The sequence below is a fragment of the Streptomyces sp. 4N509B genome (assembly GCF_052245655.1).
Lineage (GTDB): Bacteria > Actinomycetota > Actinomycetes > Streptomycetales > Streptomycetaceae > Streptomyces.
In genome coordinates, this window is sequence record NZ_JBQQBZ010000047.1 from 1 (window position 1) to 49,967 (window position 49,967).

39 protein-coding genes, 2 tRNA genes and 2 pseudogenes are annotated in these 49,967 nt (G+C 73.8%); 23 read left to right on the top strand and 20 right to left on the bottom strand.

Translation table 11 applies throughout. The annotated features are described in order from the left end of the window. The 3 genes and pseudogenes from ACTWP5_RS28665 to ACTWP5_RS28675 form a co-directional block, all read left to right on the top strand. Positions 1 to 1,225, top strand: a pseudogene (locus ACTWP5_RS28665) (hypothetical protein); the annotation flags it as partial. A gap of 15 nt (positions 1,226 to 1,240) precedes the next feature. Next, complete coding sequence (locus ACTWP5_RS28670; protein ID WP_443224063.1) at positions 1,241 to 1,624, top strand: hypothetical protein; 384 nt, start codon at positions 1,241 to 1,243, stop codon at positions 1,622 to 1,624. Between the two features lie 178 nt (positions 1,625 to 1,802). Continuing rightward, complete coding sequence (locus tag ACTWP5_RS28675; protein WP_443224064.1) at positions 1,803 to 2,090, top strand: YrhB domain-containing protein; 288 nt, start codon at positions 1,803 to 1,805, stop codon at positions 2,088 to 2,090. A 63-nt stretch (positions 2,091 to 2,153) separates the two neighbouring features. Here the strand turns inward: ACTWP5_RS28675 and ACTWP5_RS28680 are convergent. Then, positions 2,154 to 2,456 (bottom strand): annotated as a pseudogene (locus ACTWP5_RS28680) (dihydrofolate reductase); the annotation flags it as partial. A gap of 239 nt (positions 2,457 to 2,695) precedes the next feature. Between ACTWP5_RS28680 and ACTWP5_RS28685 the strand changes: the two are divergent. The 5 genes from ACTWP5_RS28685 (at position 2,696) to ACTWP5_RS28705 (ending at position 6,813) form a co-directional block, all read left to right on the top strand. After that, positions 2,696 to 3,736, top strand: a complete 1,041-nt coding sequence (locus tag ACTWP5_RS28685; RefSeq protein ID WP_443224065.1) for a FecCD family ABC transporter permease — start codon at positions 2,696 to 2,698, stop codon at positions 3,734 to 3,736. A gap of 117 nt (positions 3,737 to 3,853) precedes the next feature. Continuing rightward, complete coding sequence (locus tag ACTWP5_RS28690; RefSeq protein WP_443224101.1) at positions 3,854 to 4,906, top strand: FecCD family ABC transporter permease; 1,053 nt, start codon at positions 3,854 to 3,856, stop codon at positions 4,904 to 4,906. A 1-nt stretch (position 4,907) separates the two neighbouring features. Continuing rightward, positions 4,908 to 5,792: an ABC transporter ATP-binding protein gene (locus ACTWP5_RS28695; RefSeq protein WP_443224066.1), complete on the top strand. Its 885-nt coding sequence runs from the start codon at positions 4,908 to 4,910 to the stop codon at positions 5,790 to 5,792. Between the two features lie 123 nt (positions 5,793 to 5,915). Beyond that, positions 5,916 to 6,419: an alpha/beta fold hydrolase gene (locus tag ACTWP5_RS28700; protein WP_443224067.1), complete on the top strand. Its 504-nt coding sequence runs from the start codon at positions 5,916 to 5,918 to the stop codon at positions 6,417 to 6,419. Continuing rightward, positions 6,409 to 6,813, top strand: a complete 405-nt coding sequence (locus ACTWP5_RS28705) for an alpha/beta fold hydrolase (RefSeq protein ID WP_443224068.1) — start codon at positions 6,409 to 6,411, stop codon at positions 6,811 to 6,813. The genes ACTWP5_RS28700 and ACTWP5_RS28705 overlap by 11 nt, the downstream gene beginning before the upstream one ends. A gap of 69 nt (positions 6,814 to 6,882) precedes the next feature. Here ACTWP5_RS28705 and ACTWP5_RS28710 read toward each other — a convergent pair whose 3' ends face one another. Continuing rightward, a complete protein-coding gene (locus ACTWP5_RS28710; protein ID WP_443224069.1) occupies positions 6,883 to 7,842 on the bottom strand; it encodes a methionyl-tRNA formyltransferase in 960 nt (319 codons plus the stop codon). Between the two features lie 116 nt (positions 7,843 to 7,958). Between ACTWP5_RS28710 and ACTWP5_RS28715 the strand changes: the two genes are divergently transcribed. The 4 genes from ACTWP5_RS28715 to ACTWP5_RS28730 all read left to right on the top strand — a co-directional run bounded on the left by ACTWP5_RS28715 (position 7,959) and on the right by ACTWP5_RS28730 (position 14,030). Then, the gene (locus ACTWP5_RS28715) at positions 7,959 to 9,341 is read left to right on the top strand and encodes a lysine N(6)-hydroxylase/L-ornithine N(5)-oxygenase family protein (protein WP_443224070.1); all 1,383 of its coding nucleotides are present in this window, start codon (positions 7,959 to 7,961) and stop codon (positions 9,339 to 9,341) included. Positions 9,342 to 9,525: 184 nt separating this feature from the next. Then, positions 9,526 to 9,771, top strand: coding sequence for a hypothetical protein (locus ACTWP5_RS28720; RefSeq protein ID WP_443224071.1), 246 nt, complete (start codon positions 9,526 to 9,528; stop codon positions 9,769 to 9,771). A 260-nt stretch (positions 9,772 to 10,031) separates the two neighbouring features. Beyond that, positions 10,032 to 10,652, top strand: a complete 621-nt coding sequence (locus ACTWP5_RS28725; RefSeq protein WP_443224072.1) for a Uma2 family endonuclease — start codon at positions 10,032 to 10,034, stop codon at positions 10,650 to 10,652. Between the two features lie 120 nt (positions 10,653 to 10,772). Next, positions 10,773 to 14,030 carry an NACHT domain-containing protein gene (locus ACTWP5_RS28730; protein ID WP_443224073.1) on the top strand — a complete coding sequence of 1,086 codons (3,258 nt, stop codon included), beginning with the start codon at positions 10,773 to 10,775 and terminating at the stop codon, positions 14,028 to 14,030. 23 nt (positions 14,031 to 14,053) lie between these two features. Here ACTWP5_RS28730 and ACTWP5_RS28735 read toward each other — a convergent pair whose 3' ends face one another. Then, entirely contained in the window at positions 14,054 to 14,509 is a 456-nt protein-coding gene (locus ACTWP5_RS28735) for an SRPBCC family protein (protein WP_443224074.1), read from the bottom strand. 313 nt (positions 14,510 to 14,822) lie between these two features. Here ACTWP5_RS28735 and ACTWP5_RS28740 point away from each other — a divergent pair, with 313 nt between their 5' ends. The 4 genes from ACTWP5_RS28740 (at position 14,823) to ACTWP5_RS28755 (ending at position 19,670) form a co-directional block, all read left to right on the top strand. Next, positions 14,823 to 15,653: a S1 family peptidase gene (locus tag ACTWP5_RS28740; RefSeq protein WP_443224075.1), complete on the top strand. Its 831-nt coding sequence runs from the start codon at positions 14,823 to 14,825 to the stop codon at positions 15,651 to 15,653. Positions 15,654 to 15,809: 156 nt separating this feature from the next. Then, a complete protein-coding gene (locus ACTWP5_RS28745; protein WP_443224076.1) occupies positions 15,810 to 16,613 on the top strand; it encodes a S1 family peptidase in 804 nt (267 codons plus the stop codon). 81 nt (positions 16,614 to 16,694) lie between these two features. Further along, positions 16,695 to 18,383 carry an ATP-dependent DNA ligase gene (locus ACTWP5_RS28750; RefSeq protein ID WP_443224077.1) on the top strand — a complete coding sequence of 563 codons (1,689 nt, stop codon included), beginning with the start codon at positions 16,695 to 16,697 and terminating at the stop codon, positions 18,381 to 18,383. A gap of 234 nt (positions 18,384 to 18,617) precedes the next feature. Continuing rightward, positions 18,618 to 19,670, top strand: coding sequence for a L,D-transpeptidase family protein (locus tag ACTWP5_RS28755; RefSeq protein WP_443224078.1), 1,053 nt, complete (start codon positions 18,618 to 18,620; stop codon positions 19,668 to 19,670). Positions 19,671 to 19,810: 140 nt separating this feature from the next. Here ACTWP5_RS28755 and ACTWP5_RS28760 read toward each other — a convergent pair whose 3' ends face one another. Beyond that, the gene (locus tag ACTWP5_RS28760; RefSeq protein ID WP_443224079.1) at positions 19,811 to 21,385 is read right to left on the bottom strand and encodes an ABC transporter substrate-binding protein; all 1,575 of its coding nucleotides are present in this window, start codon (positions 21,383 to 21,385) and stop codon (positions 19,811 to 19,813) included. Further along, positions 21,382 to 23,469 carry a hypothetical protein gene (locus ACTWP5_RS28765; protein WP_443224080.1) on the bottom strand — a complete coding sequence of 696 codons (2,088 nt, stop codon included), beginning with the start codon at positions 23,467 to 23,469 and terminating at the stop codon, positions 21,382 to 21,384. Before ACTWP5_RS28765 ends, ACTWP5_RS28760 begins: the two co-directional genes overlap by 4 nt. A 111-nt stretch (positions 23,470 to 23,580) precedes the next feature. Here ACTWP5_RS28765 and ACTWP5_RS28770 point away from each other — a divergent pair, with 111 nt between their 5' ends. Then, positions 23,581 to 24,594, top strand: a complete 1,014-nt coding sequence (locus ACTWP5_RS28770; RefSeq protein ID WP_443224081.1) for a ketopantoate reductase family protein — start codon at positions 23,581 to 23,583, stop codon at positions 24,592 to 24,594. A 50-nt stretch (positions 24,595 to 24,644) separates the two neighbouring features. On the opposite strand, the gene ACTWP5_RS28775 is transcribed toward ACTWP5_RS28770, so the two are convergent. The 5 genes from ACTWP5_RS28775 to ACTWP5_RS28795 all read right to left on the bottom strand — a co-directional run bounded on the left by ACTWP5_RS28775 (position 24,645) and on the right by ACTWP5_RS28795 (position 31,146). Further along, positions 24,645 to 25,466: a class I SAM-dependent methyltransferase gene (locus ACTWP5_RS28775; protein WP_443224082.1), complete on the bottom strand. Its 822-nt coding sequence runs from the start codon at positions 25,464 to 25,466 to the stop codon at positions 24,645 to 24,647. A 5-nt stretch (positions 25,467 to 25,471) separates the two neighbouring features. Then, a complete protein-coding gene (locus ACTWP5_RS28780) occupies positions 25,472 to 25,930 on the bottom strand; it encodes a DUF6256 family protein (RefSeq protein ID WP_443224083.1) in 459 nt (152 codons plus the stop codon). A 40-nt stretch (positions 25,931 to 25,970) separates the two neighbouring features. Further along, on the bottom strand, positions 25,971 to 26,219 hold the full coding sequence (locus ACTWP5_RS28785) for a DUF6186 family protein (RefSeq protein ID WP_443224084.1): 249 nt from the start codon (positions 26,217 to 26,219) through the stop codon (positions 25,971 to 25,973). Between the two features lie 94 nt (positions 26,220 to 26,313). After that, a complete protein-coding gene (locus tag ACTWP5_RS28790; RefSeq protein ID WP_443224085.1) occupies positions 26,314 to 29,976 on the bottom strand; it encodes a substrate-binding domain-containing protein in 3,663 nt (1,220 codons plus the stop codon). A 201-nt stretch (positions 29,977 to 30,177) separates the two neighbouring features. Next, positions 30,178 to 31,146, bottom strand: coding sequence for a pectate lyase family protein (locus ACTWP5_RS28795; RefSeq protein ID WP_443224086.1), 969 nt, complete (start codon positions 31,144 to 31,146; stop codon positions 30,178 to 30,180). Between the two features lie 259 nt (positions 31,147 to 31,405). On the opposite strand from ACTWP5_RS28795, the gene ACTWP5_RS28800 reads away from it, so the two are divergent. After that, a complete protein-coding gene (locus ACTWP5_RS28800) occupies positions 31,406 to 31,624 on the top strand; it encodes a DUF2277 domain-containing protein (protein ID WP_443224087.1) in 219 nt (72 codons plus the stop codon). Positions 31,625 to 31,728: 104 nt separating this feature from the next. On the opposite strand, the gene ACTWP5_RS28805 is transcribed toward ACTWP5_RS28800, so the two are convergent. Beyond that, positions 31,729 to 32,025 (bottom strand): hypothetical protein, encoded by a 297-nt coding sequence (locus tag ACTWP5_RS28805; RefSeq protein ID WP_443224088.1) that lies wholly within the window; start codon positions 32,023 to 32,025, stop codon positions 31,729 to 31,731. A gap of 186 nt (positions 32,026 to 32,211) precedes the next feature. Between ACTWP5_RS28805 and ACTWP5_RS28810 the strand changes: the two genes are divergently transcribed. Beyond that, positions 32,212 to 33,159 (top strand): hypothetical protein, encoded by a 948-nt coding sequence (locus ACTWP5_RS28810; RefSeq protein WP_443224089.1) that lies wholly within the window; start codon positions 32,212 to 32,214, stop codon positions 33,157 to 33,159. Between the two features lie 93 nt (positions 33,160 to 33,252). Here the strand turns inward: ACTWP5_RS28810 and ACTWP5_RS28815 are convergent, their stop codons facing one another. Continuing rightward, a complete protein-coding gene (locus tag ACTWP5_RS28815; RefSeq protein WP_443224090.1) occupies positions 33,253 to 34,188 on the bottom strand; it encodes an NAD(P)-dependent oxidoreductase in 936 nt (311 codons plus the stop codon). A gap of 160 nt (positions 34,189 to 34,348) precedes the next feature. Between ACTWP5_RS28815 and ACTWP5_RS28820 the strand changes: the two genes are divergently transcribed. Then, a complete protein-coding gene (locus ACTWP5_RS28820; protein WP_443224091.1) occupies positions 34,349 to 37,810 on the top strand; it encodes an AfsR/SARP family transcriptional regulator in 3,462 nt (1,153 codons plus the stop codon). 55 nt (positions 37,811 to 37,865) lie between these two features. Here the strand turns inward: ACTWP5_RS28820 and ACTWP5_RS28825 are convergent, their stop codons facing one another. Continuing rightward, a complete protein-coding gene (locus tag ACTWP5_RS28825; protein WP_443224092.1) occupies positions 37,866 to 38,591 on the bottom strand; it encodes a TetR/AcrR family transcriptional regulator in 726 nt (241 codons plus the stop codon). A gap of 180 nt (positions 38,592 to 38,771) precedes the next feature. Between ACTWP5_RS28825 and ACTWP5_RS28830 the strand changes: the two genes are divergently transcribed. After that, positions 38,772 to 40,364, top strand: coding sequence for an MFS transporter (locus ACTWP5_RS28830; RefSeq protein ID WP_443224093.1), 1,593 nt, complete (start codon positions 38,772 to 38,774; stop codon positions 40,362 to 40,364). A 174-nt stretch (positions 40,365 to 40,538) separates the two neighbouring features. On the opposite strand, the gene ACTWP5_RS28835 is transcribed toward ACTWP5_RS28830, so the two are convergent. Both ACTWP5_RS28835 and ACTWP5_RS28840 read right to left on the bottom strand, forming a co-directional pair. Beyond that, a tRNA-Arg gene (locus ACTWP5_RS28835) sits at positions 40,539 to 40,611 on the bottom strand. Positions 40,612 to 40,795: 184 nt separating this feature from the next. Further along, positions 40,796 to 40,888 (bottom strand) — tRNA-Ser (locus ACTWP5_RS28840). Positions 40,889 to 41,105: 217 nt separating this feature from the next. On the opposite strand from ACTWP5_RS28840, the gene ACTWP5_RS28845 reads away from it, so the two are divergent. Next, positions 41,106 to 41,573: an SSI family serine proteinase inhibitor gene (locus ACTWP5_RS28845; RefSeq protein ID WP_443224094.1), complete on the top strand. Its 468-nt coding sequence runs from the start codon at positions 41,106 to 41,108 to the stop codon at positions 41,571 to 41,573. Positions 41,574 to 41,776: 203 nt separating this feature from the next. After that, positions 41,777 to 45,397: a PAS domain-containing protein gene (locus ACTWP5_RS28850; protein WP_443224095.1), complete on the top strand. Its 3,621-nt coding sequence runs from the start codon at positions 41,777 to 41,779 to the stop codon at positions 45,395 to 45,397. 98 nt (positions 45,398 to 45,495) lie between these two features. Here ACTWP5_RS28850 and ACTWP5_RS28855 read toward each other — a convergent pair whose 3' ends face one another. The 5 genes from ACTWP5_RS28855 to ACTWP5_RS28875 all read right to left on the bottom strand — a co-directional run. Next, positions 45,496 to 46,095 (bottom strand): SigE family RNA polymerase sigma factor, encoded by a 600-nt coding sequence (locus ACTWP5_RS28855; RefSeq protein ID WP_443224096.1) that lies wholly within the window; start codon positions 46,093 to 46,095, stop codon positions 45,496 to 45,498. 326 nt (positions 46,096 to 46,421) lie between these two features. After that, positions 46,422 to 46,742: a hypothetical protein gene (locus tag ACTWP5_RS28860; protein WP_443224097.1), complete on the bottom strand. Its 321-nt coding sequence runs from the start codon at positions 46,740 to 46,742 to the stop codon at positions 46,422 to 46,424. Between the two features lie 171 nt (positions 46,743 to 46,913). Continuing rightward, entirely contained in the window at positions 46,914 to 47,771 is an 858-nt protein-coding gene (locus tag ACTWP5_RS28865) for a hypothetical protein (protein WP_443224098.1), read from the bottom strand. Further along, positions 47,755 to 48,420, bottom strand: coding sequence for an RNA polymerase sigma factor (locus ACTWP5_RS28870; RefSeq protein WP_443224099.1), 666 nt, complete (start codon positions 48,418 to 48,420; stop codon positions 47,755 to 47,757). Before ACTWP5_RS28870 ends, ACTWP5_RS28865 begins: the two co-directional genes overlap by 17 nt. Before the next feature lie 223 nt (positions 48,421 to 48,643). Next, positions 48,644 to 49,967, bottom strand: a 1,324-nt coding sequence (locus ACTWP5_RS28875; protein ID WP_443224100.1) for a tetratricopeptide repeat protein, incomplete at its 5' end; no start/stop codon positions are given.

Consider the following 49,967-nt stretch of genomic DNA (forward strand, 5'->3'; position numbering starts at 1 on the left):
CGTCGCCACCGGAGCAGCAGCCCGCACCGCCTCGACCGCAGCCCGCGCCGCCACCCACGCCGGCCGCGCCCTCGACCCCATGACCCACGTCGCCCGGGGCACCTCCGCCGCGTTCTCGGCCCTGCGCGTTCCCGACCTCACCGCCCACCTCGCCGCCATCAACGCGATCGACGCCACCCGCCTGCCCGACAACGCCGGCTACCGCCTCCCCGACGGCACCACCATCCCGCCCAACCCCACCCTCGACGACCTCCCCCTCGGCACCGCCACACTCCGGCTCGACGACAGCACCATCCTCATCCCCCACAACCCCGCCATCACCACCCCTGGCATCATCATCGACCCCCTCGGCAACACCCGGCTCCTCCCTGACGGCACCCTCACGGACCAGGGCGGCAACGTCCTCCCACGCAGTGGCACCGCTGGACCCCACGTCACTGGTCCCTCCCCGCGAGAACCGGAGTTCGTCGGCTCCGAGCCGAGCAGTATGGCTGAATTCTCCGCCGCTGGTCGCGCGACGAACGTCGAGGTCCGGTTCGGTATCGGTGGCGGAGATGCGGTCGATGTCAGCGATGCGGAGACCGGGGGTGCCGACATAGCTCGTGCGGACGAGCCAGGAGGCATGGGTGCTGACACGAACGGCTCACACGCCGGGTCGGGGGACGTGCCAAGTGATATGGGAACGGGCGGCCCATCGGCCACAGCGGAATGGTTCGATGGGCGAGGCACGCCAACGCCCCGACCACAGACGCACGGGCTGGGAGACAATCACCCAGGGTTCTCGATGATGGCCCAGAATGACCCGTTCTACAGAAATGCTCTCAACATCAGCCCACTCGATGGGCACTACGATGTCGTTGCCCACGGTGATCCGCATCACACGTACATGCACGCTGCGGACGGAAGGAGGATATCTCCTCGGGAGCTGGCTCAGATTATTCGGAATCAGGCGGACTATGCGCCAGGTTCGCCCATCAGACTGCTGTCCTGCAACACTGGTCACATGAACGGGACGTTCGCCCGCAGACTGGCGCAACACCTGGGAGTTCCGGTCATCGCGCCTGATGGATATCTCTACAGCACCGCCCTTGGACGCATGGGCATCCACGGCGAACTCAGGAGAGTCTTTCCTTCGCAGGTACCCGATCTCCCAGGAAGCTTTCATCGATACCATGTTGACGGCACGGTCGAAGAGCTTGAACGATCCGAATGGGCCGTCGAATAGGAGCCATGTTCAGCTATGAAGGTACTCCCCGTCTTCACCGAGATCGAACCGGGGGCCTCGGAGCCTTTTCCTCAGGTGTCGCTGAGAGATCGACTTGGCGCGCTTGATTCTTCGCTCCGTCAGCCACTGTCCGATTATCTTGTTGGATGCACCCCGTTGGTGGCGACCGGCAACGTGCCTGATCCTCTCGACGACACCAAGGGTTATGTTGTTCCTTTTGGGCTTTCCACTGACGGGAGTTGGGTGTGGCCCACGTACTGGGGATATTTCGTCCTGGAGTACGGGGTTGAAGTTCCGGATGATTTTCTCGCACACGTTCGCTTGGCGGACTTCGTGCCTGTTGACCTACCGCCCGGTGATATTGAGCGCGTCACTGAGGAACTTGAGCGCGGAATCTAGCCAGGCGCCCAAGGACCGTGAACTGCTCGGCCTGCGAATGCGGTCGTCTCGTGGCCTTTCAAACTGCGAGAGCGCAAGGCCAAAGGTCTTTACCAGCCCAGGCCCTCGTGAAGTTTGGTCGCCGATGCGGGCGGACGGCGCGTCGCATCGTCGCCAGATAGACAGAAAGTGAGGATTCATGCTCTCCAAAGAAGAAGCCATCAGCATGGCGGAAGACTATTTGCGCGAGGTTTTCACCCTCGACCAGCAACCTTGGACACCCGTGATGGAACCCGACTCTTGCACCGAGTACGACCACCTATGGGCCGTTCCATTTGACACGCAGGAACACATTGACACGGGGGACATCCAGCAAGCCCCGCTCGTCCGAGTCGTCGCTGTTCCGAAAGACGGATCGAGAATTCATTTCCCACCGACAGCCATTCCTGCTGACGATTATTTTCGGCAGTTTCAATCCGACCACTAGAAAGATTTTTCGAAGGGTGGACAGCCTGAAAGTCGGCGCCGCCCAGGTGAGCGGGCGTAGGAATCACCCGCGACGGACGCGGTTCGCCACGTGGAGCACGCGGTCGCCCTGGATCACCGTGTGGGGTCCTCCAGCAGGTGGTGGGCGTCGACCGAGCCGAAGTACCGCTTGCCCGTGCCGATGACGACGGGCACGACGTCCATCGCCACCTTGTCGACCAGAACCGAGGGCGAACGTCTGGCCGCCGACATCGCCCGCCGCCACGGCCACGGTGCGGTCCTCTCCCGCCGGCTCCTTCGCCAGGGCGACCTCCCGGGTCACGTCGTCCACGAAGTGGTAGTGCGGCGCCTCAGGCTGCCAGCCTCGACGGACACAACGTTGTACATGACGACCTTGCTCATCACATCTCCCGAGCGGATTCCGTGGGTTCGGGCGAACCCTCCGTCGAGGTAGACCGGGCGCCGCCCGCGAGCTCGTCGCCCCGCCGCCCGGGGACATCGACCCGCCAGGCCGTGCGAGAACGGTGAGGTAAGGTTTGCCTAACCTCATGAGCGAGGTGTGAGAGGCGTGCCGGGAAGCGGTTCCGGGAGAGTGGGGAGCGTGGCGTGGACAGCAGCGGCCGTGAGCGGGGACGTGGGCTGCGCCCGCTGCTGCTGGTGGCCTCGCTGCTGGTCCTGCTCGCGCTGCTGAGCCTGCTGTCGTTGGCGCTCGGCGCCCGCGACATCCCGCCCGGCCAGGTGCTGAGCACGCTGCTCGGCGACGCGCCCGACCGGACCGTCGAGGACGTCGTGATGGACGCCCGGGTGCCACGCACCGCGCTGGCGCTCGCGACCGGCGCGGCGCTCGGCCTCGCGGGCGGCCTGATGCAGGCGTTGACGCGGAACCCGCTGGCGGATCCCGGCATCCTCGGGGTCAGCGCGGGCGCGGCGTTCGCCATCGTCGTGGCGACGGCGGTGCTCGGGCTCGGATCGGTCGGCGGTTACGTCTGGTTCGCGTTCGCCGGGGCGCTGCTCGCCAGCGTCGGGGTGTACCTGCTGGGCGGCGTCGGCCGCGCCGGACACAACCCGGTGAAGCTCGCGTTGGCCGGCGTCGCGGTCACGGCGATGCTGACGTCGCTGACCAGCGCCGTCGTACTGACCGAGCCGGAGACGCTCAACCGCTTCCGCTTCTGGAACGCCGGCACCCTCGCCGACGCCGAGCCCGACCAGCTGCTGTCCGTGGCGCCGTTCCTCCTCACGGGCGCGCTGCTGGCGCTCGCCTGCACGCCCGCGTTGAACAGCATCGCCCTCGGCGAGGACGTCGCGAAGGCCCTCGGCCGCCGCACCGGCCTGATACGCGTGACGGGCGTGGCGGCGGTGACGCTGCTGACGGGGGCGGCGGTCGCGCTCATCGGGCCGGTCGTCTTCATCGGGCTCGTCGTGCCGCACGTCGCCCGCGTCCTCGCGCAGGCCGCCGGCATCGGACCGGACCACCGCTGGCTGCTGCCGGTCGCGGCCACGCTCGCGCCGTGCCTGCTGCTGGCCGCCGACATCGCGGGGCGGCTGATCGCGCGGCCCGTGGAGGTGCAGGCCGGGGTGCTGGTCGCGTTCGTCGGGGGCCCGTTCTTCGTGGCGCTCGTCCGCCGGCAGCGGCTCGCGGAGGTGTGAGCGGTGGGGGAACCCGTCACGAAGGTGACCGAGGCGGACGAGGCGGCCAAGGCCGTCACGGCGGACGAGGTGGCCGTGGCTGCCAAGGACACCGAGGTCGCCACGGCGGCGGCGCCCGTGCCCGAGGTGCCGGGCAGGCGGACGTTCCGACTCGACCGGCCGCCCGTCTCCGGGTACCTGCGCCCCCGTCAGCTCGTCGTCTGCGCCACGCTGGCCGCCGCCGTCCTCGTCCTCTTCTGCGTCGGGATCTCCGTCGGCGACGTGTCGATCCCGCTCCCCGACGTGGTGCGCGCCCTCGCCGGCACCGGGGACCTCAACACCTGGCTGGTGGTCCACGAGTTCCGGCTGCCGCGCGCCCTGACCGGGCTGCTGGTCGGCGTCGCGTTCGGCATCTCCGGCGCCGTCTTCCAGACCATGACCAGGAACCCCCTCGCCAGCCCCGACATGATCGGCATCACGCAGGGCGCGGGCGCGGCCGTCGTCGGCGGCATCGTGCTGGGCTGGGGCAGCGGCCTGGGCACCCAGACCCTCGGGCTGCTCGGCGCCCTGACCACGGCGCTGCTGATCTACGCCCTCGCGTGGAAGCGCGGCACCACCGGGTACCGGATCGTGCTCGTCGGCATCGGCGTGGCCTGGGTGTGCACCAGCCTCACCGACTACCTCACGGCGCGCGGCGGCGCGATGCAGGCCCAGGCCGCCCTCGGCTGGCTGGTGGGCAACCTCAACGGCCGCACCTGGGACCACGTCACGCCCCTGTTGTGGTCGACGGCGGTGCTGGTGCCCGCCGCGCTGCTGCTGAGCCGCTGGACCCGCACGCTCCAGCTCGGCGACGACGTCGCCGTGGCGCTCGGCACTCCCGTGCAACGGCTGCGGCTGGCGCTGCTGCTGACGGGCGTCGGCCTCGTCGCGTTCGGCACGGCGGCCGGCGGGCCGATCGCGTTCGTCGCCCTCGCGGCGCCTCAGATCGCGCAGCGGCTCACGCGCGCCGCCGCGCCGCCGCTGGTGGCCTCGGGGCTGACGGGCGCGTTCGTCGTGCTCTTCTCCGACCTGGTGGCCAGGGAGCTGCTCACCGACACCGAGCTGCCGGTCGGCGTCGTCACCGGGGTGCTGGGCGCCCCGTTCCTGCTCTGGCTGCTCATCCGCGTCAACCGCGCCGGCTCGGGAGGCTGAGATGTCGTCCACACCGCCCCACGGACAGGACCCCGACGGACCTCACCCGGAGCTGCGGGCCGACGGCCTGCGGCTGGCCTACGGGGACCGCGTCGTCGCCGATGGCCTCGACCTCGCGGTGCCGCCCGGCCGCGTCACGGCCATCGTCGGCGCCAACGCCTGCGGCAAGTCCACGCTGCTGCGCGCCCTGGCCCGCCTCCTCGCGCCGAAGGACGGCGCCGTCCACCTCGACGGCCGCGCCCTGCACGCCATCCCCACCCGCGAGCTGGCGCGGCGGCTCGGCATCCTGCCGCAGGCGCCCGTCGCGCCCGAGGGGCTGACCGTCATCGACCTCGTCAGCCGGGGTCGTTCGCCGCATCAGACGTGGTGGCGGCAGTGGTCGCGCGGCGACGAGGACGCCGTCCACGCGGCGCTCGCGGCCACCGGCATGACGGAGCTGGCCGGCAGGGCCGTCGACGAGCTGTCGGGCGGGCAGCGGCAGCGGGCGTGGATCGCGATGGCGGTGGCGCAGGGCACGCCCGTGCTGCTGCTGGACGAGCCGACGACCTACCTCGACCTGGCCCACCAGATCGACGTGCTCGACCTCGTCACCGACCTCAACCGGCGCGAGGGCCGCACCGTGGTGATGGTGCTGCACGACCTCAACCAGGCGTGCCGCTACGCCGACCACCTCGTGGCGATGAAGGCGGGACGCGTCGTCGCCGAGGGGACGCCCGGGGCGGTGATCAGCGAGGAGCTGGTGGCGGAGGTCTTCGGGCTGCGCTGCCGGGTGGGGCCCGACCCGGTCAGCGGCACCCCGATGGTGATCCCCGTCAGCCGGCACCACGCCGAGAACCTCACGAAGGACGCCCGGCCCGCGCCCGCACCCGCACCCACGCCCGCCTAGGCCCGGTCCGGACCTTCTGGGCCCTCTGGACCCTCTGGGCCCCCGTACGTTCTGGACGTCACCCCGGTCGGAGGCGCACGGCCCCGGCCGCGACGCGGCTGGCTGTCGAAAGGAGGGAAGCCCGTGTCGCTGGGACTCGGACCCGTCGCGCACCGCAGCGTGGAGGTCGACGGCGTCGAGATCTTCTACCGCGAGGCGGGGCACCCCGACGCCCCGGTGCTGCTGCTGCCGCACGGCTATCCCGGGTCGTCCTTCGTCTACCGGCACCTGCTGCCCGCCCTCGCGGACCGGTGGCGCCTGATCGCCCCGGACCTGCCCGGGTTCGGCTACAGCGGCACCCCCTCCCCGGACGACTTCGGCTACACCTTCGACGCCTACGCGGACTTCCTGTTCGACTTCACCCGGGTGATGCGGCTGGAGCGGTACGTCATCTGGCTGCACGACTACGGTTCGCAGTTCGGTCTCCGGCTCGCGATGCGCGAGCCCCGCGCGGGTGGCCGGCCTGGTCATCCAGAACGGCGACATCTACGAGGACGCGTTCGGACCGAAGTACAACGGTCTGCGGAGGTTCTGGAACGATCCCGGCCCGGAGTCGCGGCGAGGCATCGCCGGGCACGTGAGCCCTGACGGGTTCCGCGACGAGTTCGCCGGCGAGCTGCCGTCCGAGGTGGCCGACCGCGTCCCCCCGGACCTGTGGACCCTCCACTGGTCCCTGATGTCCGACCCCGCACGGATGGCCAACCTCGTCCGGCTCCTGGAGGACCAGCCCACCACCCTGGCCTGGTTCTCCCGGCAGCAGGCGTACCTGCGCGAACACCGGCCGCCGGCCCTGATCGTGTGGGGCCCGCGCGACGGCTACATGCCCGAAGCCGCCGCCCGCGCCTACCTCCGCGACCTTCCCGACGCCGAGGTGCACCTGCTCGACGGCGGACACTGGCTCCTGGAGACCCACCTGGCCGAGGTGGTCCCTCTGGTCCGCGACTTCCTGGACCGGGTGCACTCGCCCGCCGCCACGGCGTAGGTCCCACCCGGACGCGCAGCCGCACGGGCCGCGCCGGTCACGGCCCGCGCCCGCTACGGCCCGCGCCCGCTACGGCCGGGCCGTCAGGTAGCCCCCCATCGTCCGGAAGTAGTCCGTCGCGCGGTGCTCCGTGCCGTCGTCCGTGCGCACCCGCCGCACCAGCAGCCCGTGGCCCCGCCCGGTGCGCGCGTCCGCCCCGGCCACGATCACGACGCCCGCCTCGTCGCCCTCCCCCTCGCGGATGAAGATCCGCCCCGGCGTGCCGCCGTACCGGCCCTCCGACACCGCCGCCGCGAGGATCCTGATCCGCCGCCCCCGGTGGAAGGTGAACGCGTTCGGGTACGGGTCGGACTGCGCGCGCACCAGGCGCTCCAGGTCGGCGGCCGGCCACGTCCAGTCGATGCGGCTGTCCTCCTCCGACCGCTTGTGGAAGAACGACGCCCGCGTCCGGTCCTGCGGGATCCACACCGCCCGGCCCGTCGCGATCAGCTCCAACGACTCCCGCACCACGGGGCCGATCAGCTCGACGGTGCGGTGGAAGAGGTCGGTCGCGGTGTCGTTCAGCCCCACGGGGACGGCGCGCTGGAGCAGGATGTCGCCGGCGTCGAGCGTGGCGTCCATGCGGTGGGCGGTGACGCCGACCTGCCGTTCGCCGTTGATGAGGGCCCAGATGAGGGGCGAGAAGCCGGCGTAGGCGGGCAGCAGCGAGTCGTGGACGTTGAGGGTGCCGTGCGGCGGCAGCTCGTAGATCTCGGGGGGCAGCCAGGTGCGCCAGTTGTTGGCGACGATGATCTCCGGCGCGGCGTCGCGGAGCGTGTCGAGCAGTTCCGCGTCGGTGGGGCGCTGGCGCAGCAGCACGGGAACGCCGTGTTTGGCGGCCAGTTCGGCGACGGAGTCGTCCCAGATCCTCTCGTAGGCGTGGTCGCTGCGCGGGTGGGTGACGACGAGCGCCACCTCGTGCCCGGCGTCGAGGAGTGCCTGGAGGGTGCGGTAACCCCAGGTCTGGTAGCCGAACATGGCGACCCTCATGCCGTCAGTTCCCTTCTGCCGTCTGCCGTTCCGCCGTCTGCCGTGCGACCGTCTTGCAAGGTTAGGCTAACCTTACCTACGATCGGCCGGGTTCCCCACCGAGGAGGCATCGCCGCGTGCACCGAGATCCCGACACCGTCGACTCCGACGCCGTCGACTCAGACGCCGTCGACTCAGACGCCGTCCACGACGTCCTGGGCCTGGGCTTCGGTCCCTCCAACCTCGCCCTGGCCGTCGCCGTCGAGGAGCACAACCGGCGCCTGCCCGACGGCGCACGCCCCCTGTCGGCCGGCTTCCTGGAGATGCAGCCGCGCTTCGGCTGGCACCGCGGGATGCTCCTGGAGGACGCCACCATGCAGGTGTCCTTCCTGAAGGATCTCGTGACGCTGCGGAACCCGACGAGCGACTTCTCCTTCGTCAACTACCTGCACGAGAAGGGTCGACTGGTCGACTTCCTCAACCAGAAGACGTTCTTCCCGCTCCGCATCGAGTTCCACGACTACTTCGAGTGGGCGGCGGCGCGCCTCGCGCACCTCGTCGAGTACGGCGCCGAGGTGCTGGCCGTCGAGCCCGTCACCGGCCCGGACGGCCGGATCGCCTTACTGGACGTCACCAGCCGGGACCCCCGCCACCCCGACGACCCGAGCCGCACCGTCACCCGCCGCGCCCGCAACGTCGTCCTCGCCACCGGCCTCGAACCGCACCTGCCGCCCGGCACGGTCCTCTCCCGCCGCGTCCTGCACACCAGCCAGCTCCTCACCCACACCTCCCCCGAGCAGCCGGTGCGCCGCGCCGTCGTCGTCGGCGCCGGGCAGAGCGCCGCCGAGGCCGTGGACCACCTCCACCGCACCTACCCCCAGGCCGAGATCTGCTCCGTCTTCGGCAAGTACGGCTTCACCCCCGCCGACGACTCCCCGCTCGCCAACCGCATCTTCGACCCCGAGGCCGTCGACCTCTTCTACGACGCCCCGTCCGGCGTGAAGCGGTCCCTCCTCGACTACCACCGCTCCACCAACTACTCGGTCGTCGACATGGACCTGATCGAGTCGCTGTCGGCGACGCTCTACCGCGAGCGGGTGCAGGGCAGGCAGCGGCTGCGGATGCTGAACGTCTCCCGCGTCCGCGACGTCACCGAGGACCCCGCCACGGGCCTCACCGTCACCGTCGAGGCCCTCGCCACGGGCGAGCGGGAGGTCCTCGACGCCGAACTGCTCGTCTACGCCACCGGGTACCGGCCCCGCGACCCGGCGGCCCTGCTCGGCGACGTCGCGAAGCTGTGCCTGCGCGACGAGGAGGACGCCGTCCGCGTGGGCCGCGACCACCGCGTCGTCACGGCCGACCACCTCACCGCGGGCGTGTACCTCCAGGGCGCCACCGAGCACACCCACGGCCTGACCGCCACCCTCCTGTCCCACACCGCCGTCCGCGCCGGCGAGGTCCTCGACTCCCTCCTCGCCCACGCACCCGCCAGCCGCCCGGCCCACCCGACGGCGGTCTGAGCCCGTCGACCACCGGGCCGGCGCGCGGGCTGGCGGGCGGTCCGCCGGGCGCGCGCCGGGACGATGATGTTCTTGTCATCCCTTCGAGTGAAAGCCGCCCGACGGCGGAGCGTCGAGGCTCGCGGCATGACTAGGGTCTGCCTGCCGTTTCAGCCTGCTCCCAACCACTGAGGGGAACATCGCCGTGCGCCTTCGATCCGCCCTGGCCCTGGCCACCCTGACGCTCGCCGCCGTCTCCGCCGGCGCGTCCACCGCGACCGCCGCGACCGCCGCCGAGCAGTCCGACGAGAAGCCCATCGACTCCACGATCACCCTCACGATCGAGTCCGTCACGGAGATCGACCCCGTCCTCGTGGTCGGCTGTCTCGCGGAGGCGGCGGCTTCCCCCGTCGCGCCCGAGGCGGCGCTGGTCGAGTGCCTCACCACGTGACGACCGTTCGCCCCACGGCACGGCACCGGCGCTGTCCCCACCGGTGACCGCCACACGACGCGCGAACCCCGAGAGGGCCCCACGCACCCCGTCGGGGCCCTTCCTCGTACGCGCCCAACCCCGCACACGCCACCCGGCCCGCCCATCGGCGGTCTGAGCTCATCACCACCCGAACCCGACGTTCACTCCCACGTGCGCCGAGCCGGTCCTGTGCGAAGGCATGAGACCCATGCTGAGAGCTCGCCCGGGAAGGACCCCGCATGGCTCTGCCCGTCGACCCTCACCACGACGATCCACCGGTCGACGAACCGGACCCCGCACTCGACCCCGAGGAGGTCGTCCTTGAGGTCGCCGCGAGCCTTGAGGTACCCGACGGCCATCGGGTGGAGGTCGTCGGCGGAAGGATCACCGTGACCCGACCAGCCGACGGCGACCACGCCGTTGCCCTCGACGCGCTGGGCGACGCGCTCAAGGCCGCCGGAGCACCACGCGAGGGGCTGCGCGTGCTCCAGGGCCTCGGTCTGTACCTGCTTCCGGGCGAGAAGGGCTTCGCGGTCCCGGACCTGGCGGTCGTGGACGACGCCTTCCGGAACCGCCAGCTGTCCTACAACTGCTTCGCCCCGGACGTCTTCCGCCTGGTCGCCGAGGTCACGTGTGACGACTGGCGAGACGACCTCGGCCCCAAGGTCACCGCCTACGCCACCGTCGGCGTTCCCGTCTACGTCGTCGCGGACCGCAGGCACGGCAAGGTGCTCGTGCTGAGCCGGCCGCACGAGGGCGGCTACCAGACGACGGCGGAGTACCTGCCGGGGGACACGGTGGAGATCCCCGGTCCGCTGCCGTGCAAGATCGCGGCCGACGAGCTGTTGCAGCACTCCTGACCTTCCACCGCTGGCCCCTCGCGCCACTGGGCCAGGGCAGTTGGCTCCCCATCACGGATGGCCACTGCTATCGTGCCTCGCCCCGTTCCCGGATCGCGCAGAGTCGTCGGGGAGGTCCGTGTGAGTCACCTGCGGAAGCTGGCACGTGTGGTCTGTGGCGCCGCCCTCGGCGTCGCGCTGGCCGTCACCACGAGCCAGGTCCTCACCGACAACGGGGTGAGCTGGGCCTGGCTGTACGTGTCCCTCGCCGTGGCGGTGCTGGCCGCGCTCCTCGCCACGCCGGCCGCCCCCGCGCCCCGCACGGCCACCGGCCGGCGCGGCGTGTACCTGCGGCAGTTACGCGCCAGCGTCGAGGAGATGGAGATCGTCGGCATCGTCACGCAGAGCGAGTTCGTGCTGCGGACGCGCGAGGTGTACGTGGACGTGAGCCTGGCGCGCAGGCCGCGCCACGAGACGGCCGGGGAGCCCTACGTGGGCACGGTGCCCACACCCGCGGCGGGCGAACGCCGGACGCTGAGGTCGTTCCTGACGGGCGACGCGAGCCGCGTCCTCGCGGTCATCGGCGGCCCCGGCACCGGCAAGACCACCCTGGCGCGCCGCACCGCCCTGGACCTGTGCGCCAGCCCGTGGTGGCGGTTCTGGGACCGCGCGTCCCTGCCGATCCTGCTGTACCTGCGCGACCACAGGGAGATCGCCGAGGCGGAGCAGCCGCCCAGCCTCGCGGAGGCGGCGGCGTCGGCGGGCTGGCTGCACGACAGGGTGCCCGCCACCTGGCTCGACCGCCGCCTCGACGGCGGCGGCTGCGTGGTGCTGCTGGACGGCCTCGACGAGGTCGCCGACGAGGCCCAGCGCGGCAGGGTGGTGGCGTGGGTGAAACGCCAGGTCGAGCGGTACCCCCACAACCGGTACGTCGTCACCTCCCGCCCCCACGGCTACGACACCAACCCGCTGCCCTCGGCAGAGGTGTTGCAGGTGCGCCGCTTCACCGGCGAGCAGATACGGCGCTTCCTGCACGGCTGGGAGTACGCCACCGAACGCCGCGCCACCGAGTCCGCCGAGGCCCGTGTCAGGGAGGTGGCGGCGCGCAAGGCCGAGGACCTGCTCGGCCGGCTCAGGGACCGGCCGGCCCTGTACGACCTGGCCGCCAACCCGCTGCTGCTGACCATGATCGCCAACGTGCACCGCTACCGTGGCCAGCTCCCCGGCAGCCGCGCGGCGCTGTACGGCGAGATGTGCGACGTGCTGCTCCACCGCCGCGCCGAGTCCCGCAACCTCGCCAACGCGACGGGCCTGCGCGGCCCGCAGAAGGAACGCGTGATGCGGCACCTCGCGCTGGCCATGATGACCAGCAGGGTGCGCGACATCCCGTCCGAGGCCGCCCACCGGGCGATCCGGGGGCCGCTGCGGCAGGTCTCCAGGGACGTGGAGTCAGGCACCTTCCTGGAGGAGGCGCGCAGGAGCGGCCTGCTGGTGGAGCGCGAGCAGGGGGTGTACGCCTTCGCGCACCTCACCATGCAGGAGTACCTCGCCGCGGCCCAGATCGGTCAGCGGCCGGAGCACGTCCAGCTGCTGACCGATCACGTCGACGACCCCTGGTGGCGCGAGACCACCCTGTTGTGGGCCGCCACCGCGGACGCGAGTCCCGTCATCGACGCGTGCCTGGCCGCCGGCACGGTCCGTGCCCTGGCGCTGGCCTTCGACTGTGCCGAGGAGGCGGAGGCGGTCGACCATGCCCTCCGCGCCCGGCTCGACGAGCTTCTCGCCTCGCCCGAGACGCGGGATCCGGACCGTCGGCGGCTCGTCGCGGGCGTGACGGCCGCCCGAAGTCTGCGCGAGACCATCCCCGTCGGTGACGCCGCCCTGTGCGCCCGGCCGGTCTCCGGTGGCCTGTACGCCCTGTTCGCGCGCGAGGAGCAGGAGGCGGGACGCCAGGCTCCCGCCGGCTACCGCACCGACGCGCGGCACTCTGGCGGGCCGGCCGCCGACGCGCCGGCCGTCGGGATGTGGGCGGGCGACGCCGAGCGCTTCGTCTCCTGGCTCAACGACCTGTTCCACGGGGAGACGACGTACCGACTGCCCACCGCCGAGGAACTCGCCGACGCCGCCGTTGACCTGGTGGTCCCCGACCGCACCCGCCACACCGTCTGGATGTCCTCCGACGGCCGGGGCCCTCGGCTCTACCAGCCCGACGGCGCTCCCTGGCCCTACACGCCCGATCCCTCCGGGCTGAGTCGACGCCTCGTGGACGACCGGTCTCGGGCCACCCCGTACCTGCGCCTGGCCCTCATGGACCGCCCCGACCTGGAACGAGCGGTGAAGTACTGGAGCGTCTTCTCCGTGGCCCTCCACCGTGCCCCGGAGTTCGCGACCAACCCCGAGCTCCGCCCACTCGAACTCGCCCTCGTTCTCGCTCTCGCCCGGACTCTCGCCCACGCCCTCGCCCGTACCAACGACCTCACCCTCGCCCTCACCTTCGCCCGCGCCCTCACCCACGCCCTCGACCACGCCCACGACCTCGCCCGGACTCTCGCCCACGCCCTCACGCCCGCCCTCACCCACGCCCACGCCCTCGCCCGCGCCCTCACCCACGACCTCGACCACGCGCACGACCTCAACCTCGACCGCGTCCTCGACCTCGACCGTTTCCTCGACCGCTTCCTCGACCACGACCACAGCCTCGACCTCGCCCTCGCCCATGCCCTCGCCCTCGACCACGCCCACGCTTTCGACCTCGCCCTCGCCCTCGACCTCGCCCAAGGCCACGACCACGCCCGCGCCCTCACTCACGACCTCGACCACGCCCTCAACCTCAACCTCGACCACGCCCTCGACTACGCCCTCGACCGCGACCGTGCCTTCGGCCTCGCCCTCGACCTCGCCCCAGAAGCTGACGCAGAGCCGCTGTCGATCGCTGTCGTTGGCTTCCGTCTGCTCCTCACCAGGTGGAGACCCTCGATTCGTGGACGGAAGGGTCTGCTCACGGACTTCGACGCCTCCCTCTCACGGATCGTCTCCGAGGCGCCTCAGCCCGCCGCTCTCCCCTCGGAGAGTCCTCTCGTTCCGATTCGACGAGTCCGCGATCTCCTCGGCAGCCAGCTCAACGGCGCTCACGTCGACCCCCGACTGGTCGACGCGCGCTTCCTGGTGGACCGCGTCCACGAGCTGATCACGCCGTTCCTGGGGAGGACGTCGCCCGTCGACCCGACGCACCTGGCCTGTGCGCGCATCGGTCTTCTCGCCGCGATCACGCTGCTGCGCGAGTCCGGTCATGAGGGCGCCGAACCGCTGGTAGGCGCGTTGCTGGGGCTGATTGCCCTTCAGGAGCGGGCGGACGGGGTTCTCGCGCCCAACGAGCTGCTCCTGCTCGTCCGCGCCTGAGAGTCGACCGGCAGGGCCAAGGGCTAGCGCAGCAGGGCGCGGACCAGGCGGGTGAACGCCTGGCGTGCGCACCAGGTGGCCGGGGCGTCGAGGAGGCGCGGTGTGCCGCGCAGGTGGGCCTCCTCGCGCCACAGCACGCGGGAGCCCTCGCCCGAACCAGGCCCCCGCCCCGGGTGGACCTCGATCTCGGCCCAGCCGGTGATGACCCGGCCGCGTTTCTCCATGCGGCAGAAGCCCACCCCGCCCCCACCGTCGTCGGGCGGCGGTGACCAGGCGACGACCTCCATCGGGTCGTCGAAGCCGAGACGCCCCATCCCCGTGCGCGCCACGACCACCGTGCCCAGCCCGGTCGGCCCTGGCGGCCGGACGCTGAGCCGGGTCAACGGCGCGTGCGCGCTGTGCCGCCGCCAGTCCGTCAGGCGCCGCCACGCCTCGGCGGCGGGCAGCGCGGACTCCTGTTCGACGAGGAAGACGGCCACGGCCGGATCGTAGTGCCCGGATCGCGGTGGATCACGGTGCCCGCCCGTGCACCGCCCGCGTGCCGGCCGTGCACCTGGCCGTGCCCCATCGTGCACCCGGCCGTGTACCCGCGTGTACGGACACGTCAGACAAGCATCGCGTTCATGACATGAGACCCAACCGCGCGTACAGTCAAGGGAGTTGCCGCGTACACGCACCACGCACCACCGGTCCCACCACGCGGCACCGCCCCACCGCGCACGGCACCCCACGTCGTCGCGCGCTCCCCCACCCCCCACGTCCCCCCCATCACCCCCACTCCCGAGGAGAAGCATGCTGTTCAAGCGCAGCGCCGTTCGCCGTGCGGCCGTGGCCCTGGCCGCCGTGGCGATCGCCGGTGGCGGGGCGTTGGTCGCCCCGGCGACCGCCGGCGCCGAGCCGTCGACACGCATAGTCGGCGGGACCCCCACCACGACCGAGGAGTACCCGTACGTCGTGCAGGTCACGGATGCGGCGGAGAACCAGTTCTGCGGCGGCACGCTCGTGACGCCGACGAAGGTCGTCACCGCCGCCCACTGCGTCGACTGGACCACCGAGGAGGACATCCTCGTCGTGGCGGGCCGCACCTACCTGGCGGGCAGCGACGGCACCGTCGCCGAGGCGAGTGACGTGTGGATCCACCCCGACTACGACGCCAACGAGATCACCGCCGACGTCGCGGTGATCACCCTCGCCGAGGAACTGCCCTACGCGACGCTGCCGGTCGTCTCGTCGGACGACACCGACATCTACGGAGAGGGCAGCCCCACCCGCCTCCTCGGCTGGGGCTACACCAGCGAGCAGGGCCAGTCCTCCGACCAGCTGCTGACCGCCGAGGTCCCGCTCGTGTCGGACGCGGACTGCGAGGACGCGTACGGCAGCTGGTTCATCCCCGAGGCGCACGTCTGCGCCGGGCTGCCGGAGGGCGGCGTCGACACCTGCCAGGGCGACAGCGGCGGGCCCTTCGTGATCGACGGCGTGCTGGCCGGCGTCGTGTCCTGGGGCAACGGCTGCGCCCGGCCGGGGAACCCCGGCGTCTACACCCGGCTGACGACGTACGCCGACGACGTCGCCGCGCAGCTCGGGCTCGCGGCGCCCAACGCCGCCGGTACGGCGACGAACTGACGTCACATCACGGAACGGGCTCAGATCGGCGATCGGACCGAACTGGGCCCGTTTCCGGAGAACCGCCGCCAATCCCCCTGCGTCTCCAGATACCACGTGACCATCACGTGAGTATGGTGTGTGCGCCACATTGCTGGCCATGAACGAAGGAGACGCATGCCCAACCGGTTCCGTCGCCGTGCCAGGGCGGTCCTCGCCCTGGCCGCCGCCGCCATCGCCGCCGCCGGGGTGCTGACCGCCGCGCCCGCCGCCCAGGCCGACGAGGCGTCCACCCGCATCGTGGGTGGCACGATCACCACCACCGACCGGTACCCGTACGTCATGCAGATCACGGACGCCGACCGGTACCAGTTCTGCGGCGGCACGCTCGTGGCGCCGAACAAGATCGTCACCGCCGCCCACTGCGTGGACTGGGTCAGCGACCCCGGCGAGATACGCGCCATCGGCGGACGCACCTACCTCGACGGAACCGACGGGACCGTGCGCCGCGTGACCGACGTCTGGGTCCACCCGAACTGGAACCCGGACCGGCTGCGCAACGACGTCGCCGTCCTCACGCTGCTCAAGCCCATGCCGTACGACGCGCTGCCGATCGCCTCGTCGACCGACACGCACCTGTACGAGGAGGGCCGGATCAGCCGCATCCTCGGCTGGGGCACCACGAGCGAGGGCGGCTGGTCCTCCAACCGGCTGCGCACCGCCCGCGTCCCGGTGGTCTCGGACGTGGACTGCAAGGACTCCTACCCGGTGCGGTACCACGCCACGTCGATGGTCTGCGCCGGCGTGCCCGAGGGCGGCGTCGACACCTGCCAGGGTGACAGCGGCGGGCCGCTGGTCATCGGCGGGCGGCTGGCCGGCATCACCTCGTGGGGCAACGGCTGCGCCCGCGAGGGCTACCCGGGCGTCTACGCGCGGATGACCACCTTCTCCGACGCGGTGGCCGCCCAGATCGCGTCCTGACCAGCGGCGCCGAGCAAGCGCCACCACACGCCGGCCGCGTCCCGACGTGCGCCGGCGCCCGTCGCGCCGGATCATGGGCCCATGCTGCTGGCCGAGCTCGCGCAGACCTCGCGGGAGGTGGCCGCCAGCCGCGCCCTCTCCCACAAGACCGCCGCGCTCGCGCGGCTCTTCGCCGACGCCGGGCCCGAGGAGGCGCCGGTGGTGATCACCTACCTCTCCGGGCGGCTGCCGCAGCGGCGCCTGGGCGTCGGGTGGGCGGCGTTGCGCGACGTGATGGCGGAGGTGGAGGCGCGCGGTCCCGCGCCCACGCGACCAGAGCTGACGGTCCTCGGGGTCGACGCGGCGCTGGAACGGGTCGCCGCGGTCAGGGGCGCCGGCTCGGGCGCCACCCGGCGGCGGCTGATGGGCGAGCTGTTCGCGGCGGCGACGGCGGAGGAACGGGACTTCCTCGCCCGGCTGGTCAGCGGGGAGTTGCGGCAGGGGGCGCTGGACGCGCTGGCCGTGGAGGGGCTGGCGGCGGCCGTGGGGGCCGACCCCGAAGAGGTGCGGCGGGCGGTGATGCTCGGCGGCTCGCTCGGGGCGGTGGCGCGGGCGGTGCTGGCGGCGTACGAGCGGGAGGCGGCGGCGGGGACGGCGGGGGCGACCGGGGCGGCGTCGGTGGCGTCGGTGGCGTCGGCCCTGGGCGCGTTCCGGCTTGAGGTGGGGCGGCCGGTGCGGCCGATGCTGGCGCAGAGCGCGAAGAGCCTCGACGAGGCCCTCGACCGTCTGGCGCCGGGCGCGGTGGTGGTGGAGGAGAAGCTGGACGGCATCCGCGTGCAGGTCCACCGGGAGGGGGAGGACGTGCGGATCTACACGCGGACGCTGGACGAGATCACGGGCCGGCTTCCGGAGGTGCGGGCGGCGGCGATGGAGCTGGGCGCGGCGCGGGCGGTGCTGGACGGGGAGGTCATCGCCCTCGACGAGGACGGGCGCCCGCGGCCGTTCCAGGAGACGGCCGGCCGGGTCGGGACCCTGCTCGACGAGGCGGGCGCGGGCGAGGGGCCGGAGGGCGGCGCCGGCGGCTCGGCGGGGGTGCTGCCGCTCTTCCCCGTCTTCTTCGACCTGTTGGCGGTCGGCGACCGCGAGCTGCTGGAGCTGCCGGCCGAGGAGCGCCACGCGGAGCTGGCGCGGCTGGTGCCGGCCGAGCGGCGGGTGCGGCGCGTGGTCGTCGACGATCCCACGGACGCGGGCGCGCGGGCGGCGGCGCGGGAGTTCGCGGAGGCGGCGCTGGCGCGCGGGCACGAGGGCGTGATGGTGAAGGCCCTGGCCGCGCCGTACGGGGTGGGGCGGCGCGGGGGCACGTGGCTGAAGGTCAAGCCGGTCCACACGCTGGACCTCGTGGTGCTGGCGGCCGAGTGGGGCCACGGGCGGCGCGCGGGCAGGCTCTCCAACCTGCACCTGGGGGCGCGGCGGGCCGACGGCTCGTTCGCGATGCTCGGGAAGACGTTCAAGGGGCTCACGGACGCCGTGCTGGAGTGGCAGACGGAGCGGCTGCTCGATCTCGCCGTCGACGAGGGGGACGAGGGGAACGAGGGGGAGGGCGGCGGCGGGCGGTGGGGCGTGCGGGTGCGCCCCGAACTCGTCGTGGAGATCGCCTTCGACGGCGTGCAGCGCTCCACGCGGTATCCGGAGGGCGTGACGCTGCGGTTCGCGCGGGTGGTGCGGTACCGGGAGGACAAGGCGCCCTCCGAGGTCGACACGGTCGAAACGGTACGCGCGCTGCTGCGCTGAGTCACGGCACGGCCCCGTTGCGCGATCGTGGCGGCTTCGTTATGCCGCGAGGGCAACGATCGCCGGGGTTCGGGGGGTCTAAGGGGTGAGGTCCGATGGGAAGTGTTTTCCCCGGTGCCGTCGTGTCGTGTCAGGAAATCAGGGGGATCAATGCGTACCGCTCTTCGCATGAGCCGCATGAGCCGCATGAGCCGCGTGACCCGTGGAGGTCGCGAGAGCCGCGGGGTTCGCGGGATGGCCGTGGCGGGGGCCGTGGCCGTCGCCGTGCTGGTGGCCGGGTGCACCGCGGAGGGCACCGAGCCCAGCGGCGAGCAGACCGGCGGCACCGAGCAGACGGAGGGCCCGCGCGGCGACGACGGCGAGGGCGCCCAGCCGGACGGCGGAGCCGAGACCGAGCCCGTCGACGAGGTTCTCTTCCAGCGGGGCGACACCTCCGACGAGGTCCGCGAGCTCCAGGCGCGCCTGGCCCAGCTCGGCTTCTTCGCCGCCCAGCCCACCGGCTTCTTCGGGGACGTCACGTTCGGCTCGGTCTCGGAGTTCCAGCGGGCGGAGGGTCTGGAGGTCTCGGGCGAGGTCTCCACGTCGACGTGGGACGCGCTGACCGGGCAGACCGAGACGCCCACCCAGGAGGAGATGTTCCCGCCGCAGCCGGTGTTGGACTACGGCGAGAGCTCGGACCAGGTGCGCGAGTTGCAGGCCCGGCTCGCCCAGCTGGACCACTTCACGCAGAACCCCACCGGGTACTACGGCGAGGTCACCGCCGCCGCCGTCAGCGCGTTCCAGCAGGCGGCGGGCCTGGAGGACACCGGCACGGTCTACGAGGACACGTGGTCGGCGCTGACCAGCCAGACCGAGACGCCCACCCAGGACGAGATGTTCCCGCCGCTGGACGTGCCGGAGGCCGAGCCCGCCCAGGTGCTCGACGAGCGCTGCCTCACGGGCCGGGTGCTGTGCATATCGAAGACGTCGAACTCGCTGTCCTGGGTGATCGACGGAGAGGTCCAGGCGACGATGGACGTCCGCTTCGGCGCCGCGGACACCCCCACCCGCGAGGGCGAGTTCGAGGTGTACTGGAAGTCCCGCGACCACCACTCGACGCTCTACGACACGCCGATGCCGTACGCGATGTTCTTCGACGGCGGCCAGGCCGTCCACTACTCGGCGGACTTCGCGGCCAACGGGTACAACGGCGCCTCCCACGGCTGTGTGAACGTCCGGGACGAGGGCGCGGTCGCCGCCCTCTTCGACGAGGTGAACGAGGGCGACAAGGTCATCGTCTACTGGTGAGCGAGCACCGCGGGCGGTGACGGCCGGCCGCTGAACGGTGAGCCGGGGGTGGCGTCGCGGATCGTGGCGCCACCCCCGCCGCGCTGCCGGCCGTCGGCCACCAGCCGTCGACCGTCGGCCGGCAGCCGTTCCCGCGCGTGTCACTCCTGCACGTCGGGAATGCAGTCCTCGTCGGGTGCGGTGCCCTCCGGCCAGGCCAGGTCGACGAACCGGATGCTCTGCGTCTCCGGGTCCAACTCGACCACGGCCACGGCCTTGTTGTGGGGGGTGCCGTAGCGGTCCAGGCAGATCCAGCCGCCCGCGCCCTCGACGCGGTGGTCCCTCCCGTGCAGGCGCAGCCAGGCGTTCTCCACGTCGTCGAGGGACGGGATGACGTTGTTGCTCCCCGCGGCGTTGCGCACCCCCTGGATCGCGGTCCTCACGGCGTCGTACATGACGATGGCGCGCGAGTCGTCCAGGCGCACCTCCCGCTCCATCCCGGCCTCCTCGATCACCTCGGTCAGCTCGTGGAAGTCCGCGGCGGATCCTCCGGTGGCCGGCGGGCTGCCGGTGGTCCACGCGTCGGGGTGGGTCACCGTGGTGTACCGGACGGTGATGCCGCCCTCCAGCGCCGACCAGTCGAGCTGCTCGTCGGTGATGAGGGTGGAGGCCCCGGAGATGGTGACGACCGTGTAGTCCTTCTCGTCGCAGCCGCGCTGGCCGAGGGCGTTGACGAACATCCGGAGCTGGACGTTGCGGCCCGCGAAGTAGATCGTGTCGACGCCGTCCATGTCGCAGACGGTGTTGATCATCTGCCGGAAGTCGTTGGCGAGGTTGGCCTCGTCGTTGATGTCGTCCGGCGAGCGGAACGGCTGGGGGATGTGCGGGCTGCCGCTGGTGTGCTCCCGGAAGACCTCGCTGAGGGACCGGATGTAGTTGTCGTTCTGCCGCAGGTCCTCGACGAGCAGGGTGCGCTCGGGCGCGATGTCCTCGTAGAGGGAGGCCAGCGCCTCGGCCTGGTCGCTGTTGTCCGGCACCACCTTCACCAGGCCGGGGTAGGCGTCCGGCGTGTCCGGGCCGTTGGCCAGGTCGTCGGCGGTGAGCGGGCCGACCACCATCGGCAGGTTCGCCTGGTTGGTGAGGTAGCGGATGGCGGCCTCGGTGTTGCCGGTGCTGACGTCGAAGCCGGTGACCACGCGCAGCCGCTCCTCCGGCGAGCGGGCCATCTCGGCGAGCCGCTCGGCGGCGGGCCGCCACTGTTCGCTGGCGCGGCCGGCGTTGGCCAGCACCAGCCGGATGGCGGGCCGTTCCTCCTGCTCGTTGGCGTGGAGCTGCGCGAGGTGCGCGCCCTGCACCTCCCGCCGCATGTGGCCCTGCTCGATCGGGTCGTCCGAGGTCAGCGGCAGGATGAAGGCGACGGTCACGTATGGGACCGGGTCGTTGGCGCGCTCGGACTGGCGGACGACGTCGTCGTTCTCGCGGGCGATGCGGGCGGAGATCTCCGCCAGGTAGGGCGCGAAGACGTACGAGCCGTCGGTGACGCCGACGCACTCCTCGTGCGGGCCGTGCCGCTCGACGCCGGGGCCGCAGGAGGTGTCGGGCCGGCTCCTGTCGATGACGACGACCACGCCGTAGGCCAACAGCCCCGCCAGGAGCGCGCCGACGACCGTCCACTGGAGCGGCCCGCCCGGCGGCGGCCACACGCTCGCCCACAGGCGTCGTAAGAAGCCTTTCATCGGTGTGTCCCTCCCGGTGTCGGGTCCGGTGTCGGGCCCGGTGTCGGTATCGGCAGCTCGGGCGCCTGGGTTCCGGCCCTCAGCGCCTCGGGCCATGCGGTCTCGGCCCGCCGGAGGACGCCGTCGGGGTCGGCACCCGGCTGGGTGCGCAGCTCCCGCAGGGCGTCCCCGACGTCGGTGACGTCGTCCTCGGCGGGGGTGAGGGCCAGCGGGTCGGACAGCCGCCACACGGCGCGGACCAGCCGTTCGATCCACAGCAGCGCCCGGTCCGTCGTCGAGGCGTCGGGCGGCGCGCCGAGGTCCTCGTCGTGCCGTGGCGCGGCGCAGACCAGGTTCACGCTCGTCAGCCAGTCGGACGGCGTGAGGTGGGTGAGGAGCTCGTGCAGGCCGGCGGCGACGGTCTCCGTGTGGCCGAGGGCGAGGGCGTGGTGGAGGCGGGCGACGCGCGGCGGGTCCCCCGGTGCTTCCGCCGACCGTTCGGCGAGCACGGCGTGGGCGGCCCGTGGGTCGGCGAGCCGTCGCAGCAGCAGCGCGCGCAGCGCCCGGTCGGTGACGAGGGGGGCGGCCGGCTCGGGCCAGGGGTCGCGCCGCCAGTGCCGGCCCCGCAACTCGGCGGCGACGTTGCCGAGCCGGCGCTCGGCGTCGGTGTCGGTCTGCGGCCTGGGCGAGCCGTGCCGGCGCAGCAGCCGCAGCGCCTCGGCCTCGTCGAGGGCGACGGCGACCAGGGCCATGTCGGCCAGGCGCACGCGCAGCTGGCCGGGGAGCAGCAGGTCGAGGAGGCGGTCGGCGACGGGCTCGGGGCCGTCGGCGCAGGGGAGGGTCAGCAGCCGCGCGCCGGAGAGGGGCTCGGGGGTGGCGCCGGATCTGAGTCGGGCCACCGCCGCCTCCATCAGGACGCGGGCGCAGCCGGCGCGCCCGCCGCTGAGCCGGTCGATGACGCGTTCCAGGCCGTCGGGGTAGGGCGCGACGCCGAGGCGGTCGCGGAGCATGTGGCGGATGCCGTTGTCGCGCACCTCGTTCATGCCGAGGCGGAGGATCCAGCCGTCGGTGGCGCGGCGCCACGGTTTGTCGCCGCGGGCCTCCTCGAAGGTGCGGCCGGCGGTGGAGTCGCCGAGTTCGGTGGCGACGATCACCGGGTGGACGGGGTTCGCGCCGTCCTCGCCCGAGGCGACGAAACGGTTCTTCAGGAGGTCGAGGAGGCGTGGCCCGGTCTCGGCGTGGACGTTGTCGAGCAGGACCAGCGGCAGCGCGGTCCTGCTGCCCGCCTGGACCGCGCCGTAGTGCTCGTCGATGTCGTCGAGGAACGCGGCCACCAGGTGTTCCTCGGCCTCGCGGCGCCGCGCCCCCATCGTCTGGAAGTCGACGGCCAGGCCGACGAGCCGGTCGACCCCGTCACCCTGGCCCGGCAGCTGCTCGCGCCACCAGCGCACCGGGCCGCGGGCGCGGAGGGCCAGCAGCTGCTTCCTGGCCGTCTCCAGCGTGGGCTGGACGAGGACGTCCAGCCCGGGGACGACGGCCGCGAGGTTGACCGCGACGGCGGTCAGCCACGCCTCCAGCAGCTCCCTGCGGCGGCGGGCGTTGGCCTGCGCCGCCATGATGAACGCGTACAGCTCCCGCTGGGCCTGGAGCAGCCCGGCCGGCGCGACGCCCCGGCCGCCGCCGTCCTCGTCGGGCACCCAGGCGGTGGCGACGAGCAGGCCGAGGGAGAGGCGCGGGAAGGTGAGGCCGCCGCCGCGGGTCCGCAGGCCGAGGTTGTACCGCAGGAGGTAGAGCAGGTGGGTGAGAGGGGAGGCGGTCCGCGTCGGGGCGAGGTTCTGCCCGGCGAGCTTCCGGTCGCCGAGGTCGGGCGCCGCCAGGTCCGCGCGGGCGAGCGGCAGCCGGCCGTTGTAGGCGTCGAAGAGGGCGGTGAGCAGGGCGGTCTTTCCGCTGGCCCGGCCGCCGCTGACGCAGACCACGGGGCCGCAGCCGCCGAACGCCGGCTTGGTCCGCTGCTCCCACAGGGCCGCGCGCCGGAGGGGCAGGCCGACGAACTGGGGCACGAGCCCCTCAAGTAACTCCCGCTGTCCGTAGAGATCCTCGCTCATCAAACCCCCGCAGGCGTGGTGTTGCGAAGAACATCGGCGCAGGGACCCGTACGTTACACATCACACCCACGCACTGATCACGTCTCGCCCCCTCCCCCAGATAATTGGCCGATGCGGTACATCATCATCGGCGCGGGCGCCGTGGGCGGCACGATCGGCGGACGGTTGTTCGAGAGCGGTCACGAGGTGGTGCTCGTGGCGCGCGGCGCGCACCTCGCGGCGCTGCGCGAGCGGGGCCTCACCCTGCGGACCCCCGACGGTACGCGCACGCTGCGGGTGCCGACGGCGGCCGGCCCCGAGGAGGCGGCGCCCAGACCGGGCGACGTGCTGGTGCTCGCGGTGAAGCTGCAACACGCGGTCGACGCGCTCGACGCGTGGGCGCCCTACGCGCGGGAGGCCGGCGGCCTGCCGCTGCTGTGCGCGCAGAACGGCGTGGCCGGCGAACGGCTGGCGCTGCGCCGCTTCTCCCGCGTCTACGGGGTGTGCGTCTGGCTGCCCTCGGAGCACCTGCGGCCGGGCGAGATCACCGCGCCCTGCGCCCCGCTCACCGGCATGCTCCACCTCGGCCCCTACCCCGAACGGCCTGCACGGTCTGATGGGTCCGACCGCCTCGACCCGGCGGACGAGGCCGTCCTGCGGCCGATCGCGGCCGACCTGGAGGCGTCCCACTTCATGGCGCCCGTCGTGCCCGACGTCATGCGGTGGAAGTACGCCAAGCTGCTGCTGAACCTCGCCAACGCCGTGGAGGCCGTCACCGGGCCGAACCCCGAGCTCGTGCGACGGGCCCGCGCCGAGGGCGAGGCGGTGCTCGCCGCCGCCGGCATCGCCCACACCGGCGAGGCGGAGCAGGCCGCGCTGCGCGGACGGCGGATGGAGATCCAGCCGCTGGGCGAGCTCGGCACGGGCGCGGGGGGCGGCTCGTCGTGGCAGAGCCTGCGGCGCGGCAGCGGATCGATCGAGGCGGACTACCTCAACGGCGAGATCGTGCTGCTCGGCCGCCGCCACGGGGTGCCGACGCCGGTCAACGAGGCGCTCCAACACGCGGCCAACGACTTCGCCCGCCAGGGCCGCGAGCCGTCCTCCCTCGCGCCCGAGGAGTTCGCCGCGCTCATACCCACGCCGTGAGCCCCTGAGCCCCGTGGCGTGCGTGGCGCGTGGCGTGCGTGGGGCGGCGGTCAGCGGCTGGCGCGCAGCGAGTACAGCAGCGGAACCCTCGGCTGGCCCGGCGGGAACCGGAAGACGCCCCCGCTCTCGCGCAGCGTCGCGAACTGCCCGAACAGCGAGAAGTCCCGCTCGCGGAAGAACTCGATCCGCAGCCCGGCCTCGGCGATCGAGCCGATCACCTCGCCCAGCGTGTGCGGGAACTCCACCGACACCGTCTTCGTCAGCGGCGGCCCGTCGACGTAGGTGTACGGGAGGTCCTCCACGCTCGCCTCGGCCGAGAAGTAGTCGCGCACGACGTGCCGGCCCGTCTCCCCGTCGAGGATCTCCACCACCGGGTGGAACTCCACCAGGTACAGGGCCCCGCCCTCCCGCAGCAGGGAGGCCACCACCCGGGCCCACCGGGTGAGGTCCGGCAGCCAGCACAGGGCGCCCACCCCGGTGTAGACGATGTCGAACCGCTCCCCGCCCAGCGCCTCGGCCGCCCCGTACACGTCGGAGACGACGAAACGGGCCCGGTCCGCCAGCCCGACGTCGGCGGCCAGGGCGCGGGCGGTGTCGATCGCGGCGCCCGAGAAGTCCACGCCGGTGACGTGCGCGCCGCGCCGGGCCCAGGAGAGGGTGTCCAGGCCCATGTGGCACTGGAGGTGGAGCAGGCTCCGCCCGTCGACCTCGCCGATCTCGTCGGGCTCGAAGGACCGCAGCGTCGAGGCGCCGGCCCGGAAGCCCGGCAGGTCGTAGAACTCGCTCGCCGCGTGGACCCGCGTCCGGTCGTCCCAGTTCTCCTGGTTGATCCGCAGCCAGTCCGCCGCCTCGGGTGCCAGCGGTTTCTCCATGCGGATCACCGTAACGCCCGCCCGTCGGGCCCTCCCACCCGTTTTCCCCCGATGCCGTCCCCCCGCCCGGGTTTCCCACGCCGGCCGCGCCGACGGCGCAGCCGGTCCTCCAGCCAGGAGGCGGCGAACAGCGGCGGCAGCACGAGGCAGAGCAGCCACGTCAGGCCGGTGAACGCCTCCCCCAGGAAGCCGCCACCGAGCCCGGCGACGCCGTGGTAGTACCCGACGACCACCGCGACCAGCAGCAGCCAGCCGCCCACCACCGTGCCCGCCACCTGACGGACCAGGCCGGGCCAGCCACGCCGCCACCGCCCGGCGGGGACCCGGCGGGGCGCCCGCCGGCCGGCCGCGCCCGTTGTCCGGCCCGCCGCCCCCGCCGCTCCCGCCCGCAGGCCGAACGCCAGCAGCGCCATGAGCAGCGCGTACCCGGCGCCCATGACGGCCACGATCGTGACGACGTCCACGCCGCCGTGCCCTCCCGCTCTCCCGCTCTCCCTCTCGCCGCTACTCGACGGGGCCGCGCAGCAGGAAGTGCCAGCCGCGCACGAAGGTGTGCCACCCCCACCACAGCCACAGCGCGAAGAGGGCCCACCGCGCCACCGGGTAGCGCATCACCGCGTCCACGGCGTCGCTGAGCGTCGGATAGCCGTCGTCGGAACGGACGAGCCCGACCCCCTCCCACACGAACAGCGCGCCGAACAGCGCCGCCCACACCGCGTAGCCGATCCCCTGGTGCTGTGTCAGCTGGGTCATGGCCCGATCGTCCGTCACGCCCGGCGCGCCGCCACGCCTGCGACACGCCCGCGACACGCGCCACCGGGTGTCGTGTCGGGCCCGTCAGGACGCGTCAGGACGCGTCGCGGAAGGCGTGGGGCGCGATCCCGGTGACCTTGCGGAAGACGCGGCTGAAGTACGCGCGGTCGTGGAAGCCGACCGCGCGGGCGACCGCCTGCACGCTGTCGTCGCTGCGCTGGAGCCGCTCCTTCGCCCGTCGGATCCGCAGCCGCGTCAGGTACTCCCACAGCGTCACCCCGAGCTCGCGGTGGAAGAGCCGCCCGAGGTGGTCCTCGCTGACCCCGGCGACCTGCGCCACCTGCCAGCGCGAGAACCGGTGCCGGTAGTGCTGCTCCAGGTAGGCCAGCGCGTGCCGGACGGGGGCGTGGCCGCGCTGCGCCACCGGGTCGGTGCGGGCGCGTTCCAGCATCCGGGTCAGCAGCCGCGCGGTCTCCTCGTCGGTGAGCACGTCGCGGCCGAGCAGCACGAGCGCCGGGTGGCGCTCGGCGCGCCGCGCGTCCTGCTCGGTGAAGCCGCTGGCGCTGAGCATCAGCACCGGCACGGAGCCCACGCCCGGCTGGCCCGTGGCCTCGCTGAGCCGCTCGACCAGCTCGAAGCCGTCCATGTCGGCGAGGGCCCGGTCGACGATCAGCAGCCCGGGGTCCTCCTCCTCGAACAGCGCGCAGGCGGCGGTGCCGTCGGCCGCGGCCCGCACCGGGCGGCCGGGCAGCACGCCGGTGAGCAGCGCCCGCAGGCGCTCGCGCGAGGCCGCCGAGCCGTCGGCGATGACGGCGGGCTCGGCGAGGCCGGAGGGGCGGGAGGCGTGCAGCGCCTGCCCGAGGTCGCGCGGCTCCTCGCCCGGCACGGGGCCGTAGAGGAGGAACGGGGTGTGGCGCAGCGCCGGGTGGTCGTGGAGGCGGCGCAGCGTGGCCCACTCCTGCGGGGTGGCGCGTTCGGTCTGCCAGACGACGGCGGCGGGCCCCGCGCCGCTGGTCAGCGTCGCGACGTCGTCGTCGGGGTGGAGGTGGCGGACGGTCAGGCCGTGGCGGATCGCGAGGGCGTTGACCTCCTCGGGGGTGTGCCCGCCGGCGGCGAGGAGCACCGTGCCCCGGCCCGACGCCAGGGCCTGCGGCGCGGGCGGCCCGCCGGCCGGCTCGGCGGGCGTGGGGAGCGGCAGCTCCAGGTGGAAGCCGGGGGCGGGGTCGCGCAGCAGGGTGACCGAGCCGCCGTGGAGGACGGCGAGGCGGCGGGCGATGGCCAGCACGAGGCGGCTGCCGCGCTCACCGGAGGCGAAGGGCTGGAAGAACCGTTCCTCCTCGCCCGGGGGCCCGGCGGGAATGACCAGGTCGGGGCTGGTGACGCGGACGTGGAGCCGGTCGGCGTCGGCGTCGGCGGCCAGCGCGGTGGCCGGGCCCGTGGCGGCGGTGAGCAGGCCGCCGGTGATCTGCCGCAGACGGGCCGCGTCGGCGCGCAGGGCGGGCAGGCGCGGCGGCAGCCGCAGGCGCCAGCCGGGGCGGGCCTGGGCGGCGAAGGTCCCGGCCAGGAGCGGGCGGGGGTCGAGGAGCCGGAGGCTCAGGTCGAGGGCGTCGATCTCGGAACGGGTCAGGTCCAGCAGGTCGTCGATGAGGCGCAGCAGGCGCCCGGCCTCCTCGGCGGTCGCCGGGTCGCGGTCGCGGGTGGAGCGCAGGATCGCCTCGACGGGGGTGCGCAGCTCGTCGGTGGCGTTGTCCAGCAGCCGGGTCTTGAACTGGCTGGCCCGCTCGGCGGCGTCGCGGGCGCTGCGCACCTCGGTGAAGAGCCGCACACCCTTGAGCGCGGCGGAGATCTGGTCACCCAGGGCGCGGTAGAGCGCGCCCTGGCGGGCGGCGCGCTCGCGCGGGCCGGCGTCGAAGACGACGTGGCCGAGGCGTTCGTCGCCGATGTGCAGGGGCTCCAGCACGGTCGTGCGCCGCGCGGCGGGGGCCTCGTCGCCGCCGTGCCTGTCGCGGCCGTTCATGTCGCCGCCGCGCCCGCCCGCCTCCCGGCCGCCTCGTGCGTCCCGCTCGCCCGTCGGACCGTCGCCCTGGCCGCTCCGCCCGCCTCGCTCGCCTGTCAGCCCGTCGCCCAGCACCAGCCGGTAGCCGGCGACGCCGAGGCCGGGAAGGTGGCGGTCGAGCGCGGCGCGTATCGCGTCGGTGTCCACGGCCGTGGTGAGGGCCGTGCCGAGTTCGCGGAGCCGGCGTGCCTCCTGCTCGCGCGCCCACCGCTCGTACTCCAGCAGCCGCCGGGCCTTGTCGGCCACCAGCAGCCTGGCCTGCCCCAGCAGCCGTTCGGCGCGCGCGTCGCCGTTCCCGGCGGCGCGCAGGCGCAGCAGGGCGCGGTCCCAGGCGGCGGCGTCCTCGGCGGTGTGGATCCAGCCGTCGAGGTGCCGTTCGAGGAGGCCGAGGAAGGCGACGCCGTGGCCGGCGGCGAGGTCGGCGCGGAGCGCGTCGAGGAGCGCGTCGCTGGCCTCGGGCAGCCGCACCGACCACCGGCCGGTCCCGCCGGCCACGCCGGCCACCCCGTCCCCGACGGCCGCGCTCGCGTCGGCGCCGGCCGCGCCGGCCGCGTCCTCCGCGCCCGCGTCGGCGCCCGTCCGGCTGCCCGTCCGGGTGCCCGTGCCGCCGCCCTCGTCGTCACCGCCGTCCGGCTCCCCCTGCGTCACGAGCGGCGAGTGGCAGCCACACGAGCGGCGCGTCACGAGCGTCCCCGGCACGGCGCGGCGGGTCGGCGGCGGCTCGCCGCGCAGCCGCGCGAGCAACGTCTCCACCGCGAGCGCGCCGAGCTCGGCGAACGGCAGGGCCACGGAGGTCAGCGGCGGATCGGCGAGCCGCGCCTCCTGCGAGTCGTTGAAGCTGATGACGGCGACGTCCTCCGGCACGCGCACCCCGCGCCCCGCCAGGAAGCGCAACGCGTCGGCGGCGAGCACGTCGCTACAGGCCACGACGGCGTCGAAGTCCGTGCCCGGCCGCAGCCCCCGCACGTCCACCAGCACGCGCATGGCGGAGGCGCCGGCGCCGTTGGCGAAGTCCACGGAGGCGGCGACCAGGGACCTGTCGTGGTGGATGTGGTGGTGGGCGAGGGCGTCGGCGTAGGCGCGGTAGCGGTTGACGGAGACGGGGTTGGCGAGCGGGCCGCGCAGGCAGGCCAGGCGGCGCCGGCCGTGCGCCCGCACCAGGTGGCTGACGGCCTTGCGCATGCCGGAGTAGGAGTCCAGCAGCAGCGTCTCGTGGTCGGGGTGGTCGCCGAGGGTCCGGTTGAGGCTGACGACGGGCAGCCCGGCCAGCCGTGCGAGCAGCCGTTCGGCCTCCGCCTCGGGGCCGAGCGTCGAGGTCCAGCAGATCGCGCCGTCCAGCCGCCTCGGCCAGCCGCCGCCGGCGGCGCCGGGGCCGGCCCGGCCGTCGAGGCCCGTTGTCGGGACGGCCGTGAGGGCCGCCGTGGAACCCGCCGCGGGAGCCGCCATGGGACCCGCCGCGGGAGCCGCCGTGGGGATCGCGGCGAGGTCGGCGTCGATGAGGTCGTAGAGCCCGTTGCGGGGTGCGCCGCCCGGCCGCAGCGGGTCGCCGGGGAAACAGACGAGGTCGACGTCGTTGCGCTCCGCCGCCTCCAGCACGCCGGCCCACAGCGTGGCGCCGACGCCCAGGTGAATGTTGGCCGTGACCAGCCCGACGGTGGGCCGCCTCGGCGCCCGCGACGTGGCGGGTCCGCGTTCCGCCATGGGGCTGCCTCGCTCCCGAAGAAACGCCTGACGCGTGGCGTCACGTGGCGAGGACGATAGCGACAGGCCGAAGCCCGGACAAGGCCGTCGGCACCACCCAACATCATCGAGCTCCGTCGAACGTCGTCGAGCCGAGTCCGTGTTGGTTGCCTTGTCCGGGCGGGCCTGGGGTGGGACCCCTGGTGGGCGGTCGCGGGGGCGTCAGATGGTGCCGACGCCCGCGCCCGCGGTGACGATGCCGGGGATCTCCGACGCCGGGTCGAGGTCGTAGCCGTAGCTCGGGTTGCTCACCGAGCCGCCCTGCTCGCCCTCGCCGGAGTTGCTGAACTCGTTGTCGCGGGCGACGAGCGAGCCGCCGGGGGAGTCGCCCTCACCGAGGTGGAAGGGGTCCTCGGTGTTCTCGAAGAAGTTGCCCTCGACGAGCACGCCGGCCTCCTGCGTGGAGGCCACGCCGTAGCTGCCGACGCTGTCGTAGTAGTTGTTGTACACGTGCACCGGGTTGCCGAAGCGGACGCGCGGGTTGCGCTGGTTGGTGCCGTCGAACCAGTTGTGGTGGTAGCTGACGTGCAGCCGGCCGCTGTCCTCCGAGCCGTTGTCGTCGTCGTGGCCCAGCAGCATGTTCTTGTCCTGGTCGTACATGTGGTTCCAGGACACGGTGATGTTGTCCGAGGCGCGCTTGATGTCGATGCCGCCGTCGGAGGCGCCGGTGACGTCGTTGTGGTCGATCCAGACGTTCGTGGAGTACTCGACGTTGATGCCGTCGTCGTCGGAGTCCCGGAACGTGAGGTTCTGGATGATGACGTTGTCGGCCTCGCTGACGTTCAGCGTGGCACCGGAGATCACGCCGGAGGTGCCGGAGCCGATGAGCGTCTTGTCCGACGTCACGTCGACCGCGTCGCTCAGCGCGATGGTGCCGGTGACCTCGATCTGGAGCGGGCCGTCGGTCTCCAGCGCCGAGACGAGGGCGTCCTCGCTCGACACCTGGACGACGTCGCCGCCCGCGCCGCCGGTGGTGCCGGCGCCGTAGCCCTCGGGCGAGCCGACGGCGAGCGTCTGCGGCTCCGCCTCCGCGGCGTTGCCGCTCCAGGCGGTGAGCCCGCCGACGGTCGCGGCGGCGGTGACCACGGCGACGGCGCCGCCCAGCTTCAGCCGTGCGCTCGTCCTGCGCATGGGTGGCATGGAAGTCTCCATCCGGTGTGTGGGGGGTTGTGTGGGGGTGCGTGGGGGCGTGCGTGAGCGCTGTTGGGGAGCGCGGGTCGTGGGGGCTGGTGGGGGTTCGTGGGGGAGAACGGAGAAACGAGGTGCTGTCCCGCGCCAGCACCCACCCCATCGCACGGCGATGCTAGGACGAGCGCTGTGGACGATGACGGTGAGTGTGTGGACTTTTACGTCCCCCGGCTCCGTCAGAGGCGGGTGCGACACTGGCCCCATGTGCCGCAGTATCAAGACGCTCCGCCCGCCCATGACGCCCGAGGCCACCGACGAGGACGTCCGCGCCGCCGCCCTCCAGTACGTGAGGAAGATCAGCGGATTCCGCGCCCCCGCCGCGCACAACCAGGAGGTGTTCGACGCGGCCGTCACCGAGATCGCCGAGGCCACCCAGCGCCTCCTCGACGGCCTGCACGTCCGCGGCACGGCCCGCGGCTGACCCCGGGGCGCCCAGGCCGAGAGCAGGCGCAGGGGCCCTGACCAGGGCCCTCACCAGGGCCTGCCCGCTGGATCCTCACGGGCCCCCGGCCGCCCGGCCGAGGCCTAGACCCAGCCGGAGGCCACGCCCCGCGACCTCGCCTCGCCGCCTCCGTAGCACTGCCCACATGGCTCGTGCCGCACCTGCCGCAGCTCCCGGCCTCGGTCGTACACGTACACCTCGCACACCGAGCCGTCGCACCCCCGCGTCGGGCACGGCGCGTTCGCCCGCTGCACCGCCGCGGCGGGCAGCCACCGCGGCACCCACGCACACCGCAGACACGGATACGGGAAGGAACCCTCCTCCCCGAACAGCACGACGACGGTCTTGTCGGCCTCACACGAGGGGCAGGCGTACGCCACGTCTCTCCAGCTCTCCGGATCGGGAACGCGCCACGGAGGGACGACGCGACACGCCGCGTCGTCCCCCGTCCGCACCAACGACCCGGCCAGCCGCCTCACGCCTCTCCGGCGTTCACACCACCCATACGGGTGAAGATCACGGCAAACCTCCGCCGACCATCGGATCGTCCGCCTAGCTTCCCTTCCATGGTCAACTCCGCCCATGAAGCGATGCACCGCATCTTCCAGGAGGATCCCGGAATCTTCGCGCGCGCCTTCCGCGCACGGGGCATCGACTTCGCCGACCCCGAGACGGTGGACGTCATGCCCACCGACCTCACCGAGGCCAAGCCCGTCGAACGTCGAGTGGACACCCTGCTCAGAATCGAGGACACCGAGGGAACGAGATACCTACTGGCCGTCGAGGCCCAGACCCGGAAGGACGACGAGAAGTCGTGGAGCTGGGCCTACTACGTCGCCCATCTCCACGCGCGGTACAAGCTTCCCGTCGTGCTCCTCGTGGTCTGTCGTGACCGCGCCACCGCGGAATGGGCCGGGACCTCCGCCACCCTCGGTCTCCCGAACTGGCCCACGCTCACCCTGCGCCCCCTCGTCCTCGGCCCCGGCACCCTGCCCGTCATCACCGAGCCCGCCATGGCCGCGAAGGACGTGCCGCTGGCCACCCTGGCCGCCATCACCCACAGCTCCCACGAGGCTGTCGGTGCGATACTGAAGGCACTGTCCGCCGCGCTGGAGACCCTTGACCCGGAACAGGCCACTGTCTACGCCGTCCTGGCGGAACTCGGCCTGAACAAGACCCCCGCCGCTCCGCTCTGGAAGGACCTGATGAGCACCGACCTCTCCCTCTTCCGCCACTCCGAACTCATCGGGCGTTTCCTCGCCGAGGGCCACGCCGAGGGCCACGCCGCAGGCCACGCCGAGGGCCGCGCTGAGGGCCGCGCTGAGGGCCGCGCTGAGGGCCGCGCCGCAGGCCACGCCGAGGGTGTGCTCCGCATCCTGGAGAAGCGCGGCGTCGACGTTCCCCCGGAGGTGCGCGAGCGCGTGATGGCCTGCGCCGACGAGGCGACGATCGACGTCTGGTACGACCGCGCCCTGACCGCCACCACCGCCCAGGACCTCTTCGAGAACCCGTAGCCGCGACCGACATCCCCCGACCGGCCTGCTCCGCCTCGCGGCGGGGCAGGCCGTCGTGTGATCACAGGCCGTGGCCAGTGCCGGCGCCGCCGGTCAGGCGAAGGACTCGATGGCCCGCGTCAGGCTCGCGCCACCGTGGCCCTCGGCCACCTGCCGTTCGAAGAGGTCGAGCAGCGGCGCCAGCAGCCGGTCGTCCACTCCCCTCGCACGGCTCGCGGTCAGGATCGCGTCCAGCCCCCAACGGTTGATGTCCAGGCTGGAGGTCTCCGTCGCGTAGTCCCCCGCGTCGATCTCCTCGGCGAACGAGGGCAGCGTCCGGGCCGCCTCGACCAGCCAGCGGACCATCGGGCGGGCGATCTCCGCCGCAGGGACTCCCTCGGTCCGGGCCAGCGCGACGCCGTGGAAGAAGCCGGCGAACATCCCGTACATGGCGCTGAGCACGGCCATGTCCTGCACCGACGCGAGCGTGGGGTCCTCGCCGACGAACACGCCCCCGCCCAGCGCGGCGTCCAGCGTCTCGTGGTGGGCGTCGAAGACCGCCCGGGAGCCGCTGTAGAGCACGAACGCCTCGGGCGTGCCGATGGTCTGGGGGACGGCGTAGACCGCTCCGTCGAGGTAGGCGGCGCCGTGGTCGGCGGCCCAGTCGGCCATCGAACGGGCGGTCTCCGGCGTCCCCGAGGTGATGTTGACCAGGGCGCGGCCCGCGAACGCGTCCGGCCGCGCGTCGACGGCCCGGGTCACGGCGGCGTGCGCGGCGTCGTGGTCGAGGACGCAGACGATGACGAGTTCGCTGGCGGTGACCGCCTCGGCGACGCTGTCGGCTCGACGCGCGCCCTGGGCGACGAGCGGGTCGGCCTTCGCGGGCGTGCGGTTCCACACCGTCGTGGGGTGGCCGCGTTCGAGGAGCGCGAGGGCGAGGGCACGGCCGAGGTTCCCCAGCCCGATGACCGTGACCGGGACCCGGACCCGGGTCGGGGGCGGCGTTGGCGATGGCGTCTGTGTCGCGATGGTGTCGTGCGTGGTGTCCATACGGCGACGGTGACGGCGGGGACTGTGGGTTCGCTGCCGAAGCACTGCCGAACTACTGCCGAGACGCCGCGAACCAGTGCCGCACCACCACGGGTAGGACCCCACCCGGGCCACCGCCGGACCGCCGATCAGCGCGTCGCCCCTGCCGTAGGGTGGCCGCATGCGCTTCGGGGTCCTCGGCCCGCTCGTCGTCTGGGGGACGGACGGCACGCCGGTGCCCGTCCCGGAGCTGAAGGTTCGCGCGCTCCTGGCCCACCTCCTCCTCCATCCCGGCCACCCGGTCTCCACGACCCGCCTCGTCGACCACCTCTGGGGCACGCGCCTGCCCCGCCACCCCGCCAACGCGCTCCAGGGCAGGGTCTCCCAGCTCCGCCGCACGCTGGAGCGGGCCGAGCCGGGGACGGGGCGCAGCCGCGTCGTCTCCGGGCCGGCGGGCTACGCGCTGGACGTCGACCCGGGGCAGGACGTCGACGCGGGTCGCTTCGTGTCCCTGGCGCGGCGGGCGCGGGCCGTCGCCGGGCCCGACCGCCGGGCGGAGCTGGCGGCCGAAGCCCTCACGCTGTGGCGCGGGCCGGCGTTCGCCGACTTCGCGGAGGAGGCCACCGGGGTCTTCGCACGCGGCTCGGCCGTCGAGCGCCTGGAGGAGGAGCGCCTCACCACGCTGGAGGACCTGTTCGAGGCGCGGCTGGAGCTGGGCGAACACCGCGCCCTCGCCGGTGAGCTGGCCGAGCACGTGGCCGCGCACCCGTTGCGCGAACGCCTCCGCGCCCTCCACATGCGGGCGCTCCACCGCGCCGGACGGCAGGCCGAGGCGCTGCGCAGCTACGGCGAGGTGCGACGACGCCTCGCCACCGAGTTGGGCCTCGACCCGGCGCCGGAGCTGACGGCGCTGCGCGACACGATCCTGCGGCACGACGGCACCCCCGCCCCGACCACGCCGACCGCCCCGGCCACACCCCCCACACCGGCCACACCGACCGCACCGCCGACGAACCTCCCGGCTCCGCTGACAGGACTGGTCGGCCGGGACGCCGCCCTCGCCGAGGTGCGCGGCCTGCTGCGCCGCGGCCGGCTGGTGACGCTGACCGGGCCCGGCGGCGTGGGAAAGTCCCGGCTCGCGGTCGAGGCCGCGCGCCGGCTCCGCGAGCAGGACGGGCGGGAGGCCCGCGACGGTGTCTGGCTCGTCGACCTCTCCGGCGTCGAGCCGTCCGCTCTCACCCCTCTCACCCCCTCCGGTCTCACCTCCTCCGGCCACGCCCCGTCCGACGGCGTCGCGGCCGTGCTGTGCGCGGTGACCGAGGCACTGGAGATCCGGGAGGAGGGCGGCACCGACGACGCCCCGGGGCTCGTGGCGTGGCTGACCGGCCTCCTGCGCGACCGGCGGATGCTGCTCGTCCTCGACGACTGCGAGCGGCTCGTCGAACCGGTCGCCGAGGTCGCCGAGGCGCTGCTGCGGGGCGTGCCGGGGCTTCGGGTGCTGGCGACGAGTCGCGAGCCGTTGCGCATCGGCGGCGAGCTGATCAGCCCCGTTCCGCCCCTGGACGAGCCCAGCGCGGCCGCGCTCTTCCTCGCCCGCGCGGGCGTCGCCACGCCGCCCGCCAGCGCCGAGACCGTCGCGCGGATCTGCCGCCGCCTCGACGGCCTGCCCCTCGCGCTGGAGCTGGCCGCCTCGCGCGTGCGGACGCTCGGCCTGCACGGGCTGCTGGCCCGCCTCGACGACCGCTTCAGCGTGCTGACGCAGGGGTACCGCGACGCCCCGGCGCGGCAGCGGACCCTGTACGCGACGCTCGCGTGGAGCTGGGAGCTGCTGGGCGAGGCCGAACGGGCGGTGCTGCGGCGACTGTCGGCGTTCGTGGACGGGTGCGGGCTGCGGGCCGCCGAGGAGGTCTGCGCGGGCGGGGCCGTCGTGGCGGGCGAGGTGCTCGACCTGTTGGGGCGGCTCGTCGACCGGTCGCTGGTGATGTTGGAGGACCGGGTGGACGGGCCGCGGTACCGGCTGCTGGAGTCGGTGCGGGAGTTCGGCGCCGCCCGCCTGCGCGAGGCGGGGGAGGAGGCCGACACCCGGGCCCGTTTCGTCCGCCACCACGTCGGGCTGGTGGAGCGCGCGACGCCGTCGCTGCGCGGGCGGGAGCAGCGACGTTGGCTGGCCCTGCTCGACGCGGAGAGCGGCAACCTTCGCCGCGCCCTCGACCTCACCCTCGACCCCGGCCCTGTCCCCGGCGGTCCGTCCACCCCGCCGGAGGCCGCGTTGCGGCTGGTCAACGGCCTGGCGTGGTACTGGGTGCTGCGCGGCCGCTTCGCGGAGGCGCGGCGGTCGTTCCGCCGTGCCCTGGCAGCCGCCACGGCCGCCACGGCCGACACGGCCGCCGCCCCGACGCCCGACGTCGCGCGGGCCCTCGCCTGGCAGGCCGGCATCCGCCTCCTCGAGTCCTCCGCCCCCGCCCCCGCTCCCACTCCCGTTCCCACCCTCGCCCTCCCCTCCACGAGCGACAGGGCTGACAGGGCCGACGTCGCCCTGGCCCGGTGGTTCCTCGCCTACGCCCAGCTCGGCACCGCGACCGTCGCCAGCGGCGAACACCTCGCGGGCCAGGCCCTCGCCGGCTTCCGCGCCCTCGGCGACCTCTGGGGCGAGGCGGCGTCCCTCAGCGTCCTGGCGCGGCACGCCCTCGCCCGGGGCGACCTCGCCGCCACCCGCGAACAGGGCGAACGCGCCGCCCGCCTCTTCCGCGAACTCGGCGACGACTGGGGCGTCTCCCAGACGGTCTTCCCGCTCGCCTCCCTCGCCGAGATCGCCGGGGACCACGCGCGGGCGGCCGCGCTGCACCGCGAGGGGCTCGCCATCGCCGAGGACCTCGGCCTGTCGGCCGTCGCCGTCCACCGCCTGTGCGGCCTGGGCCGGATCGCGCAGCTGACGGGCGACCACGCCGGGGCGGAGGCGTTCCACCAGCGGGCGTTGGACCTCGCCACCGAGCGCCACTTCCGTCCCGGCCAGGCCGCCGCCGACCTCGGCCTCGCCCTCGGAGCCCGCCGCGCGGGCGACCTGGACGGCGCCGAGGAACGGCTGCGGCGCCTACGCACCTGGTTCACCTCGACGGGATACGGTCCCGGTCTGACGCTGGTCCTGGCCGAACTCGGCTTCGTCGCGGAGCTCAGGGGCGAGGCGGACGCCGCGCTGGCCCTGCACGAGGAGGGGCTGGCCGAGGCCCGGCGGCTGGGCGACCCGCGCGCCGTGGCGCTGGCGCTGGAGGGCCTCGCCGCCGCCCACGCCGCCGCCGGTCGCCACGAGCGGGCCACGACGTTGCTGGCCACCGCCGCCGCCACCCGCCAGTCCGCCGGCGCCCCGCTCCCCCCGGCCGAACGCGGCGACGTGGACCGCACCACCACGCTCGCCCGCGCGGCCCTCGGCGACGACCGCTTCACCTCGACGTACGCGACCGCCCTCCGACGGGGCGCCCCTCGTCCGGACGTTCCTCGTCCGAACGCCCTCCAGCCAGAAGCCCTCCGGCCGGAAGCCCTCCGGCCGGACACCCCGCGACGGGAGGCGGCCCTCCCCGGGCAAGACGAGGGATCGACCGGGGCCGGCGACAACCCCGAGGGGACGCAGGTCCGTCAGGCGAGGTAGACCCCGGTCGGCGCGCGGCGCCCCGAGCCCACGCGCTCAGCGCACGTCCCTCGTGTCAGCCCACGTCCGTCCGGTGTGCCGCGGGCGGGTCCGTGGCGGACACCTCGCCGTGGCGTGCGGGGCCACCGGACGGATGGGCGTGGTGCCGCTCCAACGCCTCGCTGTGTTCGACGAGCGCCGGATAGTCGACGGCGGCCCCCCTGAGCAGGGCCTCGACGGCCTGCGCGGCCTCCTCGTCGCTCAGGTGCCGTCGGCCGAACGTGGCGCGGTAGTGCACCAGGGACCCCACCATGTCGAGGAGCAGCCGCCGGTTGACGTCGGCGCGCAGGTCGCCCCGGGCGATGGCGCGGTCGAGGGTGTGGGCGACGGCCCGGCGGGACGGCTCGATGACGGTCTCCAGGTAGCGGGCGCTGAGCTCGGCGTCGCTGGCGCAGTCGGCGTGGAGCGTGCTCAACACGTCGGGCCGAATGGTGCGGTAGGCGGCGAGGAAGACGTTGAAGCTCTCGGCGATGTCGCACAGGGTGCACCCGGAGTCGGGCGGGGTGGGCACGTCCAGCCGCGTGGCGATGGCAGCCAGGGCGAGGGGGGCCCGCCCGGACCAGCGCCGGTAGATGGCGGGACGGGAGGTGCCGGCGCGTCGCGCCACCTCCTCGACGGACAGGCCCTGGTAGCCGTGCTCGTCGAGCGTCTCCAGGGCCGCCGCGATCACGGCCGCGTCAATGTGCTGGTCACGTGGGCGACCGGTGGTGCCCTTCGCCGCCGAGTTGCGTGCCTCCGCCATGGCCCACCAGGCTACCGGGCGCTTTCGTGACGTTCCGTCACAACGGGGCGACCACGAGCTCGGGTCGCGCCTCCGGCAGCGCATGCGGCGGAGGCGTTGCGTCCCCACCCCGAGAAACGTTACGTTACGACACGGAACGAATCGCCATCCCGCATCCCTCCCAGGGAACGAGGCCCCGCCATGCAGACGAACCCTCCCCCTCCCCAGGACGCCACCGCGCCAACGGTCGCGGAGCGCGCCACCGCACGCGACTGGGCGGGACTGGCGCTGCTCGTCCTGCCCATGCTGATCCTCTCCATCGACCTGACCGTGCTGTTCTTCGCGCTCCCCACGCTCAGCGCCGACCTGGAGCCCAGCGCCTCCCAGACCCTGTGGATCTCGCACGTCTACGGCTTCCTCATCGCCGGGTTCCTCGTCACGATGGGCCGCCTCGGGGACCGCGTCGGCCCCCGCCGCCTGCTGCTGGTCGGCTCGGCCGCCTTCGGCGCGGTCTCGGTGGTCGCCGCCCTCGCGCGCGACCCCGCCACGCTGATCGCGGCACGGGCGCTGCTGGGCGTGGCTGGCGCCACCCTGATGCCGTCGCTGTTCTCCCTGCTGCGCGTGATGTTCCGCGACGAGGGCCAGCGCCGCCTGGCGATCGCGATCATGTTCAGCGCCTTCTCCGTGGGAGGCGCCCTCGGCCCCGTGGTGGGCGGGTTCCTGCTGGAGCACTTCTGGTGGGGCGCCGTCTTCCTGATCAACGTGCCCCCGACGGCGCTGCTCGTGCTCGCCGGCCGACGGCTCCTGCCCGAGCGCACGGAACGCGTCACGACGCCGCTCGACCTGCCGAGCGTCGCGCTCTCCGTCGTCGGCGTCCTCGGCGTCGTCTACGGCCTACAGGAGCTCGCGGCCGGCCACGAGTCGCAGGGCTCGGGGGCCGGTGCGGTCGGCCGGAACCTGGCGGTCGCCGCCCTCGGCGTGCTCGTCCTCGCCGTCTTCGTCCACCGGCAACGGCGGCTGCGCCACCCCCTCTTCGACCTCACGCTGCTCACCAACCCGCGCGTCGGCGCGTCACTGGCGACCCTGCTGCTCGTCGGGGTCGGCCTCGTCGGAATGTTCTACCTCTTCACCCAGTACCTCCAGTGGGCCGTCGGGCTCTCCCCCCTGCGCGCCGGCCTGTGGACACTGCCCTACATCGTGCTGAACGTCGCCGGCGCGATGCTCGCGCCCGCGCTCGGCGCGCGGCTGCGACCGGCCGTCGTCGTCACGGCCGGTCTGGTGCTCGCCGCACTCGGCGCGGCGCTGCTCCTCGCGCTCGCCGACCCGCAGACGCCGCTGGCGCTGCTCGTTGGCGCCCTCTCGCTCGCCGGCCTGGGGCAGGGAGCCGCGATGGCCCTGGTCAGCGACCTGATCATCTCCAGCGCGCCGGTGGCGCAGACCGGCTCGGCCGCCGCGGCCCAGGAGGTGAGCGGCGAACTCGGCACCGCGCTCGGGGTCGCGGTCGGCGGTGCCGTGGGCACCCTGGCCTACCGCGCCGCGCTCCCCGACGATCCGCCGCCCGGCGTGCCGGAGGCGGCGATGGCGGCGGCGCGACCGGACGCCCACGAGGGCGTCACCACGGCCGAACGGCTCACGACGGGCGGCCCGGCGCTCCTCGACGCGGTGCACGAGGCGATCACGCAGGGGCTGCGGGTCGTCGCCGGCGTGGGGACCGCGCTCGTCGCGCTGGCCGCGGTGCTCGTCGCCGTGGTTCTCGCGGGGGGTCGCCGCGGGCACGAGGAGAGCCACGAGTAGAGCAGGGCGGCCACGCGCACCTCGGCGAACGCGCCGTGCGCGTGGCGCACGGCGTGGGGGCGGGAGGGGAGGTCAGCCGCCGCGAGCAGGCGAACAGCCGGCGGCGTCGCGGCACTCCGCCACCGCACACAACGCGAAAGCCCCGTTCCGATCATGGAACGGGGCTTTGACCTGCGCGCTCGGAGGGATTCGAACCCCCAACCTTCTGATCCGTAGTCAGATGCTCTATCCGTTAAGCTACGAGCGCTCAGCGAGACCGTGGCCTCTGCTGGGATGCGGGACCAGCGTACATGACCCTCGCCCGGGGATGAAATCGCTTAGTGCCCGACGCCCGGTCTCCCCCGCTGACCACCCGCTGACCAGCGCAAAGGCCCCGGCCGAGGGGCCAGGGCCTGCGATGGATCCCGTGGATCACGATCATGTGGTGAGGGTGGCGGAGGCTCCGGGATTTGAACCCGGGATGGGGGGTTACCCCAAACCGCATTAGCAGTGCGGCGCCATAGACCAGACTAGGCGAAGCCTCCTCGCACAGCAGCGTGAGCGGCGCGTGCGTGCAAATGATGCCACAGTCCCGCCGGATGCAGCCAATCCGAATCCACTCTAAGGGGGGAACCTCGCGGGTCCTGAGTTGCGGGACGCGCCGCGTACGGGAGCGTTGACAGAGAGGAACGGTCGCCGGCCGTCAGGAGCCGTTCGGGCCGTCCTCGCCCACGCTCACCTCCAACGATTCGGAGCACCGTCATGCCGCTGCGCACCCCGCTGGCCGTCAGTCTGACCGCCGCCCTCACCGCCACCGCCGCCGTCGTCGCCCTGGCCGCCACCCCCGCCGCGGCGAGCGTCGGCACCGAGGGGATCCCGAGCGACCTCCTCCGCCCGGCGCGCTCGCAGACCCACCACCTGATGATCACCGTCAGCGGCGCGGGCGACCAGGACGGCACCTACGAGCTGTCGTGTTCCCCGACCGGCGGCACCCACCCCGAGCCGCGCGAGGCGTGCGACGCGATCGGCCAGGCTGAGGAGCCCTTCGCCGCCACCCCGTCCAACGCCATGTGCACCTATGTCTACGGCGGCGAGGCGACGGCCGAGGTCACCGGCTCCTGGAACGGCCAGCCGGTCCGCGCCACCTTCGACCGGAGCAACGGCTGCGAGATCGCGCGCTGGGACCGCCTCGTGCCGGCGCTGCCCCGCATCGGCGGACACACCTCCTGAGGAGGGAAACGATCAGGGGCAGCATTCCTTCTCGTCGCGGTTTGCGGTTGTTTGGACCACATCAGGCGTGATCGGGCCTGATCACGCCTGAATCGCGTTCTTTCGAAGGGACCATCGCGCCCGGGAGCGCTGCCCGTAGACTCCCCTCAGGACACGCACGGGGTCGTGCGCGAAGCACTCGTGGTCAAGGGAGGAACGACGTCGTGAGCAGCAGGCCAGCGAGGGGCGCTGCTCGCCTCGCCGCCATACTCGACGCGCTGCCTGACGCGTTGTTGCTGGTCAACGGCAACGGCACCGTCGTCAACGCCAACGCCATCGCCGTGGAGACCCTCCAGGCGCCCGGCGCTCCTCTCGTCGGGCGCGGACTCCTGGACATCATCCCGGACTTCGACCCGCGTCGTATCCCGGGGTCCATGCGCCGGCCCGACGACGATCCCACCATCCGCACCAGACCGACGCGCATGGTCGCTCGGCGCACCGACGGCGTCGAGCTCCACGTCGAGGTGACGAGCGCCGGCCTCAACGCGGGTCACACCCCCTACGCGTACGCCTCCTCCATCGAGGCGGCCTTCGCCGACGACTACTCGGGCGACGAACTCCTCGTGCTCGTCGTCCGGGACCTGTCCGGCACCCTCGACACCGAGGCCGAGCTGGTGCGCCAGCAGCGGCAGACGGAGATGATCCTGCGCGCCGCCTCCGAGGGCGTCGTCGGGGTCGACGTCGCGGGCCGGATCGTGCTGGTGAACCCGGCCGCCGCGCAGATCCTCGGCCACCGCGCCAGCCAGCTCGGCGGGCAGGAGCTGCACCCCCTGATACAGCACTCGCGCGCCGACGGCTCGCCGTTGGCGTTCGAGGAGACCCCTCTCCACGACACCCTCCACTCCGGCCGGAAGCACCGCGTGCGCGGCCAGGTGCTGTGGACCAGGGACGGCCGCGCCGTTCCCGTGGACCTCACCACCGCGCCGGTGCGCGACGGCGACCAGCTCGTCGGCGCGGTCCTCGCGTTCACCGACCGCCGGCCCTACGACGCGCTCGCCGCGCGCCACGCCCAGCTGCTGTCGGTCCTCGGCGACTCGCTCCGCGGCCCGTTGGAGGAGCTGCGCGGCGAGCTCGCCGCGCTGGCCTCCGACTCGGCCGGCCAGCTGTGGCCCGAGGCCAACCAGGTGTTGCACCACCTCGCCGCCGGCTACAGCCGGATGTCGACGCTGCTGGACAACGTCCTCAGCTTCCAGCGCCTCGACGAGGGCCTGGAGAAGCTCGAACGGCGCCTGGTCCCGCTGGACGAGGTGGTGGCGACGGCCGTGGAGGGCGCGACCGAGCTGATCGGTCCCGGCCGCGCGCAGATCGCCGTGCACGTTCCGCCGATCGAGGCGGAGGTGGACGCGGAGCGGATGGCGCAGGCGCTGGCGCACCTGGTGGCGGACGTCGCGGGCGTGGACGCCACGGGCCGGCAGCAGGCCACGCCGGGCGGTGCGCCGGGCGGCGACTCCACGATCGTGGTGGCCGCCGCGCAGCGCGGCGAGGTGGTGCGCATCGAGGTGCGCGGGCCCTACCCCGGGGGCGACCCCGTGCACGGGCCGATCGTCCGGGGCATCGTCGGGCAGCACGGCGGCGTGGTGCAGACGCACGACGTGCCGGGCCAGGGCGGCGCCGGGACCTGCACGTACGTGCTGGAGGTGCCGGTCGCGGCCGGTGGGTCCGTCGGTCCGGCCGCCGCCCCGGCGCGCGAGGGCAGCGGGGACACGACGGTGATGCCGGTGCCGTCCCAGCCGGCGCGCGGCACGGCGGCTCCGACGCCGGAGCCGCAGCCGCAGCCGGTGCCGGCGACGGGGACGGGGACGGGCCAGGCGGCCGGGCCGGAGCAGCAGGCGGGGCCGGAGGAGATAGGGCCGGTGCCGGGCGGGGACGACACGTCCGGGCACCACCACGCGCTGGCACCCCAGCCACCACCGCAACCGCAATCACAGCCGCAGCCACAGCCACAGCCACAGCCACTGGGTGAGCAGCCCCAGGCGCCGTCGCCGCAGCAGGGCGAGGCCCCGGCCACCGTGGGGGGCAGCGGGCGCCGCCGCCGCGCGCTGGCCCCGGCCCAGGCCGAGTCGGCGCAGATCCCCGACCAGGCCGCGACGGACCAGCCCACCGGTCGGCGACGCCGTCGTGCCCAGGCCGAGCAGCAGGCCCAGGCGGCCCAGTTGGCCCAGGCGGGCCCGACGCCTCCCGCCCCCGACGGCGGCGCCGGCTCCGCCGCGATCGCCCCGCCCGCCCCGCCCGCCCCGCCCGCTCCCGAGCCGACGGGCGCGGCGGCGTTGGAGCCGGCCCTCGCGGCCTTGCCCGCTCCCTCGCCCGTGCCCGCGCTGGAGGCCGAGGCCGGCCAGGGTCAGCCGGAGGGCCAGCAGGGTCAGCAGGGCCAGGAGGGAACGGCGGAGGGGGAGGAGCCGCCGCCCGTGGCTCATCCGGTGGTGGCCGCGAGCCCGATCCTCGACGGCAGCGCTCCCCGCACGCCGTCCCCGCGCCAGGAGCGGCCGTTGCCGATGCCGGGCAGCGATCGCGGCGCCCCCGATCCCCGCTCGCTCCCCGGCGTGAGCGTGCAGACCCTCGGGGCACGCGTCCCGGTCGCGCGCCCCGCGCAGCCTCGGCCCGCGTCGGCGGCGGCGATCCCCGCCCTGCCGGCGCCCGGCCCCACGCCCACGCGGCGGCGCAAGCTGGCCGCGCCGCCCGCCGAGGACGACCACAGGATCGCGCCTCCGGCGCCGCTTCCGGCAGGCCCCACGCCCGCCGCCGGCGCCCCGTCAGCCCCGGCTCCGGCCCCGACTCCGACTCCCGCCCCGGCGCCACCCCCGTTGCCGCAGCGCGGCGGCGGTCGCGAGTTCGCGATCAGCGCCCCCGCCGCCGACGGCGTCGAGGGCCCGGAGCCGCTGGACGGCCCGAACGGCGCGGTGGAGATCACCGAGGGACACGCCCAGAGCAACGGACGCGGCCTCCTGGCGGGGCCCCAGGGGCAGGGCGTCCCGGGCCAGGGGCAGTTCGCCGGCCAGGCCGCCGCCGAGCAGAGCAGCGGCGGACGCGGTCTGCGGCTGCCCGAGCCGGCCGACGACGAGCTTCCGCCCGAGCCGTTGGACAACCCCAGGCGGCTGCTGGTCTGGCCCGAGCCGGACGTCTCCACCCAGCAGGCCCTGACCGACCGCGGCTACCGGCCGGTGATCGTGCACTCGCGCGAGGAGGTGGACGCGCAGATCGCGGCGTACCCGGCCGCGCTCTTCGTCGACCCGCTCACCGGACCGATCACCCGCACCGCGCTCCAGTCGCTGCGCGCCGCGGCCGTGGCGGCGGAGGTGCCGGTGCTGGTCACGGCCGGCCTGGGCCAGGCGAGCCGCGAGGCGGCGTACGGCGCCGACCCCGCCGTCCTCCTGAAGGCCCTGGCGCCGCGGGACAGCGAGCAGCACCCGCCCCGCGTGCTCCTGGTCGAGGAGGAGGAGGCGATCGCGGGCGCGTTGGCGGCCTCGCTGGAGCGACGCGGCATGCAGGCGGCGCACGCGCCGAGTGACGCCGCCGCGATGGAGATGGCGCAGCAGCTGCGGCCGAACCTCGTGGTGATGGACCTGAACCAGGTTCGGCGGCGCCGCGCCGGCATCATCGACTGGCTGCGGGTCAACGGGATGCTCAGCCGCACCCCGTTCGTCGTGTACACCGCGGCCGAGATGGACCCGAGTCAGCTGCCGCTGCTCGCGTCCGGGGAGACGGTGCTCTTCCTCGCGGAGCGTTCGACCCACCCCGAGGTGCAGTCGAGGATCGTGGACCTGCTGACCAAGATCGGCGCCCAGTAGCGTCCCGGGAGAGGCGCGTCGGCCGGCGGGCGAGCGGCCCGGCGGCGGGCACGCGGACCCGAGGCGGGCGAGGCCCGTCCGGTCCGGCCGGGCCGGGCTCAGGCCGCGATGGCCTGGCGGCTCTGGAGCATCCGGGGCCGGGCCTGGGGCCGGGCGACCTCCGCCAGCTCCGCGTCGTCGCGCAGCTTCGCCAGCGCGCGGGAGACGGCGCTCTTGACCGTGCCGACGGAGACGCCGAGCACCTCGGCCGTCGACGCCTCGCTCAGGTCCTCGTAGTACCGGAGGACGACCATGGCGCGCTGCCGAACCGGCAGCTTGCGGACCGCCCGCCACATCGCGTCCCGCACGGCCTGCTGCTCGGCGGGGTCGGGGTCCGGGAGCGGGTCCGGCTCGGGCAGGTCCTCGACGGCGTACTCGTCGACGCGTCGCTTGCGCCACTGGGAGGTGCGCGTGTTCAGCAGGGCGCGCCGGACGTAGCCGTCCAGGGCACGGTGGTCCTCGATCCGGTCCCACGCCAGGTAGGTCTTGGTGAGGGCGGTCTGCAGCAGGTCCTCGGCGTCACTGGGGTTGGCCGTGAGGGAACGGGCCGTGCGCAGCAGCACGGGCCCGCGGTCGCGCACGTACGACGTGAAGGTGGGCGGCTGCTCCGACCCTCCCGAGGCCGGTGCCGGTGCCTCTGCGTTCCTGGGCGTGGTCATGCCTACCAAACTAGGAGGCATCGCCCCCCGCGCGGATCGGCCAGAGGTCTCGATGAGGCATCCGCCCCAGGGTGTAGAGGGGGAGCGGGGGTCACCTCCCAGAGGTGGAGGCTCCTTCTTCCGGCGCTCAGGGGGACTCAGGGATTCACCTGATGATCACGGTCACACGACCGCGGCGACGGCCGTCTCGGGGACGGCCGGAACGCGGCCACGAAGACGACCGCACGGCCGCACCCGACAGGTGCGGCCGTGCGGCCTGACCCCTTCCGTCACGTCCGTCGACGGCTGGTCCCGCACGCCGTCGACGGACGCCGCTCACCGGCCGCTCACCGGCCGCCGCCGTAGGGGCTCTCGAAGACCACGACGACGTCGTCGTCCGTGTTGTGCTGCTGGATGTGGGGGTCGCCGGAGCCGATGACGTTGGCGCTGTTGTTCTGGTTCGAGCCCGAGCCGCCGGCGGTCTGCACGGTGGCGTTGGAGTTCCCCTCGTGCCCCACCCCGGTGCCACCGACGGTGCCGATGATCGTCTCCTGGGCCCCGGCGGCCGTCGGGTGCATGGCGGCCTGGGCGACGCCCCCCATCACGCCGAACGCCAGGGGCAACGCGGCGAGGGCCGCGAGGGCGCGAGTGGTGCGGATGCTAGCCATTGACTGGGTTCCTCCGTGAATCGGAATCGAGAGTGCAGCGGTCGGAAGGGCGGGTGGCCACCCGCCTTTCCGGAGAGCGCGACGTCGCGCAACCAGAGTTGCCCACGACGGCGACGCGAACGCTGGGTTCCTCGCCGATTCGCCCACACGAGGGACGCGGCCGAACAGGTGTCAGGCGGACTCGGTCAGCTCCTCGATCCGTTCGGCGAAGTCGGCCGCCGGGAGGGGGAGTTCCAGCTCGTCGACGAAGTGCAGGGCGCCCGGCACGTAGTGGAGCACCGCCGCGGCGCGGGCCGTGAGGTAGTCCCCGCCGGGGCCGCGAAGCCCCGTCAGCACGCGCAGGACGAGCCTCGGGCTGCTGCCGTCCTCCTCCGGGTCGCCCTCCGCGTCCCCGTCGTCCGACCAGTCGCCCGGCGGCGGCCCGGGGAGGACCTGCCGGTGCCACAGCTCGGCCTCCCACGCCTCACCGAGCGTCAGGTGGTGCAGGTAGAGGCAGTACGCCGCCGCCGCGTCGCCGGCTCCCGCGGCGAACTGCCACCAGAAGCGGGCGCTGTCCTCGCGGCCCGCGAGCTGGAGCACGCAGCCGAGGACGCGGGCGCCGGCCGGCTGCGGGATGCGCCGCGCGAGGAAGGCCGCCATGTGCTGCAACGCGCCGTCGCGTTCCACGACGGTCCGGCAGAGCATCGTCAGGTGCCGCTCCGCCTCGCTCATCCACCGGGCCGCCGCGCCGCCGACGCCGCCGACGCCGCAGGGGCGGCGGAGGCGGGCCTCCCGGGCCGCGGTGGGCAGGGGCACGACGCCGGGCCCGTGGCCGTGGGGGTGGGGCTGCGCGTGGCCGTGGGTGTGGCCGTCGCCGATGCCCTCCCTGACCTCGTCGTCCAGGCACAGGGCGTCCTGGAGCATCCGGTTCGCCAGGCGGGCCGCGATGCGCGTCTCGGCGGCCTCGATCTCCTGCTCGGAGTACGGACGGGGCCGCAGCACGGCGCGGGCCAGTGCCGCCTCCACCAGTTGCTCAGCGGGTGTCCCCATCGTCGCCCCCCTTCCGTTTCACCTCTGTCACGTCTGTCGCCTCGGGCTGCCTTGCCTGGGGCACGAACGGCGTTGCCCCGCCCGTCTCCTGGTCCAGGCCCAGGGCCTCCTTCAGGCGGTGCCGGGCGTACCGGGCGGTGGAACGGACCCCCGGCACGCTGATGCCGAGGATGTCGGCGGTCTCGGCGGTGGTGTAGCCGATGCAGTACAGCAGCACGATCACGTCGTGCTGCCGCTCGGGCAGCTCCCGGATCGCCTGGTAGATGCTCAGGCTCTCCTCCAGCTCGCCGATGGGATCGACGGCGGTGTGCAGCGCCCTGGTCTCGAACGCCGCGGTGTCCATGACCACCGGCCGGCGGCCTCGGGCGCGGGCGGCGTCGATCGTGCGGTGCTTGAGGATGGTCCAGGCGTAGCCGGCGGGGCTGTCGCGGCTCAGCACCTCCCGCCAGTCGGCGGCGAGCTGCTCGAACGTGCGGTCCACCGCCTCCTCGGCGTCGGCCCTGGTACCGAGGTACAGCTCGGCCCAGCGCACGTAGGCGGGGCGGTAGAGCTGGTGGAAGGCGCGGAAGTCGGCGGGGAGGGGCGAGAGCTGCGCGTTCGACTGGCGCGCGACGCTGGTTCGTGGGATGTCGGGCGACGCGTCGGTCACGGGCGGACCTCCCGGAGCGCGACACCGCCGGCGATGGCGGAGGCCACTAATGCGTTCACGAAAACCCTGGGGTCCTCTCCTGCTCGTCGTCGGGGCGCCGTCGACGGCGTCCCGGGAAGGCCGCGCACGCGCCCTCTCTTCTTATAGCGACCGTCGACGACCTGTCGTGCATCGACGCGACCGAAAACATTCGGAACGGATCTCTTCCGTCCCCTGACACTGATCACTTCTCCAGCGCTTCCGGCCGCTCGGGCCGCTCGAACTGCTCCTGTGGTTCAAGCTGTTCGAGTTGTTCGAGCTGGGCCCGGACGTCCGCGGCCTGGTTCAGGCCCAGGGTCTCGTACAGTTCGAGGGCCTGACCGAAGTGCTCGCGTGCCGCGTCGCGCTCCCCGCGTTCGGCGTGGAAGGCGGCGAGGCGGGCGTGCGCGTCGGCCTGCTCCCTCCGGTTGCCGGCCCCGGTGGCCACGGTGACAGCTTCACGGTACAGCCGAAGTGCCTCGGTGTGGTGGCGCGCGGCGGCGTGGGTGAAGGCCAGGTCGCTGATGCGGGCGGCGAGCGAGTCCGTGTCACCGATGGCGCGGGCCAGCGTGACGGCCTCCTCCTGGTGACGGATCGCGCCCTCGTGGTCGCCCTCGTCGCGGGCGAGGTTCCCCAGCAGGCACAGGGCGTCGGCCTCCACGCCGCGGTAGCCGGTCTTCCGGGCCAGGTCCAGGCTGCGCTCGGCGTGGTCCCTGGCCCGGTCGTCGCGGCCCAGTGTGTGCCAGGTCTCGGCGAGGCCGAGGATCACGTTGGACATGTTGGTCTCGTCGCCGTGCCGCTCGCAGAGCACGGCGGCCTCCTCGATGTACGTCAGCGCCTCCCTGGGCCGGTCCAACCCCATGAGGCAGTAGTGGAGGTTGACCAGGGCGGCGCGGCGCGCCGGCCACGGCCCCTCGGTGCCGTTCAGCTCCAGTGCGCGCTCGAACTGGGTGACGGCGTCCGCGAGTTCGCCGCGCCTGACGAACGTGATGCCGAGGCTGTTGCGCGCGATGGCCTGCCACTCGGGCTCGTCGGCCTCCTCGTAGATGGCGATCGCCCGACGGCTGTGGGACAGCGCCGCGACGTGGTCCCTGCCCGTCCTGCTCACCGACAGCGCCAGGTGCACCCGCGCGTGGGCCTCCGACAGGAGGTCGCCGAGGGCCTGGGCGGCGTGGAGCTCCGCCGTGCAGAGCGCGATCGACTCCTCGCCGTAGCCGGCGATGTCGAGATAGCGCCAGATGGTCTTCGCCAGGTCGATGGTGAAGGCGTGGTCGCCGTGGTGGGCGATCTCCAGGAGGGTGTCGCGTTCGGCGTCCAGCCAGCGCAGGGCCTGGTCGTGGTCGGTCAACGGCGGGGCCTCGCCCGGCCAGGCCGGCGGCTTCGGCCGGCGGTACGCCTCGTAGGGCGCGATGGCGTCCAGGGCGCTGGAGGCGGTGGCCAGGTAGTAGTCCAGCAGGCGGGCCAGGGCCTCGGCCCGCTCGGTGGGGCCGTCGGTCTCGGCGGCGAGCTCGGCCGCGTACGCCCGCAGC

Bases quoted from the DNA above. Each gene is read 5' to 3' on its own strand.
- ACTWP5_RS28670 (WP_443224063.1), top strand. From the start codon at position 1,241: ATGAAGGTACTCCCCGTCTTCACCGAGATCGAACCGGGGGCCTCGGAG.
- ACTWP5_RS28675 (WP_443224064.1), top strand. From the start codon at position 1,803: ATGCTCTCCAAAGAAGAAGCCATCAGCATGGCGGAAGACTATTTGCGC.
- ACTWP5_RS28695 (WP_443224066.1), top strand. From the start codon at position 4,908: ATGTCGTCCACACCGCCCCACGGACAGGACCCCGACGGACCTCACCCG.
- ACTWP5_RS28710 (WP_443224069.1), bottom strand. From the start codon at position 7,842: ATGAGGGTCGCCATGTTCGGCTACCAGACCTGGGGTTACCGCACCCTC.
- ACTWP5_RS28725 (WP_443224072.1), top strand. From the start codon at position 10,032: ATGGCTCTGCCCGTCGACCCTCACCACGACGATCCACCGGTCGACGAA.
- ACTWP5_RS28740 (WP_443224075.1), top strand. From the start codon at position 14,823: ATGCTGTTCAAGCGCAGCGCCGTTCGCCGTGCGGCCGTGGCCCTGGCC.
- ACTWP5_RS28745 (WP_443224076.1), top strand. From the start codon at position 15,810: ATGCCCAACCGGTTCCGTCGCCGTGCCAGGGCGGTCCTCGCCCTGGCC.
- ACTWP5_RS28750 (WP_443224077.1), top strand. From the start codon at position 16,695: ATGCTGCTGGCCGAGCTCGCGCAGACCTCGCGGGAGGTGGCCGCCAGC.
- ACTWP5_RS28755 (WP_443224078.1), top strand. From the start codon at position 18,618: ATGGCCGTGGCGGGGGCCGTGGCCGTCGCCGTGCTGGTGGCCGGGTGC.
- ACTWP5_RS28760 (WP_443224079.1), bottom strand. From the start codon at position 21,385: ATGAAAGGCTTCTTACGACGCCTGTGGGCGAGCGTGTGGCCGCCGCCG.
- ACTWP5_RS28765 (WP_443224080.1), bottom strand. From the start codon at position 23,469: ATGAGCGAGGATCTCTACGGACAGCGGGAGTTACTTGAGGGGCTCGTG.
- ACTWP5_RS28770 (WP_443224081.1), top strand. From the start codon at position 23,581: ATGCGGTACATCATCATCGGCGCGGGCGCCGTGGGCGGCACGATCGGC.
- ACTWP5_RS28775 (WP_443224082.1), bottom strand. From the start codon at position 25,466: ATGGAGAAACCGCTGGCACCCGAGGCGGCGGACTGGCTGCGGATCAAC.
- ACTWP5_RS28785 (WP_443224084.1), bottom strand. From the start codon at position 26,219: ATGACCCAGCTGACACAGCACCAGGGGATCGGCTACGCGGTGTGGGCG.
- ACTWP5_RS28790 (WP_443224085.1), bottom strand. From the start codon at position 29,976: ATGGCGGAACGCGGACCCGCCACGTCGCGGGCGCCGAGGCGGCCCACC.
- ACTWP5_RS28795 (WP_443224086.1), bottom strand. From the start codon at position 31,146: ATGCGCAGGACGAGCGCACGGCTGAAGCTGGGCGGCGCCGTCGCCGTG.
- ACTWP5_RS28800 (WP_443224087.1), top strand. From the start codon at position 31,406: ATGTGCCGCAGTATCAAGACGCTCCGCCCGCCCATGACGCCCGAGGCC.
- ACTWP5_RS28810 (WP_443224089.1), top strand. From the start codon at position 32,212: ATGGTCAACTCCGCCCATGAAGCGATGCACCGCATCTTCCAGGAGGAT.
- ACTWP5_RS28815 (WP_443224090.1), bottom strand. From the start codon at position 34,188: ATGGACACCACGCACGACACCATCGCGACACAGACGCCATCGCCAACG.
- ACTWP5_RS28820 (WP_443224091.1), top strand. From the start codon at position 34,349: ATGCGCTTCGGGGTCCTCGGCCCGCTCGTCGTCTGGGGGACGGACGGC.
- ACTWP5_RS28825 (WP_443224092.1), bottom strand. From the start codon at position 38,591: ATGGCGGAGGCACGCAACTCGGCGGCGAAGGGCACCACCGGTCGCCCA.
- ACTWP5_RS28830 (WP_443224093.1), top strand. From the start codon at position 38,772: ATGCAGACGAACCCTCCCCCTCCCCAGGACGCCACCGCGCCAACGGTC.
- ACTWP5_RS28845 (WP_443224094.1), top strand. From the start codon at position 41,106: ATGCCGCTGCGCACCCCGCTGGCCGTCAGTCTGACCGCCGCCCTCACC.
- ACTWP5_RS28855 (WP_443224096.1), bottom strand. From the start codon at position 46,095: ATGACCACGCCCAGGAACGCAGAGGCACCGGCACCGGCCTCGGGAGGG.
- ACTWP5_RS28860 (WP_443224097.1), bottom strand. From the start codon at position 46,742: ATGGCTAGCATCCGCACCACTCGCGCCCTCGCGGCCCTCGCCGCGTTG.
- ACTWP5_RS28865 (WP_443224098.1), bottom strand. From the start codon at position 47,771: ATGGGGACACCCGCTGAGCAACTGGTGGAGGCGGCACTGGCCCGCGCC.